The sequence below is a fragment of the Paraglaciecola sp. L1A13 genome (assembly GCF_009796745.1).
Taxonomy (GTDB): domain Bacteria; phylum Pseudomonadota; class Gammaproteobacteria; order Enterobacterales; family Alteromonadaceae; genus Paraglaciecola.
Genome location: NZ_CP047024.1, coordinates 2,536,640 through 2,594,310, shown reverse-complemented (window position 1 = coordinate 2,594,310; position 57,671 = coordinate 2,536,640). Strand labels below are relative to the sequence as shown.

Sequence of the window (57,671 nt, the reverse complement as noted above, 5' to 3'; positions counted from 1 at the left end):
CACAACACAGTGTTATCGATAGCAACCTTCAACTCAGCGCGGTTTATTTAGGGTTAACCAACAAAATTTCGACTTTACAGGTGCAGCGCGTAATAAATACTGATCAACAAGCGCCTATGTCAGCCATATTGCCGGGTGTGGCACTGGCTGAGTTGTGGAACCTAATGAAGGGTGTTGAGACAAGTTTGAGTTTGGTTTCAAGTTTAATTTTATTTGCTGCAATGCTTGGCATGCTCACCATGTTGTTAGCCTCTATTCATGAAAGGCAGCGTGAAATAGCGGTATTACGAGCATTAGGTGCAAACGCTTTTTTGATTGTGCTGATGATTGAATGTGAAGCGATATTTCTTGCGTTGTCAGGATGTATCATCGGTTACCTGATGACAAATATATGCATATGGTTATCAGCAGATTATGTGCAGACCCAATACGGTTTATTGCTCAGTCCGTTGGGCTATTCTGACGCGGTGTTACAATATGTATTATTAGGTCTTGGTTTAGCTATGATATTGGCATTAGTACCAGCAGTAAGCGCTTATAGAAGGGCGCTAAGCAATGGATTAAGCGCAAAATGAAACACAAGATTTTGTGATAGGTAGCCACAGGCGCTATGAAAACATCGCCTGTGGGGAATATATGTTATTTATAAGCAGCTGAACGTTTATGCACAATCCACCGGGGATTCGTAGCCATCAGGTTTAATCGCTAACACATCACAGTTTAATTTATCTATGACATGTTCAGCAGTGTTACCAATTAACACTCCTGAAATTCCCTGTCGTCCCACGGTACCAAGAACAACTAGTTCTGCATCTATTTTCTCCGCTAAAGCGGGGATCACGTCTTCTGGTAGGCCTTCTTCTATGTGACTACTACCGGCAGGAATATTGTGTTTTTGGGCGTGACGTAACATTGCACTTTGGTGATGCTCTTTAACTGAATCACTGTAAATCTGTGGGTCAAATTCAGGTATTTCAATCGCTATATTAATTGGTGTTCCAGGGTAGGCATTGACTAAATGCACTTCTGAGGACAATAACTCTGCAAATGCTTTCGCAGTGCGCGTCACACAATCGTTTAAGGCTGTATGCTCATCATCTTCAACCCCAAGACTAACGGCTGCAAGCACTTTACCTGCTACCGGCCAATCGTGATCCTTAACTAATAGTACAGGTACAGGACTTTTACGCATAATATGCCAATCAGTTGGCGTAAAAATGACGGCTTTTAAGGTATCGTTTAGTTGCGTGCCTTTGACTATTAGATCGTAACCATGCTTTATGACTCGGCAAATAACGCTCTCCCAAGCGCGATTATGCCATTCGACGTTTAAATCAATTTTAAGGCCGCTTTCTTTCTCTATAGGGGCAACTAGGTCTGCTAACCAAGCGGTTCTGTCTTCAATTACTGCAAAGCGCATATTCTCACGCTCGTCAGTAGACAACATCGTGGTCATTTCATAAGACAGGTCATAAATTGGTAAAAATGCCGTGATCTTGCCTTGCGTTATTTGCGCGATTTCAATGGCGCGCAACAGTGATTTTTGCTGGTCATCTTCAGGGTCGATAACTGCGAGTATTTTTTGATATTTCATCGTTATTCTCCGTCGCTGATGTGACGTTTTGAGTGTATGAAACTAATGTTAATTTTGCCATCCAAGTTACTATTTTGCTGATTTAACGCAAGTTATTTTCATCAGTTGAAAGAAAAAGTTGTCAAATTAAAGATGCTTAGCGAACTGCGGTAAATTAACAGTACCGTACTGTGTTAAGCGTAAGCACGCCAGAGCATCTGAACAGCAAAGGCGAGTAAGCATAAAGCAACTATTTGACGTGTTTTCGCATTGGCGAGTAGCTTTTTAAGGGATTCGACTCCCGCAGCCATAACGACTAAAGCTGGCAGGGTCCCCAAGCCAAAAAACAACATGATCAATGCGCCATTCGACGCACTTCCACTGGCGAGACTCCAAGTCAACGTAGAATAGACTAGGCCACAGGGTAACCAACCCCATATTACTCCATAAGGCAGCGCGTATAGAGGGTTTTTGAACGGTAATAATGATTTAGATAAGGGTCGCAGATGACGCCATAATTTGCTACCTGCTCGCTCTAAGTAGTGTAATCCGCGCCACCAATTACCCACATAACAAGCCATGGCGACAAGAAATAATGCGCTGATAGTTTGTAACACAGGAATTCCCCCCAGCGTATCACTTCGCTCGAGCATACTGCCAAAATAACCGGTAACAGCGCCGAGTAGGGCATAACTGGCAATGCGTCCTATATTATAAGTGAGTACGTAGGGCCACTGCTTACCGCCTTTAGGCACAGCAAAACTGAATGCGCTTACCACGCCACCACACATGCCAAAGCAATGCACGCTGCCAGCTAAACCAATCAAAAAGGCCGATAAAATACTAAGGCTGTTCATCGTCTTTTAGAACGTTTACTTTTGGGGCGTCTGGCGCTGATTTTTTTTCATTGGGTTTTATATCGTCATCAAACAGTATGCTATAACCATGACGCTCTAAATCGTCAAACTGATTACTCTTTACGGCCCAAAAGAAGATCCCAATAGCGAGCGAAACAATAATAATGGCCAATGGGATCAATATATAAATAATGCTCATGAATTTCCCTTGCGTATTTACTTAAGCAGTCGTACTGAATTGACGACCACTATGAGAGAACTAAACGACATGCCGATAACTGCCATCCAAGGAGTCAATATACCGCTGACAGCTAAGGGTAACACTAAAATATTGTATCCTAAGGCCCAAGCCATATTTTGCCTGATTTTCTGTTTACATCGATGAGCGACAGAAAATAAGTTTGGTAACTTACCCAAGGCATTTTTAAGTAAAATGATATCAGCTGAGGACTTGGCCAAGTCAGCCCCCGCTCCTAAGGTTACCGCAACGTCAGCTTGGGCTAAAACTGGCGCATCATTGATACCGTCACCAATCATCAACACCTTATGATATTGTTTTTGCAATGTTTGCACGAAAAGCAATTTTTGTTGCGGCGACTGCTGAGCTAACCATTTAGAAATGCCAAGGTTATTTGCGACTTGCTGTACGTTTTTCTCGTTATCGCCACTAAGCAAAGTGATGTCTTTGCGGCTTAAACGTCGCAGCATGTCGCTCACGTCGGGGCGAAGGGTGTCACTTAATTCAAATCCGCATACGAACTGTTTATCAATTTGCATAACAATGCTGCAATTGTTCAGGGTATTCGGTATTGCGTTATCTGCTGTAACACGATGAGTTGCAAATAATGCTACATGTTTTTTGTTTACTGTGGCACTTACACCTTCACCTAAGGTAAAGCAAAATTCAGTGACATTAGGGAATACTGGACTATCGTTAAATGCTCGCGCAATAGGATGCTCTGAGAATTGCTCTACACTGTGCGCATAGCGCAACAATGTTTCATCGCCGTAATCTGAGATATTATGGATAGCCGAGATAGATATTTTACCTTCGGTCAGCGTACCTGTTTTATCAAGTACGATATGATCGACTTGAGTTAGTTGTTCCAATACGTCTGAACGTTTGAGCAGCACACCTTGCTTGTTTAGATTTGCCATGGCAAAGGATAGGGCAGATGGTGTCGCTAAACCAAGAGCACACGGGCAGGTTGCGATAAGCACTGAAATAGCAATCCAAAACGCATCTGGATTCCCTTGCCACCACCAAAATACAAAACTACCAAGTGAAAAGACCAATACTGCCAACACGAAGTACTGGGCAAACTGATCGGCCATGGTCGCAATTTTCGGCTTATTGGCCATCGCTTGTTCTTGCAAGCGTGCAATCTGATTGACTAATGCGTATTTAAATTGCGAGGTGACTTTGATGGTCAAGGTACCACTTTTATTAATTGTTCCGCCGTATACTAAGTCATCTACGCCTTTGTCTATTGGGTAGAATTCCCCAGTCAGTAAAGACTCATCAATTTGGGCACTGCCGCGCAACACCATGCCATCGATTGGGATCGTTTCACCCGCTTTAACCAAGATAATATCGTCGATTTTTAGGGTTCTAGCCAAGGTAGGTTGTAGTTCATCGTTAACCAATAGGTTTGCTGTTAACGGTATATACTGCAGCATATTAGCAGATATTTGCGCAGCCTTATGCCGAGCCTGATGTTCAATGAAACGACTAACCAACAGTAAAAATATAAACATACAAACAGATTCAAAGTACACCTGACCTTGTTCGAATACGGTTGCCCAAACTCCAGAAAAATAGGTGGCTAACAAGGCAATAGATACGGGAACATCCATATTCACAGTGCGGCTCTTTAAGGCTTTATAAGCACTTTGGTAAAACCCTGCGCCAGAGTAAAACACCACAGGTGTACTCAAAACTAAGCTGACCCAGTTAAAAAATGAGCTTGTTTGTGGCTCTAAATCACCGAATAAATCGAAATACACGCCTATGGCAAGCATCATAACTTGCATGGTCATTAACCCAGCGAGACCGATACGCTTGAGTTGAGTTTTGTGATCTTTTTGAAATAATGCTTCGTGTTGTTCTTGTTGAAAAGGACTTGCATTATAGCCAATGCGCTCTATCGACGCCATAATCTGGCTTAAACTCAGCGCACTGGTATACCAAGTGATCAACGCCCGGTTGGCAGTAACATTGACTGATACTTGTTTGATACCAGCTAATTTACTTAACTGTTTTTCAATCAGCCAGCCACAAGCAGCGCAGCTGATACCACTTAAACTCAGTTGGATTTCGCTGATGTCGCCTTGATGAATAACAAAGTCTTGTTGAATACTTTGCTCGTCGAAAATAGATAACTGCGCAAGGGTATCTTGCAGATTATCGTCCGCTTTAACACTAGGTTCAGTTCGAAAGCGATAGTAATCATCTAACCCATTGTCAACAATTGCTTCAGCAACAGCTTGGCAGCCAGGGCAACACATAATACGTTGTTCGCCTAATACCAATGCGTGATAAGTATTACCATCAACTGCGGGTAAACCGCAGTGGTAGCAAGGAGAGGAATCTTTCATTAGGGATTAAAAGCTATGCTGTCTTCTTGAGGTAGAGAAAGTGTTTGCTGAATTTTCCATTCTTGGTCATGAGGTGTGAGAGCAATCTGCCACTTTCCGGTCAAATCGTTCTCTGCACTACCGCGATAAACGCCATTAGCATCACGGAATAAATCAACCGTCTGATCCTTGGGTTCCTGAGTCACATGATAAAAAGACAAACGTAACGCCGCGCCGCTTGGTGGGGCGCCATCAATGAAGCGTAAACTGATTTGTTGTTGATTTACGGTTAGCTCTGTTTGCATACCACGCATCTTAGCTTCTTGTACTTTTTCAAGGCTGAGGTTAATAGATTTTCCTTGCTTGTAATAATCATCGACCACCATAGTATCTTGCCCGACCAAAGCAAAGCGCAGCATATTAAAACTTAAAATCATGGAACACACAGGTATGGTAATAAGAAACCATGGCCAGAACTGCTTGTACCATTTTGGGGTATCCGTAATCGACGGTTCAGAAGAAGGGGACATAACAACCTTAAATAAAAAATGAATATAAAAAAGCCTCGCCGAAGCGAGGCTTATTCTAACCGAAAACGAGGTTACTTATCTTGCGATAAACTGTAAACATATGCTGCAACCAAGTGAATTTTTTCATCGCCCAAGGTTTTCTTGAAAGATGGCATTACACCGTTACGACCATAAGTTAACGTTTCAGTTACGGCTTTATGACTGCCACCGTATAACCAGATGTTATCCGTTAAATTAGGTGCACCAACTAATTGGTTACCTTTACCATCTGGACCATGACAAGCTGAACAGATGGCGAAACGGGCTTTACCTTTTTCCGCTAAATCGGGATCAACTTGACGACCACTTAGGCTTAATGCGTAAGCAGCGACTTCCTCTATGCCTTGCTCACCCATTGAAGCAAGCTGAGCTGGCATGGCAGCCTGACGGCCTAGGGTCAAGGTTTCGGTTATCTTGGCAGGCGTACCGCCATATAACCAGTCATTATCTGTTAAGTTAGGGAAGCCTCGCTGACCACGTGCATCTGAACCGTGACACTGAGAGCAGTTTTGACTAAACAAACGCTGACCAACTTTGAGTGCTTCGGGATCATGGGCCAATTTTTCAATTGGTTGCTTAGCATAGGCTGCAAAAATAGGTGCAAAACGTTCTTCCGCAAAATCTAATTCACGGTCATATTGCACAATTTCACCATTTTCTTTTGCTGCAATGCGCGCTGCGTCCGACTCCGCTAATGAACGGATATCTTGGTTTGAACTTTTCCAACCAAGCAAACCTTCAAAACTACCCAAACCAGGGTAAAGCAGAAAGTACAAGAAACCCCAAACAATAGTGGCGTAAAACATAATCGTCCACCAACGTGGCAGCTGATTATTGATCTCAATGATGCCATCAAATTCATGATGCATGTCATCGCCTTCGGCTACGCCTGTTTGGTTACTTAAACACCAACGCAATAACAAAAAACATCCAATAATTGTTCCCAGTGTAATAACTGTGATCCATATGCTCCAAAAGCTACTCATGTGTGCCTGACTCCCGCTTTTCTTTTTTGTCCTTGTCCTCATCAGCAAAAATCAAATTAGCGGCTTCGTCGAAGCCTTTTTTTGATTTTTTACTGTAGGCCCAAATAACAATACCTATAAATACAATAAACACGACTAAGGTAAATATGGTTCCAGTGATTGCGTAATCCATATTACTTCAACGCTGTTCCAAGAGACTGCAAGTATGCAACCAGTGCATCAATCTCATATTTACCTTCAACTGCTGTTTTAGCTCCCGCAATATCTTCATCGGTGTAAGGAACACCAAAATCACGAAATACAGCTAGTTTTTTAGCGGTCAGGTCGCCTGTCAGTTGGTTTTCAAACAACCAAGGGAAACCAGGCATGTTTGATTCAGGTACCACGTCACGCGGATTTCTTAAATGAACACGGTGCCATTCGTCACTATAGCGACCACCAACACGTGCTAAGTCAGGTCCGGTGCGTTTAGAACCCCAAAGGAATGGATGTTCCCAAACTGATTCGCCTGCCACAGAGTAATGGCCATAACGTTCAGTTTCGGCACGAAATGGACGGATCATCTGGCTATGGCAGCCAACACAACCTTCGCGAATATAGATATCACGACCTTCCATTTGCAGGGCAGTATAGGGCTCAAGTCCATCTACAGGTTTCATTGTTTGTTGTTGAAACATTAACGGAGTAATTTCAACCATAGCGCCAAAACTAATGGCTACCAGGATTAAAATGGTCAATAAACCAACGTTTTTTTCTACTAACTCATGTGCGTTTTTCATCTAAACTATTCCTACGCTGGTTGTACTTCGGCGTCTAAAGGAGATGTTTCTTCTTCAGACTTAGAGCGGATTGTCATGTAGCAGTTGTAAGCCATGATAAGCATGCCAACAACTACAAATATACCGCCTACAAAGCGTACGAAGTAGAAAGGTTTAGAAGCCTCTAACGCTTCCACAAAGCTATAGGTTAATGTGCCATCAGCGTTAACTGCGCGCCACATTAGACCCTGCAATACACCTGACATCCACATTGCGACGATGTACAACACCACGCCAATTGTCGCCAACCAGAAGTGAACATTGATTAGATAGATGCTGTGCATTTTAGGTTTATTGAACAATACGGGGATCAAGTGGTAAATAGAACCAATCGATACCATCGCAACCCAACCTAGCGCACCAGAGTGAACGTGACCGATAGTCCAATCAGTATAATGAGAAAGCGCATTAACCGTTTTGATTGCCATCATAGGGCCTTCAAAAGTCGACATACCGTAAAACGACAGTGAAACCACTAAGAAACGTAATATAGGGTCAGTGCGAAGCTTATGCCATGCACCTGATAGCGTCATGATGCCGTTTATCATACCGCCCCAAGAAGGAACGAATAAGATAATTGACATAACCATGCCGACAGATTGAGTCCAATCTGGTAAAGCAGTGTAATGTAAATGGTGAGGACCAGCCCAAATATACAGTGAAATCAGTGCCCAGAAATGCACGACTGATAAACGATAAGAATAAACTGGGCGACCCGCTTGTTTAGGCACAAAGTAATACATCATCCCTAAGAAACCAGCTGTTAAGAAGAAGCCTACCGCGTTATGTCCGTACCACCACTGCATAATGGCATCTACTGCCCCAGCATAAATCGAATACGATTTAAACAGCGATACTGGCACTACCATGCTGTTACCAACATGCAGGACTAATACGGTTAATATAAATGCACCAAAGAACCAGTTGGCAACATAAATATGCGACACCTTTCGGATAATCATAGTGCCGAAGAAGTTGATCATATAAGCAGACCAGACTAAGGCAATCATAATATCGATTGGCCATTCTAATTCTGCATATTCTTTAGTTGATGTTAATCCCATTGGAAGGGTAACAACAGCCGAAAGAATGACAGCTTGCCAACCCCAAAAGGTAAACGAAGCCAACTTATCACTGAATAAACGTACCTGAGAGGTACGCTGAACCACATAAAATGAGGTTGCCATCAATGCACAGCCACCGAACGCGAAAATGACCGCGTTAGTGTGTAATGGTCTCAAACGTGAGAACGTTAACCAAGGTGTATCGAAATTTAAGGCTGGCCAATATAATTGGGCTGCAATAAACACGCCTAACGACATGCCAATGATGCCCCAGACGACCGTCATAACTGCAAACTGACGCACAACTTTGTAGTTGTACTCAGGGTGTACTTGAATAGCTTCGCTCATTTTAATGAATCTTCCACTTCAATAAGGATGTATGAGTATCTCGTGTGTGTCCTAAAACATGTTGGTTTTGTGTATGTGCACATTAACCGAAGTTATCTATACCCATACGCAAAATTAGCATGTTATTAACCCACGTATAATAATCAAAATATGCTCAAAAAGATAGGCACAAACTCACTTGTAAGCTCAGTTTCTATATTGCAAAATTGATTCAAATCAAGTTACTAAATTAGCTGCTCTTGAATCGTTTAATTATTGCTCGTTTTTGGCCATTCGCCTTAATTTTATTATTAATATGTTTTACTTACCTATATTCCGTCAAAAATGTTCAGCAACAAAAAGGAACACAGTGTCAGTTGTTCGAAACGCAAACTTGCGTTGTTTCAATACAAGGACTGGATTTTAGTGGGCGTCTTTTACGAACAGCTGAAGTGGAAGAGGAAATAAATATCGAACTGGCTTATCCCAGTCAGTACACCTTGCAGCAGAGTTATATTCAAGGCATCAATATGTATATGGGCCAAACAGCTTTGATTAATACAGCCTCCTCAACCGAAGATGGTATGACAACTGCTAAATATCTTTTTTTCTTAGGGGCATGCAGTGAGCGAGATATGCGTTGGCAGTTAGTTTTACTTTTTGTTAATCCGGCTACGTTAGACGAGAAGCGGTTGTTTTTTAACTTTGACACACATTATTAATTAGATTTGCTTAACTTGATAAAAAATAAGTATAAAAAAACGCCTAATCAGCAAGCTGGTTAGGCGTTTTTATACATCATTAAACAAAATTTACATTTGTGACTGCAAATAGTTAGACAATCCAATACGCTTGATTAGGCCGAGTTGTTGCTCTAACCAGTGGGCATGATCCACTTCGGTATCATCCAATAACACCATCAATATGTCGCGTGTAACGTAGTCTTGCTCTGATTCAGCTACAGCAATCACTTCTTTGAGTTTATCACCCACCACATACTCAACCCGCAAATCGCTTTCAAGCATAGAAGGTACGTCGGTACCGATAATTAGCCCATCACGGTCAACCATGTTTGGTGTACCTTCAAGAAACAATATCCGTTCTATCAGTTTAGTTGCATGGCCTTTTTCATCGTCAAATTCATGATTAATGCGTTCATAAAGTTTATGCAAGCCCCAATCTAGATACATTTGAGAATGTACAAAGTATTGATCCATGGCTGCCAGTTCATAAGCGAGCAGGGCATTTAAACCCGATATAACATTACTTTTACCTTGCATTAGGCTTCTCCTTCAATAACTTGAGCTTGAAGATAGTTCTGTAAGCCCATATTCGAAATTTGATATTGCTGAGTTTCTAACCAATCTAAATGGTCTTCTTCGTATTCTAAAATATCTTCTAACAATTCGCGGGAGACATAATCCTGTTCTTGTTCGCACAAGCTAATGGCGTTTTTTAAAACGGGGATCTGAGCCAACTGAAATGTCATATCACATTGCAGCATTTCTTCGGTTTCTTCGCCAATAAGCAATTTACCGAGCATTTGTAAGTTCGGCAGCCCCTGTAAAAAAAGTATTCGTTCAATGACCGCGTCGGCTTGTTTCATATCTTTGATGGACTTTTTATAACACTTTTTGTCCAAGGCGTTTAAGCCCCAATTTTTATACATTCTAGCATGCAGAAAATACTGGTTAATCGACGTGAGTTCGCCGGTTAACACCTCATTTAAAGCAGATATGACTTTTTTACTGCGCAGCATAATTTCACCTATAAACAAACTCTAATAAGCACGCATTTGGCTTATCTATCAACTAATTCGACGAGTATAGATTACAAACTTAGTTAAATCAAAAAAAGCTTTTATTTCATATAGATAGCGAATGGAAATGAGAATAGTTGATGATCGCGCCTTAGTTCTTAATGCCTTTAAAACTTTACCTTTGCAACAAGCGTTTATCGACGAGGTAGTGAGCACTGATGACCCTTGTGCTGGCAAGGAATATCAGTGCGATAATGCAATCAGATATTAGAATAACAGTGTAGCCCGAAGGCAACGGTGCCTTAATCAGCCGATGCCTCTTTCACTTTTTGTTCCAGCGCATCAATAGGTGAAGAGGGGCGTCCAATTCCTTTGAGTAATCGGCCTAATATATCGGCGCCTGTGATTAAGCGAGGTGAATGGGAAGACCAAACGACTATAACGTCTGCGTGCAGTACTTCATCAGAACTGGCGTCAATGTCCTGCGTAATCTTCAAACGTTGCATGGCATCGCCTAAGGTACAATTTTCATCTTCAATGATAAGGGGGCGATGGCAGAAGCTGTAAGGGTCGCAAGGAGCATTGTCGACTAACGTTGCGCGGATAAATCCATCAGCATCTAACATAAGCAACGGATTTTTCTGCTCATCGAGTAGCAGAACCCATTTATGACCTGACGCATTTACCGCATCAACGAAGTCAGTAAAACCTTCACTACCTTGTTCCGGTAATAGGGGCAAATCGAGTTTGCAGGGCATGGTTAACATGCTTTTAGGATCAATCACTTCGCCTTCTTCATTTACGGTGATGTTATCTATCTGCAAAAAGTTAAGGGCGCCTACACCTTGCACATGCTCAACATCTGTCTCATCAGCTTCGATATGGGCATTAATAATAGCGGTTAATTCTTTCTCTCGAAAATAAGTAATACCTTCACGACCTAGCCAACCGTCTAAAATTAACGCCGTTGGTTTCGCCACAATAAATAGCAATACCTGATAGAAACGAATAATAGGAGTCAGTTTAGACGCCACTTGCAATGCATTACGTGAAAAGTAGGCTTGTGGGAAAATCTCACCTAGAAATGTAATGACTATCGTAGAAAACATAAACGAATACATGCCAGCCAATACGGAGTCAGACAATAACGTCAGCAGCACGTTAATTGATACATTGCCCCATAAAATGGTTGAAAGTAAAAAGTTAGAGTCTTCGCGCATGGATAGGATCACCGCCGCGTTTGCATTACCTTGTTTGGCCTCCACATCTAATTGCAAGCGACTTAGGCTAAAGAAGGCTAAGTTTAAACCAGAAAAAATAGCTGACTGAGTCACACAAAACGCTATTCCCAACCAAATTAATATATCTACAGTCATGTTATTTCTCGTAAGTAAGAAGCTAAGCTTTTAATTTTATTATATATTCGAACACAGAATTTACCTTGCATGCATGCATACATTGCTAAGATAAGACGTGATTAAACAATAGAAAGTCACACATTTGTCATTCTTATTCACGTAATTTTGTAAATGAGTAACGATATTAAAAAATTTACCGTTAATAATGTGACTTTCTAGACCCGTTGGCCGTCCAGTATTTAAGTAAACATCAAATGATAGTATCCATTTTGATGGGAACGCTTATCAACATGCTCTTTCCAATAGGAGAAAATACATGAGTAAAGAGAATTATCAGGAGTTTGAGCGAAAACTCGCTGAGGAAGTGCTGTCCAATCAGATCCTCCCAGAACCAGAGGCACTAGCCGCAAAAGTATTTAAACAAGAAAAATCGAAAGAGTTCGTTCGTCTTGGCGTACACGGTGTTTTTTCTATGCTATTGACTCTATTTGCCCCTTTAATGATGAGCCACAGTAAAAAACTCTTAAAGAAAAAGGTTAAACCCCAATGAACGAAAACATCAGTATCTGGTTTGAAGCGGTTTCGGGTTCGCTTGCTACCTTATTAGCGGAAGTTGCCGCGTTTATACCCTCACTATTTGCCGCAGCCATTATATTGCTGGTTGGTTATTTTATATCTAGAGTCCTGCGTTTTGCGGTATTTTCTATATTGAAAAAAGTGGGGCTAGATAAGCTTGCAAAAGCCACAGGTATAGACCAGCAACTTTCGAAGTTCGGTAGCCAAGTTTCGGTTTCAAGTACCTTAGCGATGCTTATTTTCTGGATAACCTTTTTAATTTTTATTGTGACCGCTGCCGACTCTCTGGGCCTATCACAGTTAGGCGAAACAATGGATCAGTTCCTACGTTTCATTCCTAAAATCATTGCTGCGACACTTATTTTGCTGTTTGGTCTCGCCGCGGCTAATCTGATTAAAAATGCTATTTTCAATGCAGCTAAAGCGGCTGATTTTGATTTCGCTCGTCCGCTATCGAAAGCAGCGTATGGCTTGGTTGCGATTTTAACGCTGTCTTTGACCATCAACCAGCTAGATATTGATACGGTGCTGCTGGATACTATTATTGCTATTGCACTGGCAACGCTCGGGGTTGGCACTGCGATATCTTTAGGTTTGGGTAGTCGCGAAGCTTCGCAAAATATTATTTACTCTTTATACGTATCAGATACTGTGAAAGTAGGGGATACCGTTACGACTAAAGCCGGTATCAAAGGTGAAATCGTCGAAATTACTGCGGTGGTGACGATTATCCGTGCCAATGATGAAACCTTAAAGGTCATCGACAATAAATCATTTTTAGACGGCCTGACCATACATTAGCAATAATGTAAGGTTTGACTGATTTGCAGCATCTAACAGATATTCAATTAGTTAAACGTACTTTGCAGCGCCGCGGCGATGCATCGTTGGCGTTTGCTAAATTGTATGGCCGCTATCAAGCTAAAATAGCAGCCTATATTGCGGCGAAAGTATCGTACAACCCCTCTTTAGTCGATGATGTTTTGCAAGATACGTTTATGACTGCGTGGCATAAATTAGAGCAACTGAAAGAGCACGATAAATTTTTCCCTTGGGTTGTGACCATTGCACGTAATACGGCCATGGACGTCTTACGTGAAAAGAAGCGAGTCGACGATATTAGTCATCTATTAAATCAGGAAGAGCCAGAAACAGAAGAAGAGCTAGATCTTGGTGCTACAGAGAAAATGCTGGTGAATCTCGACCCTGTTGACAGAGAAATAGTGGTAATGAAAGCCGTGTTGGAATGTTCTTTCGAAGAAATTAGCGCGCAATTAGGTTTAGCGCTAAGTGCCAGTAAAATGCGTTACTACCGTGCCCTTGATAAAGTAAAATCAGAAGTTTCTCTTTAGCCGCCCTAATCACCTCAGCACAAATATTTATCTAAATAACCTTCAGAATGTGACTTTATCAAAATACCTAACGTCTATTAGCTAATAACGTTATGTGAGCGCATATGTGCGCATTTTCGAAGGAATAACCAATGAGTAAAAGACAATATGCTTATCTAGCACTAGCCGTTTTGTTTGTGATTTTCGTCCTACAAAATATGCAATTAGATTATGTAAGCTTCCTATTTTGGGATTTCTCTATGCCGCGTTTACTCCTTATTTTAAGCACATTATTAATAGGGATAGTGATCGGCGCTTTGGTTCCATTTAGAAAATTGCTGCCGGGGAAAAATAAATAAAAATAATGTGACTAATTTTGCTAGGGCCTCGTCTATTGATCAAATTATTCGCTTAAATGCCCTCGCTGTGAGCGAAACTAATAATATAAAAAATCATAAATATTTAATGGAGAATAAAATGAAGAAACACACACTTGCACTCGCTGTATCTCTTGCCTTCATAGGTTCGTTTGCCAATGCTCAAGAGTCATCAGAAAAAGAAATCTGGGGCGCACTCTTTGGTGAGTATTACTCAGTTTACCCAGAGAAATTCGAACCAAATACCGCTTACGACAGTGGAATGGGGTGGGGCGCGGAAATTGGTATGAAGCTAAATCCTGATTGGGGTTTTCGTTTCGAGTTCGCCAAACTTGACCTAGATGCAGAACGTGGCAGCGGTAACATTACCGGCGAACGTATCGGTGTCGATGCCCTTTATTTTATTGACCAGAGTAACTATTACATCTTTGGTGGTTTGAAGAACCAACATTTAGATGAAAGCTATCGCATGGCTGATTTAGGTTTAGGTGCGCACTGGACGTTAAATGATAAATGGAAAGTAGTCACTGAGCTTGCTGGTTATTATGACTTCGGTCAAGGCAACCCTGAATACAGTGCAAAATTAGGTGTGGCTTATAGCTTTGGTAATTCAGGTTCACAAAACGTTAGCAAAGATTCAGATAAAGATGGTGTTATCGACCAACGCGATCTTTGCCCGAACACGCCATATGGGGTGGCAGTAAACTCTGATGGCTGTGCACTTAGTATCGATAGTGATAATGATGGTGTAGCTGACACAATGGACCAGTGTGCCAATACGCCTATAAACGATAAAGTTGATGCTAAGGGCTGTAGTGTCTTTACCGAAGAGTCATTGACGATGTCATTGAAAATATTGTTCGATAATAACTCGAGCAAGGTGAAAAACATTGATGTGGCCAGCGTTGAAGATTTTGTTGATTTTATGCGTCGTTATGGCAGTACAGATGCAGTTATCGAAGGTTATGCATCTGCACCTGGCACCGACGAATACAACATGAAGTTGTCTGTTGAACGTGCAAATGCAGTACGTGAATATTTGATGGAAAAATACACCATTGAAGGCTCACGTCTAGAAGCGGTTGGTTATGGCGAAACGAAGTTATTAGATAACGCTAATACGCCTCAAGCCAATCAGAAAAACCGTCGTATCGAAGCGTATGTAACGGCAACAGTAAAAATAGCCATCACAAAATAGTCTTTTTATTCGTCTTTACTGTTTTTATCAGTGAATGCGAAGACCATCTTCTTATCTAAGGCACTCATATGAGTGCCTTTTTTATGGCATAATATTTATGCTCAAGTATGCTGAACACTGGTACAAGCAGGTGATACCTGCAAGATAATGTTTTTAGGTAGATAACTTTACTCAGGTATTTCATGTGCAACCAATCATAAATTATACGCTTTCATGTGCGCTCGCGTTCACATCGGCAGGCGCCATCGCCCAACAGTTGGGGACAGGCCAAAAAACCATCGAGCAATGCATGCTCAAACAAATTGAGCTTTCTGACGATAGCATCACATTAGGTGAGTTACGTGCTATTTGTTCAAGCAACAATGATAACAGAGTGCGCAAACGGGACCGCCTTGAACACCGCGCGTCATTGAATCCATTTGCATTATTGCCTCACAAACCAAACTACCTTCTACCGATTACGTTTGCGAATATCAGTAAACGTCCCTATGTTGGGGATTCAAAAGCCGAAAAGTATCAAGATAGCGAAGCAAAATTTCAAATATCGCTAAAGTATTTGGCTGTCGAAAACCTTATGTGGGATGGGCTAGATGTGCAAGTTGCCTTTACTGCGATAAGTTATTGGCAAGCGTATAACGGTGAAATATCGGCGCCTTTTAGAGAAACTAACTACGAACCAGAAATTATTTTTAACTATAGTCGGACATGGTCACTTCTTGGCCTGCCAATCGAGCAAACGTATGTTTCATTAAACCACCAGTCTAATGGTCAAACAGGAGATTTATCCCGCAGTTGGAATCGAATCATTGGCGGTGTAACCTTTGCGCAAAATGCCAATGTTACTTGGGGTCTGCGGACTTGGTGGCGCATCCCAGAAGATCAGAAAATAACGCCAGATGATTCAAGTGGTGATGACAACCCATTTATTGAGCGCTATATGGGGTATGGTGAAATAGGGGGCTTGTGGAATATTTCAGACCACCAAACACTAGAGCTAATCTTTAGAAATAACTTCAGAAGTGAAAATCGCGGAGCTATTCAGTTAGGCTGGACCTTTCCGATTACCAAACACTTGCGTGGCTACATTGAGTACTTTAATGGCTACGGAGAAAGCTTAATATATTATAACCATCACACAGAACGTTTAGGCATAGGTGTTAAATTAACTAATTGGTTATAATTTAGGTCAACCTATTCTGGCGCGCGTAGCGCCAGTTTTATCACGTTATTTAACTCATGATACATAACGGGCTTCACTAAGTGATAGGCCATGCCTGCCTCTTTCGTTCTTAGTTTATCTTCTTCGTAGGCGTTGCCAGTTAGCGCGACGATTTCCGCCTGCACACCCTTAGCCCTAATAACCCTGGTGGTTTCGATGCCACTTATATCCGGTAAGTTAATATCCATTAAGATTAAATCGAATTTTTTAGTTATTGCCAGTTCAATTGCTAGCGAACCAGTATTAGCGACTTCGACTTCATGCCCACTGCTTTCTAACATGGTCTTAACGACCTCAGCATTGATTGGTTCATCTTCTACCAATAGTACTTTGGCAGGCTTAAACGCTTCCGTTTTTAAAATATTTTTGTTGGCTAAAATGCGGATCGAATCGATAAAAAGATTTTTATCCAATGGTTTAGCAAAAGCTTGCCAAACATCAACAAACTTAATTTTTTCCTGATTTATTGATTCAGGAGACGCTGAAACAAAGATAAAGGGTGGGGTGCTTTTATCAAACATGGCCTGAATAGTTTCGGCCAATTCGTAACCGTTAAACCCAGGCATATGTATGTCGATTATCAGGCCTGCATAGTCGAGAATCGCGTCTTTCTTCAATAAAAATTTGCTTGCTGATTCAAATACATCCACTTCGAAATTTTCGTTGCGAAGAATACTGGAAATATATAATCGGCTCGTTTCTAAATCATCAATGACGGCAAATTTGATGGTCTTACTATGGGCATTCTTTTTACTCATATCTTCTGTTTTTTTATCACTTTTACCAAGCGGAACAGATAACTTAAAGGTACTGCCTTTTCCAATGACGCTGCTAAGCGTCAGGCTTCCTCCCATACCTTCAGCGAACTCCTTGGCGATAGTTAGGCCTAAACCAGCTCCGCTAACAGAGCCATTCTCACCGATAGTGATTTGGGTAAACTTGTCAAAGACCCAATGATGATGGTCTTCCTCGATGCCGATACCGGTATCACTGACAAAAATATGCAATAGGTATTTTTTATCTACGATAGCTAATTCAATACTAACTGAAATGCGTCCATCGACGGTGAATTTGACCGCATTGTTAAGAATATTACGCAATGCCTGAGACAACCGCATAGGGTCACCCACTACAAAGTCAGGTAACGTACTAGGGGAATCGAAATAGAACTCCAAGCCTTTTTTCCCTGCGCTTGAAGTCACGGGCGATATAACATTATCTAGCACTTTAATTAATTCAAATTCAATATATTCAAAGGTCAAAACTTTTGCTTCGATACGGGAGATATCGAGAATTTCATCCACCAGTGATAACAACTGATGTCCAGATTTTTGCGCTTTTTGCAAGTAAGCGTGTTGTTTTGCCGGATCGCGTTCTTGTTGGGCCAGTTCTACCATGCCAAACATACCGCTGATAGGCGAACGCAGTTCATGACTCATATTGGATAAAAACTGAGATTTAGACTTACTCGCCATGCCCGCGAGGCGGTCTACATGCAGGGTATGTTTGGTGTTATTGATAAATCTATCAATAAATCTAAATAATAATTTTTCAATAGGGTTGATGATGACAATGACGGTGATAATAAGCAGCAATAAGCTGACGATACTGGCAATTATGCTGACCTCGAACATATTATGGTTACCTTGCAATAAATTGTGCTGAAATTGGATCTCAGCCATAGATAACCGCTTAGTGAGTGCATAATATGCGTCGGGTAAAATACTGTTAGTAATATTAGCCGTGGTAGAATTTATCTCGAGCACATCTTGAGCGTAGCGAAAGAATTTAGTGGTAAGCGTATTAACGTTAACCTCATCTCCATTAAAAAGGTCATATAAAGAAGATTTTTGCTCAGCAAAGACCGTTTTAGGCAATGCTGTGTGGGCAAGGTAAGTATGGTTTTCTTCGAGTAATTTTATTAAAACCGTGGTTTTTCGTCTAAGTGTAACTTTTTCTTGAGAACTCTCGAGATGGTTATAACGCAATAAATTCACCGCAATATTGTGCACCAATGAGGTTTGCTGACTGGATATATTATAAAGGCGCTGTGCATTAGACTGCTCTTGTGCACTTGAAAACAGGTACAACCAAAGAAGCGATATTAAAGTTAGCGTAATAGTGAAATAGACGAGGTAACAACGCCTGATTTTACGTTTAACGATCCGTTGAATGTTCACTGTATGCTCCTATCGTTTGGTCTTCATTTGTAGCATTGTTCCTTGAGTTAACCGCGCGATATGAATCTGGCCATAAAAGCAGCGATAATTTCCCCAACTTCTTGGGTTTGAAGAAAACAGGCACTAAGTTGCTCAAAGCACGTTGGATTAAAAATCCAAGTCAAAAAGTGATTGGATAGATCTGTTAAAAGCCTTTCGCTTATTAGTCAATTACAATTGTAATCTTTTTTTACATTTTATCTCTTCAACTTTAGGCGTAATTTATTGCGCAAAAGCAACAACATAGCGTCAAATTTTATTTTATGTTAAACGCAGTTTTAGAATCAACTGTTGGGTAAATAAATTTATCCATATATAGTGTTTTTTCTATATGTATTTTTCAGGTTATTTGACTAAAAAGCTAATTTGATGATGAAGGTCAATTTTTCGATTAGCCTGATTGATATCCTAGTGTTTTAAGCGCTAAGTAGGTGGTTTAATAATTAAAGCCTTACCTTATAAATGGTGCGTTTTAGCAAAATTAATGGAGGTCTCTAAATGGTTACTGCAACATCTAGGTACGTTAGTCAACTAACTAAGGACACATTGGCATTAGTGCTCGCAGGGGGAAAAGGTACAAGACTGTGTGAATTAACAGAGAGTCAATCTAAACCAGCACTGCATTTCGGAGGAAAATTTCGAGTCGTCGATTTCTCGTTATCAAATTGTGTCAATTCAGGGATTAAACAAATCGGTATTGTCACTCAATACAAAGCGCATTCTTTACTGCGCCATTTATCTCAAGGTTGGAGCCACTTGAATCGAGATATGGGAGAATTTGTTGAATTACTGCCCGCCACACAGCAATGCTCAACCAGTTGGTATCAAGGCACTGCAGATGCGCTATTCCAAAATATTGCATTTATTGAAGAACAAGCGTCTAAATATGTGCTTGTTCTTGCGGGGGATCATATTTATAAAATGGATTATGCCGACATGCTGGCTCAGCATGTGCAAAGCGGAGCTGATTTAACCATAGGCGGAATAGAAGTTCCCATCAGTGAAGCGGCAAATGCATTCGGGGTTATGGAAGTAGATGATACGGGGCGAGTGATGAACTTTCGAGAAAAGCCCGCCGATCCTAGTTCACTGCCAGATGATCCTTCTATGGCGTTAGCGTCAATGGGTATATATGTATTCAGTACTGACTTTCTGATCAATGAGTTGCAAAAAGATGCACAGATATTGGATTCGAAGCATGATTTTGGTCATGACATTGTGCCCCAATGCATTGCGAACAGTGAAGTGCATACGTTCCGTTTTAGAGATACGGTTACGCAAACGCGTCCTTATTGGAAAGATGTGGGTACTTTGGATGCTTTTTGGCAAGCCAATATTGATCTCATCGATGTCACGCCTAAGCTTGATATTTACGATGAATCTTGGCCTATATGGACATACCAAAAACAATCGCCACCAGCAAAATTCGTCTTTAATAATGAGAATCGTAGAGGAATCGCCACGGACTCTATGGTGTCTGGCGGATGCATTATTTCAGGCGCAACCATCGATCGTTCACTGTTGTTTTTTGATGTTCGTGTGCATTCATACAGTAATATCAATGAATCCGTTATTCTGCCTAACGTGGAAATAGGCCGCGATGTGGATATCAATAGGGCCATTATTGCTGAGGGGTGTTCTATTCCAAGTGGAATGAAAATAGGCGTCGATCACGATCAAGACCGTGCTAGGGGGTTTCGTATCAGTCTTAATGGTATCGTATTAGTGACTAAAACGATGTTGCAAAATCTGCGAGAGCATGCCCCTTGGGAGCAAAACAGTAATATGTATCAACTGCCTAAGCAGCTCCATTCTTAATCAAAAATAGAGACCAAACGTTAAGCAACAAGGGCAGGGTAACGAGTAATATTTTGCTGTTTCCGCCTGTTGCTTAATGGACTGTTGAGTCAATCCGTACAATCACAAATATCATTTTGTTTGATCCCTGCTAAACCTAGCAATACATATCTTTAGGTATAAACCGAAATATTTTACGCACAACACCGCATATCTCATGATAGGTGGTGTTGGCTATTATAATGAAAAGTAACGCACGCTTTTTCTTTCAGCCCAAAAGGATACCAGCATGACTCAAGCACATTTTAAACAAAGCCCAACATGTGAACATTGCGCTCTATCAAGAAACTGCACGGAAAATGCCGAGCAAATTGGTTATAAAAACAATATACCTGTCTTGACTCATAAAATTTATCATCGAGGCGATAAATTGTTTTGTGCTGGCGATGCATTTAATGCGTTGTACATAATGCGTTCTGGCTCTGCTAAAGCGTGCATATCATCTGTAAACGCTGAAGAGCAAATTGTTGAATTTTGTTTTCCTGGTGACTTGATTGGTGCAGATGGTTTCGCTCAGCGCAAGCATGCGCAAACGATTACTTTTCTTGAAACGAGCAGCGTATGTTATATCAGTTTGAACTCTGTTAATGCCTTATTAGCCAGTTCTGAGTTAGGACGTCAGCAGTTGCTATCTAATATGAGCAAAAGCCTATTGGTACAACAACAACAAACAATGAGTTTTCATTGCATGACATCTTCTCAGCGCCTTGCGGCCTTCTTGCTTGATTTATCAGCCCGCCTGGCAGAGCGCGGATTGTCTAGTCATCAATTAACCTTAAGTATGACGCGCATCGATATTGCTAACTATCTAGGAATGGCAATTGAAACGATCAGTCGTTTGCTGACCAATATGCAACAACAAGGGTTAATTGAAGTGCAACGTCGTCAAGTCACTTTGTTAGATATCCCTCAATTACAGTTGATGAGCAATGTTGAATCGGCTAATGATTCAGGTTTGTTGATTAGCCAAAATAGTGCGTTACTTCATGCAACGGCACATAGTACGCATGCCATGCTTCAGTAGTACTTGCTATAGGGATCTAGCTATTGGGTGTTGTGTTGTGGGAAATATATCCTTTAATATAGCTGTATTGTAATGACTATTAATGAGTAATATATGCCTAAAACCCTTTCGCAAATTGTTGAACAAATAAAACTTAACGTTCAGCACTTTGATAGTGAGACTGCAGCAGTGTTGCGTAATAAAGACAATGGACTGCTTATCGATGTTCGAGAGCCAACAGAACATGAAGAATCGTCTGTACCAGGCGCGATTAATATTCCCCGTGGCGTACTTGAAATGAAAGTGTTGGCTCTGGAGCCTGATTTTTCACGGCCTATTTATCTTCATTGTGCCAGTGCTGTGCGGGCTGCTCTTAGTGCAGAGCAGCTACATAGAATTGGCTATACCCATGTTTATGTCATAACAGGGGAGTTAAAGAATATTATTCAGGCTCATTCGTCGTAGAAATATTTGGATGCTTAAGCGCATTCGTGCCAAAACATATTCCCATGGCAACTGCGGTTTGTAGGGTAAGATCATCATCTGGAATAAAGCGTGTCTTATTTGCTACACGCTCTAACGGCACATGTGAAAGCCGATTACCTTTGAGAATGACAGCGCAGTTAAACTGTTTACTGGCAACTAAACGAGCGGCATAACTACCTAGGTTAGTGGCAAATATCCTATCAAAAGAGGTCGGTGAGCCTCCACGTTGGGTATGCCCGAGTGTAGTGGCACGAATTTCCGCGTCCACGTAAGTCGATAGCTCGTGCTTTAGTTGTTCACCAATACCACCAAGTCGTTTGGGTTCTGGGCTATCGCTTATTGTTTCACGTACACATATATCTCCGTCGGCAGGCCTTGCGCCTTCAGCGACAACCACGATTGAAAAGTGCAGCGCGCCCATGCGTTCTTGGCATACCTTAGCGACTTGCTTGATATCATAAGGGTGCTCGGGGATTAATATGCTATCAGCTCCACCAGCAATACCGCCGTGCAGCGCTATCCAGCCGGCGTTTCGTCCCATTGTTTCAACTATCATTATACGTTTATGAGACTGCCCTGTAGTGCGTAATCTATCAATTGCTTCAGTAACTATACTAACCGCAGTATCGAAACCAAACGTGCGTTCCGTACACATCAAATCATTATCGATGGTTTTGGGTACGCCAACAATATTCATACCCAGCTTGGTTAATTCATAACCAATACTCAAACTACCATCTCCGCCAATAACGACTAGCGCATCTAAACCAAGCTCATCATAATATTGTTTCACCTGTGCTGAGCAATCTTTACCTTTATAGTCAAAGGGGTTAGCGCGATTATTTGTGCCAATAATAGTGCCCCCTAAAGACTGAATACCGCTGCATTCTTGATAGCTCAATGTGCGCACCCGGCGCTCAATAAAACCTAGAAACCCATCTTCAATACCAATAATTTCTGCGTTTGCGGTCAGCATTAGCGTTTTGGCCACACTGCGAATGGCCGCGTTTAATCCTGGGCAATCACCGCCACCCGTTAACACCGCCACACGCAAACCGTTAATTTGGGATCTTGACGCCATTTTGTATCACTCCGCTTGTTTCAAACTGACTAATGTTATCTAAGGTTACCCCAGCGATTTTTTTCATTGCCTCTTGGGTAAAGAATGCTTGATGGCAGGTCACCAACACATTAGGAAAAGTAAGAAGACGTGAAAATACATCGTCTTGTATCACGCTAGAAGAAAAGTCTTCATAAAAAATAGCTTCTTCTTCCTCGTAAACATCTAATCCAAGTAATCCTATTCGCTGCGCCTTTAGAGCTTGAATAACGGCTTTAGTGTCTATTAACTTACCCCGGCTGGTATTAATGAGGGTGACGGTAGGCTTCATTTTACTGAGTGCTTGCTCATCAATAATGTGCATAGTGCTTTCATTAATGGGGCAGTGTAGCGAGATAATATCACTGATGCTAAGTAACTCATCCAAGGGCAGGTACTCCACGCCAGCTTGAACACATTCAGGATTGGGTTGAACATCGTAAGCGACCACGCGGCAACCGAAGCCCTGCATAATTTTACAAAATACTTGGCCGATTTTGCCGGTACCAATTACGCCAACGGTTTTGCCATGTACATCGTAACCCATAAGATTATGCAACGAAAAGTCACCTTCACGTACACGATTATGTGCACGGTGTACTCGTCTATTGAGCGTCATTAATAGTGCCACAGCGTGTTCTGCCACAGCATAAGGCGAGTACGCAGGCACACGGACTACTGGAAGCCCAAGATTATCTGCAACGACTAAATCTACATGGTTGAAACCGGCAGAACGTAATGCAATTAACTGCACACCTTTTGCTTTTAATGCCGTCAAAACTTCAGCGTCTAAACAATCGTTGATGAATACGCACACCGCAGTTTCATCTGTTATCAAATTAACGGTTTGTAAGCTTAGATGTGGTTCAAAGAAACTGATGTCATGATGGTAATGCTCGTTTTCACGGGTGAAAGACTCCCGGTCATAGGCCTTGGTGTTAAAAAAAGCGATTTTCATTCCCATTGTCCTTTCAAGTGATAAGTTTTAGTACTGTGCAAGTTTACAAAAACAGACACCATAACGTATTGACGATGGACAATTTTTGTAAAGCAATAGTCCAAATACTATTGTCATCGTTAGTAGACTCTAATCAATGTGTATTATTGATAACAGCAATAAATGCTAAATAATTAATCGTTACTATAGAGCGAAGTCCTGCTATAAATAGTTTGCATTGGAGGTGAAAAAATTATACGACTGATAAATAATATGTCTAATCAAACATCTAGCATTTTATTTACATGATTTTTATATAAAATTGAATTTTATTATGATTACAGGAACGAAATTTGCTTGTTTTAACTATAGCTATAGTCACAGAATTAAGTATATGCATGATTTCGCATATCAAGGAGTAACGTTTGAATCTTCCTGAGGCCGGTCCGACCAATGTTTCGTTAGAATCAGCCAGTATTTTAATCGTGGATGATCAGCCAATCAATATTCAGGTTATCAATCAGATTTTGGGCGGCTTGTATCAATTAACGTTTGCTAGATCAGGGCAAGAAGCCCTAGACCTCTGCTTGTCTGACCCGCCTGATCTTATCTTAATGGATGTGGTTATGCCGGAATTAGACGGGCTAGCGACGTGTAAAATAATTAAAAATACGCCCGACATAAGTGATATTCCAGTTGTATTTATTACCTCGTTACAGGCCGCAGAAGAAGAAAATGCATGTTGGGAGGCGGGCGGTATTGATTATATGATTAAACCCGTCAATCCATTGCCGTTAAAAAATCGAATAAAGGCCCACTTAACCCTTAAATTTCAAGCTGATTTGCTTAAAAAACTAGCGTATGTAGATGGCTTAACGAGCGTCTACAATCGCCGCTACTTAGACGATTATGTGCTACAGCAGAAGGCGCAAGCTAAGCGTGCTAAACAGTCTTTATCATTGTTAATGGTCGACATTGACTACTTCAAGCAATTCAATGATCAGTACGGGCATTTATATGCGGATGACCAACTAAAAAGTGTGGCGCTTAATCTTCGAGGTACACTTCGTCGGCCATTGGACATTGTCGCTCGCTATGGGGGCGAAGAGTTTGTTTGTGTTCTACCCGACACCGGAGAACTAGGTGCAAATCATGTGGCTAGGTTAATGATCAAAAGTATTGCTGATCTAAAAATTAACCACGCACTATCCCCCCACAAATTCTTAACGGTCAGTGTTGGCATTGCTACTATTGAATCGGAGCAGGACTTTAGCATGGACTTAATTTCCCTCGCGGACAAAAAATTGTATAAAGCCAAGCAGACTGGACGCAATAAAGCGGTCTGACCCTAATTTTATTACAATAGGTACCTTCCTCACCGCTGGACGCTATCAAAGTCCAGCGGTACCCGTTACAAATTCCTATTTAATTCATCTGATTACTTATGTCGGCTATTGGCACTTGTTTAAATGCCAAGCTACCTCGATATCATACCTTAGTGACGAGTCTCGCTTTTTTTGTTTAGCAATTAACTTCTGACAATTCTATTTGATAACAGTCATTTGAAATAAACTGATGGAAAGCTTGACCTGTGAGCGACACATAGGTTTAACATCATGCTCATAGTTTGATAATTTGCTTTAAGAAACAGAACGTTTGAGGAGTGCTGCACTATGTATGTAAAACAACTCGCCGAATTAATGGACGTCACAACGGATACTGTGAGGTACTACACACGCGTTAAATTGTTAACGCCAAATAGCAGTGGCAGCAATGGCTATCATCAATATAGTCCTGCGGATCAGAAGCGATTGCGCTTTATATTAAGTGCGCGTCAATTAGGTTTCTCCGTCAAAGATATACAAAACATCATTAACGAGTCTGAGCAAGGACATTGCCCCTGTCCACTAACCCGAGAATTAATTGCTCAGCGTTTAGCGGAAACAGAAGTCCTTTTTCAAGAGACATTAAAGTTGCGAAACCGTATGCAATTAGCATTAAAACAGTGGGATGCAAAACCCAACGGTGCAAGCGCAGAACAGGTCTGCAGTTTAATCGAAACGTTCGTAGACCCTAACTCCGAGGAGGTCAATTATGAGTCGTAATAATAGCACCACAAATCAAAATTTTATTATCGAAGGTGCTAGCTGTGCTAGTTGCGTCAGTAAAATCGAAAAAGCCTTAAATGATGTGCCAGGTGTAGAACTGGTAGAAATGAATTTCGCCCAACGCATCGTCAGTGTCGATGGCAAAGTTGACAGCAGTACACTTATCAAGACCGTACAAAATATTGGTTATGACGCCAAACTCATGAGCAATGAATCTGAACAAGATGCATTAGATGAAAAAGCGCAAGCTGACGAAGCCCATTACAAAAAGTTAATGCGTAATGTGTATATGGCGTTGGGTCTGGGCGTACCGCTTATGTTATATGGCCTGTTTATCGGTGATATGAGTGTTAACTCATCCACACAACGTATTGTGTGGCTTATTGTTGGTCTGGTTACGCTTGGCGTAATGGTAGCTTCAGGGAAGCATTTTTATGTAGGGGCATGGCAGTCATTTAAAAATCACTCAGCCAATATGGACACGTTAATTGCCTTGGGGACCGGCACCGCATGGGCCTATTCAATGATAGTACTTATTGCCCCCAATATGTTGCCAGAAGTAGCCAGGCACGTATATTTTGAAGCTTCAGCTATGATTATTGGCTTAATCAATTTAGGTCTTGCCTTTGAAGTTAAAGCCCGAGGACGCACCTCTGAGGCCATAAAACGCTTAATAGGGCTGCAAGCTAAAACAGCTCGAGTTATTAGAGATGGTCAAGAATTAGATATTGATATCGAGCAGGTGCAACTTGACGATATGATCCGCGTCCGCCCCGGTGAAAAGCTCCCCGTTGATGGCGAAATAACCGAGGGAAAAAGTACCGTCGATGAATCAATGTTAACGGGCGAGCCGATGCCAGTGAGCAAAAAAGTGGGTGACAAGGTGGTGGCTGGCAGTCTTAACAAAACTGGCAGTATGTTATTTAGGGCGACTCATGTAGGCAAAGATACGACATTGTCGCACATCATTAATATGGTGAAACGAGCGCAAAACTCTAAACCTTCCATTGGTCGTTTAGCCGATGTGATATCCGGTTACTTTGTACCCATCGTTATGATTTTAGCAGTGCTTGCTGGATTGGCTTGGCTTAACTTTGGGCCACAGCCATCGATAGCCTATGCAATTGCCGCTGTGACGACAGTACTCATCATTGCTTGCCCATGTGCACTGGGTTTAGCGACGCCCATGTCTGTTATGGTCGGTATCGGTAAAGCAGCCGAAGCTGGTATTTTGATCCGTAATGGCGAAGCGTTACAAACAGCATCTAAAATCACCACTATGATCCTCGATAAAACAGGCACTATCACCCAAGGACAGCCTAAAGTAACTGATGTGCTGATGTACAACCAGCAAACTGAAGACAAAATTATACCGTTGATTGCGAGTCTTGAAAACGGTTCTGAACATCCGCTAGCAGAGTCTATTGTAAATTATGCCAAAGAACAGGCTTATAGTATTAGTCAAGTAAGTGAGTTCGATGCTATTACAGGGAAGGGCGTAAAGGGAATGTTTAATAACCAGCGTCTGCTATTTGGCAATGCAGCTCTTATGCAACAGTTCGATATTGACGTGAGTGAAGCAAGCGATAAAGCACAAGCATTGGCGGGTGATGCAAAAACACCTATGTATTTTGCTCTTGGAGATACGTTCAGTGCAATGGTTGCGGTAGCTGATCCAATCAAATCAGATTCAATTGCAGCAATTAAACGCTTGCAGAAAAAAGGTGTTCATTTAGTCATGCTAACAGGTGACAACGAAGCCACTGCGAAAGCCGTGGCTAAACGTGTGGGCATTGACGATTATATCGCGCAAGTATTACCCCAAGATAAGCTTGATGAGGTGCTTAAGCGCCAAGACCGCGGCGAAGTGGTGGGTATGACGGGCGATGGAATTAACGATGCGCCAGCACTTGCACAGGCCGATGTCGGCTTCGCCATTGGGACAGGCACGGATGTAGCGATTGAAAGCGCTGATGTTACGTTAATGCGAGGTTCGTTGCATGGTTTAGCGGACGCTCTGGCGATCAGTCAAGCGACTATACGCAATATTAAACAAAACTTAGTGGGGGCATTTGTATACAACGTGGCAGGTATACCGATCGCGGCGGGGGTGCTTTATCCATTTTTCGGCATTTTGCTCAACCCTATTGTGGCTGGCGCTGCAATGGCAATGTCTTCCTTAACGGTGGTCAGTAATGCTAATCGCTTACGTTTATTTAAACCACAAAACCACTAATCACTTATAAGGAGTCAGAATATGCTTTTAATCAACATATTAGGTGCCGTGCTTATTGTTGCTATTGTATGGTGGTTTTGGTTATACAAGCCAAAGCAAGTCGAATTTAGCGACAATCAAGTGGATATCATCGTCAATGACGGTGTGTATCAACCGAGTAATATTCAAGTCAAAGCAGGTAAAGAAGTACAATTGCGGTTCGAACGCATTGACGCTGCGCCATGTGCTGAAATGGTCATATTTCCTGAGCTAGATATCAGCAAAGAACTGAAAATGGGCAAAGACAATAGGGTGATTTTACCCACCCTTAAAAAAGGCGAGTATAACTTTCACTGTCAAATGCAAATGTACAAAGGCAAATTAATCGCTATTTGATGTCATATTTAGTGTGTAATTATTTCACCGTTATGACGAAAGTTCCCACTGCCTATTAAACCTACTTAGTTGAGCAATATTACATAACCTCTATCTCTTTAATAACAAGGGATAGAGGTTTTCTTTGCTAACAAGAAAGTGGCACATGCCTTGCTCTACCTAGGTTAGCCTCAGTAAACAGAGGCCATCCGTTTATAGATGTTAATCGTAAGGAGAGTCAACATGAAAACATTTCAAGATAGATATAATCTTCGCGGGGATATCGAAGCAATCGAAAACTACGTGGATGGTTCATTTCGAAAAATTAATCGCACCTGCAAGTCTTTGCATAAGCCTCGCCATGGCGTCAAAAAAGCAAAATGGGACAATGATGAACACGTGAGATCATATTCTCATTAAAAAACCTATATTGAGCTATTCAAATAGTTGACTGAGTGAATAAGGCGGGCGTTTCTGGCTAGTCACTGGCTATAAGTGAATTAGTCAAAACCCCATCACACCCATTGCTTAACCACATCTGTTAGACGCCTCTGCGCCAAGAGCCGTCATTCATAGGCAGTGCGAAATTAAGATATTTCAGCTACAAAGCAAACAATCAGCGCCGCCGTGTTTTTCAAAAATATTATCAAAAAACTCTCTTGTGCTGGCAGCTCATCTATTTTAGTCGTAATAGGCTGTTCAGACTGCGGGGAGGTTTTTGCGCATGCTCCTAAAAATGAGTTCAAGTAAAATAATGGTAAGCTTAGAGGCACAAGATAAGGTTGCAGATTTACATAAAATACATACGGAAAAAGACTATTTGAACCAAGTAATGGCTGTGTTAATACTGCTGATGCGATTTTTTAGTTTAGGCATAAACTAAGCTGTTGTTAAATAAGGCGCTCGGGTAAAAGTGGGTATTTAGACCCGTGCGAGTGAATATATAAACTAAAACATAACGCCAGCAGGAGAGTCAGTTGATTCAGGTTTCTAATTTAACGATGGAGTACGGGCAAGAAGATGCACCGCTTCGTGTGCTTGATAATTTGAACTTTAGTATGGAGTCTGGCGACACAGTTGCCATTGTGGGGCCGTCTGGCTCTGGCAAAACTACCTTACTGCAACTCTTAGCAGCATTAGAGCACCCATCACAAGGCCAAATTAGTCTCGACAAGCAAACATTGTCACAGCTCACGCCCGACGAACTTGCCGACTTTAGGCGGGACAATATGGGCATCGTGTTTCAGTCTTTTCATTTGATTGATAGTTTAACCGCATTGGCGAATGCCGCGCTTCCTCTCGATATCGCTGGCAAATCAGACGCCACCAAACAGGCACAAAGTATGCTCGAGCGCGTTGGCCTTGGGCATAGAACTCATCATTATCCTCAACAATTGTCGGGGGGCGAGCAGCAGCGTGTGGCAATTGCCCGTGCTCTAGTGCATGGACCTAGATTAATTTTAGCCGACGAACCCACAGGCAACCTAGACGAAAAAACCGGAAAAACAGTGGCCGACCTATTATTTGGCCTGCACGCACAATCAAACTCAACCCTAGTGTTAGTCACCCACGACATGCGCTTAGCGCAGCGCTGTAAAAGACTATTTTGGCTAGAATCTGGCAAACTTCGGGTAGAGGAAAATCGTGAACTTTCAGCTTAAATTTGCCTGGCGAGACTTGGTACAAAGTTTAAAACGCCTTTGGCTCTTTTGCGCTTGCTTGATGTTCGGAGTGTGTTTGGTCATGGCGGCAGCAAGCCTTTACCAAATGCTCGATCGTGTGCTGCTGTCTGACACCCGGGTACTGATGGGTGGTGACGTTGAAGTTGAATCAAGTGAGGCCCTTGATACTGAAGTGCTTAAGTGGATTGCAGACACCGGAGACATTTCACTTACCCGCGAACTCGACACTATGATGAGCACCGAAAGCGACGATTTTGCTCTAGTCCAATTACTCAGTACCGACAGCGCTTACCCCCTTTATGGCGAACTCAAATTATCCCCTGGGCAAACCCTCGCAACCGCTTTAGAAAGCACTAATGGCCAATGGGGTGTGGCAATCGATCCTATTTTAGCTGAGCGCTCACAGCTGAGCGTTGGCGATACGGTGTACATTGGTGAATTAGCACTTACCATTCGTGCCATTGTAATAGAGCAACCCGACCGGAGACTCAGCGCCAATTGGCGAGGTGCGCCAGTTTTGATGTCAGAAGACGCCATGGATGCGACGGGCTTAATTAGCCCCGGCAGTCGCGTGGAGTACGAATACCGAATACGCACCACACAAGACATACAAACATGGGAAAGTAATTTTATCGCCCAATTCCCTAATACCGACTGGGAGATACAAACCTTTGAAGACCGCAACCAACGAATAGCTGAGCGTTTATCGCAAGTCGCATCAGGCTTACTTATTGTTGCCTTTAGTACTTTGTTTATTGGTGGCTTAGGGGTATTTAATAGCATTTCAGTCTATCTACAGAGTAAGCGTGAAACCATCGCCACACTGAAAGCCTGCGGCTTACGAGACAGCCGCATCGGCCAAGTATTTGTGGTGCAAATAGCCATTTTAGCCGCCGCATCTGGTCTAGTTGGCCTCATATTGGGCGCAGCACTCGCGTCTATCGGTAGTCAAATTTTGGCCCAAGACCTGCCCCTTGCTTTGCAAACAAGTGACATATTGCTCGCTGCTCTAGCCGCGTGGTGTTTTGGTATTGTGACAGCTTTCACTTTCGCGCTTCCCGCCTTAGGCAGAGCCTTGCAGGTAGATGTAGCACATTTATTCAGAGCAAGTGACTTACGTGGTGATGTGATTTCGCCAAGCTGGCGCATTGCCAGTTACCTATTTGTAGGCTTGCTTGGTGCACTTGTACTGCTTGCTATTCCAAACGTTTTATTTGGTTTGGCCTTTCTTGCCACGGTAATAGTATGCTTGGTGTTTTTTGAAGGCGTTGTGCACACGTTGCGTTGGCTGTCTCGCAATATGGAGCAGCGCGTGTGGTTAGCTAAACATGCTGCCACTCGTTTAGCTTTAGCCAATATGCATCGTCCAGGCACGCCGCTGCGCATTACTCTACTTTCTTTAGGCACCGCGCTTACCTTGCTAGTAGCATGCACGGTAATTGTGGTGTCACTGCTTCGATTAGTAGAAAACACCATTCCAGAAGAATCACCAGCACTGGTACTTTACGACGTGTTGTCAAATCAAAAAGAAGCCATCACAAAAGCAACACAAAACTTTGGCTCAGTCAGTAAACTCTCACTGTCGCCGATAGTACGCGGCAGGGTTTCAGCGATTAATGACACGCCTATCCGTGACCTCGTCAACCTTGATATAGACTGGCAAGACATGGCGCGCGACGAACAAAAATTAAGTTATCTGTCAGGCAACATCGACGGTATAAAAATAGTGGAAGGCGCCATTTGGGGCGAAAACTTTGTGCCTGACGATGAGGGTGTCGATTTTGCCTTCATCATGGAAGACCGTGAAGCTGAGCAGATGCAGCTTAAACCTGGCGATCACGTAAAATTCACCCTAGTGGGCGTGGAGCGAAGCGGCCTGCTCACAGGCATTTATAGCCAGCAAGGTATACAAACACGTTTTTGGTTTGAGGCGATTTTATCAGATGGGGCTTTAGACGACTTTATTAGCGCACACGTTGGCACGGTGTACATGGATGATCAAGAGGCGCTAGCCTTACAAACCGTGCTTGCTCGCAATTATCCGAATATTATCACTGTGCGCACCAAAGACTTGATAGCATCGGCCAACGACTTGCTCAGCAAGGGCACAAGCGGTCTAAGCATGATATCGTCAATTAGCTTACTGGTCAGCTTAATGGTGCTTGCCAGCGTCATGGCGGCAGGCAGAACCAAGCAGAGCTACCATGCGATTATTTTATACTGCATTGGCGCTCGAATATCCTATATCCGCAAAGCTATTGCTATTGAATACACCCTTTTAGCGCTTGTGGTGAGTGCATTTTCGATTGCCTTAGGACTCACAATCGCGGCGCTTGTGCTGCAGTTTAGGTTAAAAGTGTTTATGTTTGATGTGTATTGGCTAGGCGCTGCGGTGGCACTTATTTCGTCAGCCATTGTTTTTGGTTTGGGGGCATTGTATTTGTTTCAGAAGTTGAAGATACAGCCTGCTCAGTTATTAAAAGAGGGGGCGCCTTAATCACGGAGTAAAAGAAGGATAAATGTATACCTGATTATACAACAGGGCCTGACTTTGTTGGGTTTAGGGTCATTATTCTGACTGTTAGAGCAGGTCCATGGATGATAAAGTTTGGATTTGATAGCGTTAGGTATAGATTTTATCAGGTAAATCAAAAAAAACGCTATACAGGTACACATTGCCCCCAGTCGAAATCTTGTTGTGGGGTTGTTAGAAGATCACTCAATCCCGCCGTTGGTAATGATTGGTTCAAGAGTGAAAGTGCCAACAGTAGACATTGGATTTTCTTGAGGTATTACGATAGAAAAAGCGCTAGCGGACACTTTAAGAGAGTGGCTGAAAAAGTCTGCTACTTCCTTTGATATTTCAACTCGCATCCATCGGACTTATTGCACCAGATTTATGCTTACCCAAAACGTGGGTATAAATTTGTGTAGTTTTCACATCATCATGCCCCAGTAATTCTTGTACTACTCTAATGTCATGCCCTGTTTCGAGCAATCGTGTTGCGAAACTATGTCGAAACGTATGTGATGTAACCCGTTTTAAAATTCCTGTTTCTTGAACTGCTTTTTTTAATGCCTTGCGAAACCCAGTTTGATGAAGGTGATGACGGCATACATAACCATCGTAAGGGTGAACACATCGTGTAGTTGAAGGAAATATATATTGCCAAGATAAGTTCGTAGCAGCTTTCCCGTATTTACGAATTAGAGCAGGTGGTAGTGATGACAGCCCATACCCTTCATCAATGTCCTTTTGATGAATACACTCCACTTTTTGAATTTGTCTAGTAATCTGGGGCTTAGCCAATTCTGGAAACATTGTTACACGGTCTTTTTGGCCTTTTGAGCGAAAAATAAAAATAGTGTTTCGTTCAAAATCAAAATCTTTTACGCGCAACTTCAACACCTCAGATATACGGAATCCCGCGCCATACATTAGTGTGCCAATAGTATGATGAACCCCTCGTAATTTATCGATTACGGCAATCGCATCATTATGACTTAATACTTCAGGAACACGGACAGGTGTCTTAGCGAATTTAAAGCACATGTTGGTCAAGTCCATATTAAGGACATGACGATACATAAAAATCACGGCACACAAGGCTTGATTTTGAGTGGTTGGGGAAACTTTTAACGCTATAGCAAGATGTGACAAAAACTGTTCAACTTCTAGTTCTCCCATATCTTTAGGATGACGTTTGCCGTTGAAATAAATAAATCGTCGAATCCAATGGAGGTAGGCCTTTTCCGTTTTTATGCTATACCTTTTGGTTCGTAAAATAACTCGAATAGATTCTATAAAAGGTGACTTGGACATAATATTATCTCCTGCAAAATACACTGTATTTATATACAGGTATAATGCATGTTCTTAAAAGATGTCAAGATTGCTTCCTATTATGTAAATTTCTCAGGTCTCGTTTTGTTTTTCAAAAATATGCTAAGTTATTAATTTAACTATGGAAAATATTTTTCACATCGTTTTTAATAGGAAGTAGAAAAGTCTCGTTAAAGCGAGGTCTCCTTTTGCTTTTGCAACTCCGAGTGGTTTTACTCGCACGATAGTAAAAAATACTGAATAAAATCAGAAGGTAAGAACTTAAAATGACGAAAACAACAACCAAATCGAGAAGTTACATATACGACATGCTCGATAATAAGCGTTAGGCATCTAGGTTAACCATTGGCAAATTTCAAAACTCTAACAAAATGGCATATATTTCTCGGTTTTCTGAGCTTTTTCCTCTTTGGTATACCCAATTTTTTTGCGGGTGATAGTATTACGGAAGCAGGAAAGTTTTACTTACCATTGGTAAATATATTCTTTCCATTACTTCACTTTTCAATCGCATATGGATGCAAGCTTCAATCTGAATATGGACGGGTAGCTTCAAGAATTTGCGGTTTTTTGCTAATGCCATTTTTCCCCGCAGGTACAATTATTGGTTTCATCCTTTTTGAAAATACAAAGAAAAAATTTGAGATGCAAGATGCCTAACAAACAAATCATGGCCGACGCGCAAACAGCGCGCGCCGCATATTCGAAGCGTTAGGCCACCACGAGGGTATATGGAATATTATAGCGATCAAATAAATGGTGCTCAGCCTAGAGATGTTGAAATAATTCCTCCTAATGTTTGGGGAGGGATTGTCTCCATAGTAAATGGATTGATAGCATCGGGGGCTTTTGGGAAATATTTTCCAGAAGAGTGTCCAGATGGCCAGGGCGTTTATGCTACAAATGAAGAAGCTTTTAAATTATCGCTACGTGCTGAAGTTCCTGATATCGAGTATCCTTTTGTTACTGAAGAAACAATTGGTGAAAGTTATTTTTCTGAGAAAAAACCATACTCACCTAATTACCTTTCAGTATTAGATCTTATTCAATTTTGTCATGAGCATGTAGCAAAGCCTATACAAGGATCTCATCATAGTTTTTTCAATCATTACCATTTGAGTTTTGATTGCGACGAAGGCAAAGAAGAATTTAGAAATAGAGTTAATCGAATATTTTCACGGAATCGCATTTCTTATGAGTTAAAAGACACTGGTAATATTATTAGGTTAGCTCCTGAAGTCTTGTCTGATGCTTTAAATACCGCTCGATTTACAACTCCAGATTCTACTTTAAATCGAATGCTCGAAGAATCACGCGATAAATTTCTTAGTCCTGATGAAGTTATTCGTCGTGAGAGTTTGGAACGGTTGTGGGATGCATGGGAACGAATAAAAACAGTGTTAAAACCTGAAAGTAAGAAAGTTTCTGCAACGCTTCTTTTGGACAAATGTGCATCTGAAGAAAACTTCAGAGAATTATTAGATGAAGAGGCAAAGAAATTAACCACAATAGGTAATAAATTCCATATTCGACACAGTGAAGTTGGGCAAGTAGAAATACAAACAAGTGGGCAAATTGACTATATATTTCATAGGCTATTTAGCTTTATTTTATTAGTATCGAAAGGGTTGGCCTAACAAGTCATTTCAGCAGGAGACATAACAGTTGGCTTTTGCTCCTGCGTCGCTATTTTAACCAACAATTATTTGCCTCTGAATGAGGCGTTATAAGGCATGATTAAATGAAGTATATTTTTTTAGCAGTACTAATTTTTTTCTCCTTTAGTGCGCATTCGAATACGAAAATTTGGATATTTGAAAACGAAATTGATCTTCCGGAAAACTGCACATTTTATTACAGAGATGATAAAAGCTTCAATTTTAGCTGTAGAAATGAAAATGAAGAATACTCTGATGGCATCAGCATAGGTTTCCAAGCTAAATCAAATCTATCGATTGCTGAACTGAAACAGAGGTTGAAGGAAATGCCTGATGAGTCGGACATGAAATTTGTATCACAGAATTCTAAAAAAATTGGTGATTTAACTCACACAGTAGTTCTTTCAAAATTGGTTGGATTTGATTTCTATGGTTATTTTATTTGTACTAATAACTTGAATAATAAATGTCTTGAATTGACTAGCGGAAGTTATGAAAAAATACACTCTATTGTTCAACAGCTAGGAAATGAAGTATTAGAGCCATGAGACTGAAAATGCCTTATAATCGGGTAGCCGGAGGTCTCTAACCTCCAGCCCCCACAACACCCTGCATGCGGCTCCGCACAGGGCGTTTCACTTAGGATAGTGAAGCGCAATCCAACCATCACGTAACGAATAAAGCCCTTCGGATTTTAAGTAATCAAGTGACAAAGCCTGATTGATCCCAGGGGATTTCGCACTGCGCCATGGTCCTTTGCTGGTGATGCCACAGGCAACTGCTGCTTGTACTCGCACACCTAATCTCATTAAATTCCTTACTTTGGTACGTGGCTTACGCCACTGCCGCCAATAAGCCATTCTGACTCTGCGCCTGATCCAATGATCTAAATCCACGCATTGTTGATAGCTGTTGGCAATACCAAAGTAGTTAATCCAGCCACGTAAATATTGGCTGATTTTAAAGAGTTGGTAGTGCATCGACACGCCCCAGTTATATTACAAAGACACCCATTGTAATTATTTAGATAATAATTTCACCCATATTCAAGATGGAACTACCCTGAAATAATTAGAATGATTTTGGCTCGGTAGATTGAACATTTTTACTGAAATATTGAGCGTTGAAGGAGAAAATTAGCGTAAGGTGAAATCGCAGGCGAGGGAGTAGGCTACAAGATATGCATGATATGTAATGTTCGGAATTGATTTAGGCGTGCTTTAACAATTCTTTCGCTTTGGTCATTCCTCGCAGCCGTTGATGATGGGTGTGGCGTTTAAATGCATTCATCATTTGCTCTGCGCCCGCAGCGTAGCAGAAGTGTTTCTCGAACTCAGTGGTTAAGGTTAACCACTGAGCAGAGTCTAATCCTAATCTTTGTAGGATAGGGTTTTGGGTATTATCGTTATGACCGGCTTTATCGTCCCTTATACATCGGCCAGTGGTATCGACAAGCTCACAATAGTCTTTGAGCGAATACGCGATACCTTTGGGCATTTCTTCACGAGAATTCCCTACAAAGGGCATTAAAACACTTGGTTGTGACTGTTGATTTTTAGCAGCATGAATTCGCTTGTTTATACTTGTGTATTTTGACGTTTCGGGTGTTTTTTCTATTTTGGCACGGATAGGGTTTAAATCCACATACGCCATGCACGCTAGCACAGCACTTTCATCTAGTAGTGCTTGCGACTTAAATCGTCCTTCCCAGAAACGACCGGTACAGCCGTCCTCTTTATTGGCTTCGCGAGCAATATGCTCATTCAAGTCACGCATAAACCAGCTTATGTCGTACAAACGTTGCCGATAGGTTTCAACGGTCTCATCAAAGGTGATTAGCTCTCCTTGGCTCAGCGTATCGCCGTTCATAAACTTCTGGGTCAGCAATGTGCCTCTGTGTAGCTTGTGGTAGCGCCTCAACACTTCATCGCTATCCCAATTATCAGCCAACGCTTTATCCACACATAGCACCACATGCGTGTGATTATTCATGACGGCATAGGCACAAATGTCGATGGAAAATACCGTAGATAAAAACAGTAAACGTTCTTCTACCCAACCACGGCGATGCTCGTAGCTCTGGCCAGAATACTTATCAACAGCGCGGCTGCCGTACCACACAAGAAAGAACGTCGCACACACCGGGAAACACAATGACAAATTTATCGGGAATAAAATTTGAACAGCTTTAGCTGGCTTCGAAGAAGTGAACGACATGGATGTTGTGAATAAAATAAGGGGTATCGATTAAACTAATTTGGCTTTTTCGAGGTTGAGGCATAATCCATCTACCTGATAAAAATGAGATACACATCAAGTCTAGTTCAGCCCTCAAAATTCACCATTTTTAATATGGGTGTCTATCTTTTTATACCGCGGCGATATTATCTAATCCCTTAATTTGCATAGTGATTCATCGATAAATCATGCGTTTATGATATCATTTCGTGGAAATAACCCTCGAAGTAATATTACCTAAACAGCATATAACAGAAGTGAGAAGAGATGGACTCTGCAACACCCAAATCCCCCGCACCAAACATCAAAAGGCAACAACCAGTCATAAAATTGGATAATTCTGACTTAGTTAAAACTGGATTTTGGGTCGGACAAATATTTATGGTTATTGCGACCGTGGTGGGCGTTTATTTAGCCGCACAAGAAGGTTTGTCGCAAGCATTATTGTTTGAAAATTTAAATAGCAAAGAAAAAAACTATTATCTACAACACGCTTTGGCAGATGAGCTCGATGATAATATCATCGCCCTGAATGCCTATGCAGACCTGCTTCAAAACAAACCTATTTATGACATAAAGGCTAATCGTCCCGTTGTCAGCGATTTTGTTTGGGAAAGTATGAAGTATTCTCCAAACGCATTAGAAACCCCAAGCGACATTCTCTCTGCAATCCGTCGATATAATTCTGAAGTTGCGCTGATTATTAAAAAAATGGAAGGTAATCAATTTGGGCCTAAGCATGGTTCGAGTTTGTTGTTAGCGCTCAATAAAAAAGTAACTGATGGCGCTCTGAGTGATCTTATTCGTCATTATACTCAGCTACACCATGAATTAGTTGAAGCTGGTATTGATGTTAGCCCTTTGACGGATAGTGAAGGAGCATAGCCATGGAAAAATGTCCTAATTGTGTAAGCTCTTCAATGGATAAGCATGTATTCCATCAACAGGAAGTTGAGCAATGCCAAGACTGTAATGGTATCTGGCTAGAGGCCGGTGAACTAAACGATGCTTTATCTGTGGCTGATAATGGTCATTCGAAAGTTGTTTTAGAAGAGGCTTTGGGGGAAATGCTTGGCGCATCAGAACGGCATTGTCATGTTTGTGATACCAAGCTATTTCGATATTATCTGATGTCGGGGTTTGAAGTTGAAGTTGATGCCTGTCCTAGCTGCAGTGGTGTGTGGTTAGACAAAGATGAATTGGAAAAAGTGACCCATTCTCCTGCAATAGCAAAAGCCTTATTAGAATTAGACAAGCCTACTCAAAAGCGTACATGGTTATTTCAAATTTTGTCCCAAATGCCAGTGGAATACAACTTAAAGCCCAAACAAACGCCTTGGGCTATGTATTCTTTAGTTTTTTTAAATCTACTCTTCTTTGTTAGTTATACTTTTGGGGTTATTGACGACTCTTATGCTTTTGATAACTTTGCTTTACATCCTGACCAAGTCAGTCATGGACAGCAGCTATGGACATTAATTTCGCACATGTTTATGCATGCAGGGGTAATGCATCTATTAGGAAACATGTATTTCTTGTATATCATAGGTGACAATTTAGAAGACGCTCTCGGACACGGTAAATTTATCTTTTATTATACTTTGTGCGGTTTGGCTGCTGTTGCTGCTCAAACTCTAGCTAATACAAGCTCATTTATTCCTGTGGTAGGGGCTAGTGGAGCTATTGCCGGTTTGTTTGGTATGTACCTATTATGGTTTAGGCATGCAAGTTTAACGGTGATGATTATTGTTTATCAGAAAAAAGTTAGCCCAACGATATTTTTTGGACTTTGGCTGCTTATCAATATTCTAGGCCTTTATTTGTCTGATGATAGCGAAGGTGGCGTAGCTTATTGGGCTCATATCGGTGGGTTTATTGCAGGCATCGCTATCGGGGTGGCTTTTAAAAAGCAAGTGCTTGGTGCTAACCCGCTGTTGGCTGTGCTTAATAGTCAAGAAGTAAAAGTGAAGCGCTAACCTTATTGAATGCCAACAGCCTTTAATTAGGTTGTTGGCTAACGTCCGCTCGGAATCTAAAACTGACCTACGTCCACACTACCAGACTATTTTCTTTGTGCCCGGTTTTCGCTCATAGCACTCTGTCGTAGCAAGTCTAAATCTATAAACTCAAAGTGTCGGACCAAATGTGGACACCTCTTATTTTGTTTATACCTCATCTATCCTTATCAGTAATTTTATGACGTTGGCGTTAATCCTTTTAATAACATTTTGTATACGTTAGACCCTAAATAAACTTAGTTCGTTGATGCAGATCAAGCGCTTTTTTCAATAATGCGCTTTAATATAGTTATTCAGTCGCTTGTCAATTTTGACAACGATTAAAACCAGTATCTAGGGAGAAAAGTTATGCATGGTTATAAAAAAATACTTGTCGCGTTGGATATTAATAGCTCAGGAAACCTTGTATTAAACAAGGCTTTAGCAATGGCAAGCGATCCATCTGATTTGAATTTACTATATGTCTCGTTTACTCAATTGTACTTCGAACCCTATGGTATTAACTTTGAGAATGACGAATTACTTAATATCCAAGGACAATCAGAAGCTCGCCTAAAGGAAATTGCTGTTACATCTGGGGTACCTGAAGAAAATACCCATGTTTCAGTCGGTGCGCCCGCTGATGAAATTCATCGTTATGCAGAAAAAATTAACGCTGATCTAATTGTTATCGGTACTCATGGTCAAAGTGGGCTTAAGTTATTGTTAGGCTCAACCGCAAATGGCGTGCTACACGGCGTTAAATGTGATGTGTTAGCAGTTAAAGTCTAACCAGCTGAATTTATCAACCGTTTAAAATATCATGAGTGACAAATAATTAAGCTCTGCTCGGCACATGTTTAATTCAAATTAAGCATGTGCGCCACTTTCTATATAATGTTTATACCCATTACTGCAACTCCTGCCAAATACCGAAAGCAAATATAAATGTTGTCTGGATATCTCACTATTTGTGTTTTTCTTTAACGCCTGTGGATTAATTAATTTAATCGTTTGTGCCTTATAAACGCAAGAATGGATGACTAATTCATTTTGGTTAAGGTAGATTGGTGTACGATTTCTGTAACCTTTTGCACTAATAAATGTTCAATGTAAGGTTTCTCGATAAAATCTATAGCGCTGGCGCGCATAGCACGTACTGCGGTAGGAATGTCACTGGAACTGGCCAGTACAATGGTTGGAATATGCTGGCCTTGTTGAACGAGGCCTTCCAATAATTCTATACCGCTTTCTCTTTTCTCGTTCAAGTGCGCTTCGAGTATCAAACAAACCGCTTCACTGCTGATTTCATGGTTTAAGAAGAGTTCTGCACTGGTGAAACATTTTATCGACACATTAAGAGGGGCGAGCAACGCTGACAATGCCAAAAGCGCACTCTTGTGGTGGTCAACAATATATATGACCGGTTGGCTAGAAAAATTGGCATTTTTACTGGGCATTGATGCGTTCGACAAGAATAATTAATGTTCTCTTGAAAGATATACCCTTATACATAAACACAGTTGCGCTAGATCAAATTACACCAATAAAAACTCAATGCTGTGCATCTTGCATGCACAGTTGATTACTCTTTAATCAATGCCAAGGTGACCAATTCCGCAAGAGAGTTAACTTGCATTTTGTCCATCACATTTGAGCGATGAATTTCTATCGTTCGTTGACTTAAATTTAATTCGCAGGCAATCACCTTATTGGCTTGTCCTGCGATGACCCTTTGCATCACTTCATTTTCACGTTTAGTTAGCGTCTCTCGGCGCTTATCAATATCTAATAAGCGAGAAGCGCGTTCATGTTCAGCTTTGTTCATTTCCAGTGCATGTTGAATACAATCGAGTAACTCCTGTTCTCGAAACGGTTTTTGAATGAATTCAATTGCACCTTTCTTCATGGCTTCTACTGCCATGGGAACGTCGCCATGGCCGGTGACAAAAATAACGGGTAGGGAACACTTTAGTTTTTCTAATTGTTGCTGACACTCCATTCCGCTCATACCTGGCATGCGCACATCTAGCACAATACATCCAGCTAACGTTCTTATCGTTTCCTCTTGATGAGTATTTAAGAATGTTTGTGCATTTGAGTAGATTGCATTTTCAATACCCACAGAATCAAGCAACATGCTTAATGAGTCCAATACGGCTTCGTCATCATCAATGATATGCACAACTTGCTTCAACATTGCGGGCGTGGCGTGGCATTTCATATTCGCTATCTCAATCCTGTTTATTATTAACAATAGGTTTCGCTGGCAGGGTGAATGAAAATACACTGCCTTTTACTTTACCAGCTCGATGTTTAAGTTCACCACCATGAGATTGTATAATTGATTGGCAAATGGGTAAACCCATCCCCATTCCAGTTTCTTTGGTGGTAAAAAATGGGTGAAATAGACGTTCAAGATTTTCTGTTGATATGCCATAACCGGTGTCTGTTATCGACACTTCAATGTATTGTGTATCAACCCATTGAGAATGGATATTCACCTGCTCAGTGGGCTGGTCTTCCATTGCGTCTATTGCATTGCGTATAAGGTTAAACAGCACTTGCTGGATTTGTATTTCATCAATAAGTAACAGTGGGGACGGAGATGTTGTTAGGCTCAACGATATACCGTGATCCAGTAAGCGTGTATCAACTTTGGCAAGTTCGATGGTATCTTTAACTAACACATTAAGGTCAATATATTCACGCTGCGCATTCCGTTTTTTAACGAACCCCCGTAACCTACGAATGACTTCACCAGCGCGACGAGCTTGGCTGCTGATTTTCTCTAAGGTTTCGCTTAACTTTTGTTGTTGGGCGCTTGTATTAGGAATATTCGCTGAACGGTCGAGCATATTTTTGCAGGCTTGGGCATAACTGCTTATGGCAGACAAAGGTTGGTTTATCTCATGTGCGATACCCGCGGCCATTTCCCCCATGGTGCTAAGACGTGTAACGTGGGCTAATCGCTCACGATTGACAATAGCGTCTGAGCGCGCTTTGACCTGTTCTGAAATATCGCGAATAATACCAACAAATTGCTTGTGACTAGACTCTATCACTTCGCCAACAGATAATTCGATAGGGAAAATTTCGCCGTTTTTCTTACACGCTCTGACTTCGCGCCCAGTGCCTATTATTTTTGCATCGTTCGTTTCCATGTAATTACGTAAATATTGGTCATGTTCCCTTCGATAAGGTTCCGGCATAAGCATTCTTATATTATTGCCAACCACTTCCGATGATTGGTAACCAAACATTCTTTGTGCAGCAGCATTGAATAATTCGATAGAGCCAAGGTGATCAATGATAATAATGGCATCGACCGCTGCATTAAGTAATGCTTTTAGCTGGGCATTGGCATCCACTACCTCTTGAGTATGGTTAGCTTGAATGCTTTTTTTGATGGGAAAAGTCAACGCAGCTCCAAAAGTTGTTATTGCTATCATTACCGCGATATTCTATAAAATTCGGGCACCTAATAGGTAAATTATTGAAAGAATAAAAAGTTTTGTTACTTAAAGTATCGAATTTAACTCCCTTATAAAAGGTATATATAAGGTTATAAGACAACAATACGGGTCACGACAACTCACTTAGGATTATTGTATATCATAAAAGGTGGATATAAATGAATGTTAAACGCGTGTTGCTTATTGAGGGCAGTGTCAATTTACTGATGAGTGTTGTTAAATTAGGGGTTGGTATTTCTGCTAATTCAGCCGCTGTTATTGCTGATGCGGTACATTCATTCACAGATGTTATAAACAATGTTTTGGCATGGATGGCAACCAATATTGCGAATTCACCTGCTGATAAAGATCATCAGTATGGGCATCAAAAATTTGAGCAAATAGCCGTGTTTGGGCTAGCATCATTATTGAGCATTGTGGCATTTGAAATGTTAATTGGTGCATATAATCGCTTTGGCGAACCCGTTGAGCAAAATTTTTTAGGACTTGTTATATTAATTTGCACCCTCGTGGCCAATATTCTGCTGACTATCTGGGAACGATATTGGGCAAATCGTCTTGAGTCGGATATTCTGCAGGCTGATGCAAGTCACACCTTGAGTGATGTTTTGACCACAGTGGTGGTTATTGTTGGTTGGCAGCTTGCGGCACAAGGTTATTACTGGCTGGACACGGTGTTTGCGAGCATTGTTTCGCTGTTGATTTTCTATTTAGCGTTTAAGCTTTTTCAACGCGCTATTCCGATACTGGTCGATTACAGCGATATTGATCCTAGTACTATTTCAGCTGAAGTAAATAATTTGAAAGAGGTCAGTTCTGTCATCAGAGTACGTTCACGAACCGGCGCCAATGGCCGAGTAGCCGATGTTATTGTAACCGTCGATCCAGACTTACCGACCATAGAATCCCATCATATAGCCGATGAAATCGAAGCCATCTTAGCAAGTAAGTTTAATATACAAGATGTATTGGTACATATTGAACCTAAACCAAGCAAGTAGTGTTTATCAATAAAGTGGGCTAGACAAACATCAGCTTGATTGGTTTGCTAATTAGGTCTCGGATTCCCAGAAACGCGCTAATTGTCGTTGTAAATTTTGATTTTTATATTCAAGGGCTTCACGCTGCTTTAATAAATCGATAACCATAGCAACGGCTATCCAGTCTATTTCTAGCTGTTTGTTGAGACGGATTGCTTTTTTTAACCAGTGCACACTTGTGGGGTCAAATTTCCATTCTGCTAGGGACTGGCCCTCGATGGGCTCAGCAATCCCGTACTCAACGACTTCAATGACAAGATCGTGATCGATTTCAATGTTTTCGCACAATTCGTCAACTGAGATTTTTAATATAGTTTCGCTCATTGCTATTAGCTCCACTCTTCTCTGGGGTTAAACGTGTTCGCTTTTGCGAGTTCTTTCCATAGGTTATCGGCTTTTTCGTTACTGCTGGGCGGATTAACTATTTTCAGTACTGCGTATAAATCACCACTACCGGATTTGCGCTTGAGACCTTTTCCTTTGATCCTCAGCTTTTGGCCGCTTTGACTGTTCGGTTGAATGGTCATTTTAACTTTTCCATCTAGTGTTGGAACGGTCACGTCGGCCCCTAAGGTCGCTTCCCATGGTGCAATAGGCAGAGTAATGATCAAATCATGGCCTTGAACGTCAAACAATGGGTGAGGAACAAGTCGAATGTGTAGATAAAGATCACCGCTTTCGCCACCATGGGCACCTTTTCCACCTTGACCTTTGAGGCGGATACGCTGACCATCAACAACGCCGTGAGGGATCTTCACCTTCAACGTTCTTTTCTGTTTTACCATCTGACCGTTTTGCACTTCAGATTGCATAAACTCAACAGTTTTCGAGGCGTCTTTTAGGGTATCTTCTAAAAAAATCGGCACTTCAATTTCTGCATCTTGCCCTTTCATCGCGTAGTCGGCTTGATGCCGCCCTTGATTAAATGCTCCATTTTGCGCGCCGCCTCTAGACCTGCGAGCAGAAAATACTGAATTAAAAAAATCTGAAAAATCTTCACCGCTACTATCCCAATTGGCATTTTGAGCGTTACCTTGCCAACCTGGTGGCGGAGTAAACCCAGCGTTAGTCTGGCCACCATATTTACGCAACTCGTCGTATTCGGCACGTCGCTTAGTATCTTTTAATACTTCATACGCTTCCGCGACTTCTTTAAATTTTTCTTCGGCACCTTCATCTGGGTTCATGTCAGGATGAAACTCAAGTGCCAACTTGCGGTAAGCCTTTTTGATCTCTTTTATCTCAGCGTCTTCGGGGACGCCTAGAATTTCATAATACTCTTTAAATTCCATCGTTTTACTCGTCGTTAAATCTCGACTTAAAAGGTTTTTGTAACTGAAAAGGCCTTTGTAAACAAGCGGAGTCTTAATAAACTCCGCTTAACATACAGGGTGTTAAACTGGCGTATCACACTATTTAAGGTACTTGGTACTGCATATAATTAGTATATTGAATAGGTTTTACTTTGTATTTAGGTTGTAGAAATGACACCAGATTCACTAACTCAGTGACCGTCATAACATCATTAAACACCATCATTTTTGATTGACCATTTTCATCTACCACAGACTCTAATACTTTAGACCTTGGCGCAAATTCATGTGATGGATTAATAATTGATGTAACAAGTTGAGCGTAGGTTTTCACCTTAGCGGATGTGCCGCCTAATTCAATGGGATCGTTAAATACTTTTGTTAACATAGGCTCGTCATACCCTTCGAGGTTGTGACAGGCGAGGCACTGATATTCTTTAAAGACGAGCTCGCCTTTTTCTGCATCTCCTTTGGGTAAACTAAACCCTTTAGGAGAGTCAGGCCCCTTGTTACAACCTGATAAAAAAAATGCAAATACAAGTAAACTTGGTAACAGTATTGTCTTCATGATAACACCCTTAATTGTAAGCTTTTTACTAACATTGGTGATTAGATAAACTAACGCACTGATGACAAAAAGAAAGGGTCTAGTTTTTGTCTTCTTGATGCTGATCAAGATTGAAACGAGTTTGTTATTCTTTACTGGTTTGTGCAGCAACTATTTTCAATTCTTGAGTGTTTCATTGATCGTTATCAACTTGTTAATCTTTCGATCATTTAAGGTCTGTTCAAATAAAAACAGTAAGAGACGCAACCCCATACATTTGGTCTCTTATATACAAAATAATTTGGACGGGCTATCAACAATGAAAGACATGATGCAAGCGGCTAAAGTTGTACAATTTGGACAACCATTATCAATTCAAGAGTGCGAAATCCCCACACCTCTTGAGGGGCAAATTTTAGTAAAAACTGAAGCATGTGGTGTTTGTCATACTGATTTACATGCCGCTGCGGGTGACTGGCCCTTAAAGCCAACACTACCGTTCACACCTGGGCACGAAGGAATAGGTAAAGTAGTCGCATTAGGCGCCGGCGTTGACCAAGTTAAGGTCGGTGATAGGGTGGGTGTGCCCTGGCTTTATTCAGCCTGTGGTCATTGTGAGTATTGCTTATCCGCTTGGGAAACCGTATGTGCAGATGCTGAGTTTGGCGGCTACAGTAAAGATGGCGGGTTTGCCGAATATATTATCGCGGATCCTCGCTATGTGGCGCATATTCCTGCTGGTTTATCGGCTATTCAAGCTGCCCCTATTATTTGTGCCGGTGTCACTAGCTACAAAGGTATAAAAGAAACGGGCGCTAAACCCGGGCAATGGTTAGTTGTGTTAGGTTGCGGTGGGTTAGGGCACTTAGCGATTCAGTATGCAAAAGCCATGGGCTTGAAAGTGTGTGCAGTTGATATAGACGATTCTAAACTGGAGCACGCTAAAGGCCTGGGTGCTGACGCCGTGGTCAACGCTTTTAGCCAAGATGCGGCGGTAAAAGTTAAACACGCGACCAACGGCGGGGCTCATGGCGTACTGATTACGGCACCTTCAATGACAGCGTTCAAAGAAGGGGTAGAGATGACCAGAAAAACGGGCACCTGCGTGTTAGTGGGCCTACCGCCTGGAGAATTTCCCACAGATTTGTTTGACGTAGTAGCCAATTGTAAAACGATTAAAGGTTCATTTGTAGGAACAAGGCAAGACATGGCAGAAGCCTTGGCATTCGCAGCTGATGGTAAAGTTAAAGCTGACATTGAGTTATGCCCACTGTCTGATGTGAATCACGTGCTTAATCGTTTGAAAGCCGGGGAGGTAGCTGCACGTATCGTGCTTGATTTTACCGATAATTCTGTTGGCAATAACGAGCCCTTGGTTAGCGAAACAACCAAGCATATACCTGGTGAAGTATGCGAGCATGTTTTAGATGGCAAAAAAATCACCATCAGACCTATCAGTGAGCAAGACAAACAACTTGAGTCTGAATTCGTCAACGGACTCTCTGCGCAAACGAAGCATTATCGATTCTTAGGCGGGATAAACACCTTGTCTGACGCCATGTTAAAAACCCTTTGTACGATTGACGGTCAAAATTCAATGGCGTTTGTAGCAACAGAACATGACTCACAAACAGGAGCCGAATTAGAAATAGGCGAAAGTCGTTACGCCTTCACCGGTGAACACTCTGCTTATGAAATTGCGGTAACGATAAGTGATAAATGGCAACATAAAGGGTTAGGTAAATTACTGACTGAACATCTTATTGCGTATGCCAAGGCGCATAATGTTGGCTCTTTGTATGCTATCGAATTAGCCGACAATCATGATATGAGGAAGCTCGCTGGTGAATTAGGTATGACTGAAAAAATGGATCGTGATGATGCCCATCAGGTTATATATTCGTTGACGCTTTGAGCCGGTACGCGTAACCAATGTTAAATCAGTAAATAAGCGGTCAATAGTGATATTGGCCGCTTATTTTTTGAATGGGCCTAGCGGTACTTTCTAGCAACGCATTCTTGTTGTGCGTGAAGCTGTATATCATTTTGCGATAAGTATTTTTAGCTGATCGATAAACCACCTTTCTATATGACCAATGGAACGGTCGCAGCGTTTTACCACGCCAATCTCCAACATAGTGCCTAAGAACATTTGATCGCAAGCCCGTACATGTATGTGTTTGGCAAACCAGTTTGAATCTGTACTTTTTTACGCTTTACCTAGATGGATTGTTTTTTCTGTTGGCTATCTAATTTGTGACAATAGGCAAGGGCGGGTCTGCTTTATTTGTGTCATTAGGCAATGTGTTGGTGCAGTTACCATTTTTGTGGATCCTGCCTAAGTACATAGGAATAACGGGCGTATGGTTAGCCGTTCCGCTATCGAATATAATCGTTGCATGTGCGGTAATGCCGATGTTTTGGTTTAGTGTGAATCAATTCAAACGCGTGGAAACTATGCAGACGGCGTGACGTAAAGTTTGTAAGCGGCGCCATCATCATCATTGAAATAGACGACGTGACGCCGATACAACTGAAACTAGGGCTGAATTATCATTACGTCTGTTTTTAGTAAGGCTAATACGCTTTCAGCAGTATTGCCCAATACTTTTGCTTTCAAACCTTTCCGGCCAACACTGCCCATTATAACTAGCGCTGCACCAATGTCAGATGCCACACTGGGTACAACCTTGTCTGCGTAGCCAGATTTGATATGAATATTTTCCAGCGGGATGCCATCATCACCGAACATAGCTTGGATTTTAGGAATATATTTACTTTTCGCTGCCTTGACTGATTTGTTTTTATCGACAATTCCTAAGTCTTTTAGTACTGGTGAAATCGCCAAGCTAAAGCAAACATGCAATGGCATATCATTAGCAGCAGCAAGCATCTTACCCGCATCAATAACTTGTTGGTTAAGGGCTTGCTTTGTTTTCTTTTTAGATGCCATATCAAGGGTGACCATAATGGCTTGTTTTTTCCGCCATTTTTTCTCGGCGACTAACAAAACCGGCGCACTGCCATTGCGCAGTAAATGCCAATCCGTGGGCACGTAAAACGCGTGCTCACTGCGATGGCCTGTTTTTAATATTAAATCGTATTTATGATCAACACAGTGCTTGGTTACCCAAGTGGCAATGTCTTTACTCCAGATCATCTCATCTGTGGTGGATTTTGGTAACGAATTCATGACGACCGCTTCATCTAGCCATGTTTGGTTAGCGTGAATAATCTTTTGCTTGGCAAGCTCGATATCTTCTTTTGTCATGCTTTCATCTAAAACTGACAAACGCTCGTAACTAAAGCCGACAACGTGCAGTGTGGCTTTGAATTGCTCCGCCATCAACGCTGCGTGTGCCAAAGCCTTTTGTGAAGAATCTTTGCGATCCGCTATTACTAAAATGCGCTTTACGTTCACTAGTGTGCCCCTTGATCATTTATTGGCAACAGTGGTTGCCTTTTTTTCATAATATTCTATTTTTTATAACGAAAAATTGTTTTAAAACAAGTTTTTAAACTAAATACTACCCCGTTAACACCAAAATAAGAACTGTAAACATAAACTAAAATATTGCGTTGGTTGTATGACTTGTTGGTGCTATTTATTCATAAATCCGACGTCCATAAAAAACATTATAAAACCCTGCAGGTTTTCCGGCATAAAGGTTTATCAATCTGAGCCAAAAACGAAGTCATTCACTGCGTATTAATGGACTGTCAAATGCCGATAATGAATGGCTACGAAACCAGCCAACGTATTCGAAAAGGCGAAGCCGGGGCAGAATATAAAGATATTCCTATTATCGCTATGACAGCAAATGCCATGCTTGGTGAACGCAATAAATGCATAAGTGCCGGTATGAACGACTATCTGACTAAGCCGGTCAATGAGCACGTGGTGAAAGAAAAAGTGACGAAATGGACTTTATCTGTGTACCGCGCGGCACAAAAATAAAAGGGTACTTAAAACGGATCTTTTATGACAGTACAGCTGTAGACGATTTTTGTTGGTCACTATTTGCTGATATAACAATATGCAGCGCCTAATTTTCAGGCGCGCAATATAGCTGATAAAGTGTATTGATAATCGCTTTTACTTCTTCGCTTGCTAGTGAATAGTAAATAGTTTGCGCATCACGCCTAGTCACTACCAAGTTTTCTCGTCGTAAAGCTGCAAGATGCTGAGATAAGCTTGATTGTGGAATTGACACCTGCTGGTTAAGCTCAGATACCGACATTTCTCCATTATTTAATAAACACAACAATAGTAATCGATGTTGATTCGCCATTGCCTTTAATAGCGCTGCTGCTTTATCAGCGTTATTGCGCATGTCTTCAAGGGTCATTGATATTGTTATCCTAATGTACTCTTATATTTTGTTGCGATAAGCATACCAATTACCATCGCCACTATGAAAGCAAAAATGCTGATATCACCACTTGTTAGATTAGTAATGGCCGGCCCTGGACATATACCTGTAATGCCCCAACCAATACCAAAAATACTTGCGCCCAAGACTAGTGGTTTATCGATTTCTTGCTTGGTTGGCAAATGCAGCGGCCCGCCTAGCAGCGCTTTATTCTTATTGCGAACGAACAACCAATACAGGGGCATGTAAACCGCAATTCCGCCAAGCATAACAAACGCTAGAGCGGGGTCCCAAGCACCTAATATATCGAGAAAGCCGATAACGCGGGCAGGGTCCACCATGGTGGAAATAGTTAAGCCAGCACCAAATAAAAGACCAGCGAGTAAAGCCACTACATTATACTTGCTATTAGATACCTCGGAAGTAGGGGGCTCAGTTGTTGGTTTGACATCACTAAATATAGGTTTATTCATTACAGACTCCCCAATACATGCTTAATTATGGTCACGGTGATAATAGCGCTGAGTAAAAATATTGCGGTAGCCAAAATAGAGCGTGAAGATAAACGACTAATGCCGCATATACCGTGGCCGCTTGTGCACCCAGAGCCTAAGTTTGTGCCAAAGCCTACCAGTAACCCTCCGAGTACTATCACAAGGTAGCGAGTAAAAAATGAATCTGCTGGCACATTGAACGACCCGGCAAAGGTATCAGGTAGTGAAAAACCAAAAGGGGTTGTTAATAGTGGCGCGATAACCAGCCCTGCTAGAAAATACCAGCGCCATAGATTACTTTTACCACTGTTAGAAATCGCCCCATATACGATCCCTGAAATACCCGCAATTCGTCCGTTAAACAGCATCAGAATAAAGGCACCAAGGCCGATTAAGCCGCCACCAAGGAAGGCTTGAAGAAGAAAATCAGTGTTCATAGATCAAAAATACCCTGTAAATATCGTTATTCGTAAATATACGATATTAGTGGGTGGATTCAAAGTGAAATATTATTATTACTTATATAAATAATAGAACAAGACGTATTTTCTTCCTAAAAAATTCGCCTGTATAACAACGTTTAGTTAAGCACTATTTCTCAGCCAGAAGTTAAGCAGCAAGGTTCTCGATGGCGTTTCATCGGATGCAGAAAAGCCCAGCTTATCCTCAAGTATGCTTCTATCGTTATATTGATGAACTGATACGTTTCGCTCTTTTGTGCAATAAGCCATGGCCCAATCACAGAATTCTCTTTGCTCAATATCGCAATGCATCAGTTCGATTAATCCAGTGTGGCCCGGATCGCTCTTAATGATATCGTAGATTAATACCAGTTCAGACGAAGGGCCTTCAATGTACTGCATGAAGTTACCTCCTATATATAGCAAAACCCCAGTAACACCATATTGTTTGTTTCTTTCTCTGGCACGCGTTAAAAGGTATTCGACTTGTTCAGGGGTTAACATTTTTATGGCGGACGAAACATAAACCAAAGCTTGTAACTTAGACACGATGCAAAGCTCCATTAATTAGTAATAGGGTAAATCCTTTGAGCTAATCCTAAATAATATTGTGGTAAAAGGGCTAACTTAATTTGCAATACTCTTACTATTATTTATAAACGTTAAGGGAGAAATATAGAAGAGATAGCAAAATACGCTAACCAAGTATGCAGCAAATCTCTGAAACGCTGTGAGATCCCTAAAAATCATATTTATCTACAGTGTAAATTGAAATTCATTTTGGGAATTTTGTTTTTGTAAGCATTTGATTTTAAAGAGATATTATTTTTTGTCATCTAAAAAAATTACAAAGTTTTTAGGAATATTACTCGGATGTTACAAAATTTTTGGGAATATTTTGCTTGCTACAAACACACCGGAAAGCAGCTTCACCATTAGATGCATAGACTTTTTAAAATTAACTAATCTCGTCTAGCCAGTCAATATAATTCTATTAATATGCTGTTGATAATGAGTAAGCTCAAAGTGGGGTAAACGAAAGGATATTACTTATTTAACTGATTGGCTAGGGTTTGGAGAGACGAGCTTAGGCTTAAACTCTATTGATTTCGAAAAATTAATTTACTGAGGCAAAGTGGCCTTTTGGGAAGGGTAAGTAATTATTAAGATTGACTTATACGCCTAAGCAGCGCGAAACAGAAATATTAAATACTTATTCGCTCATGATATTGAAGTTTGTATTAGCCTCTAATTTAACATTTTTTACTCGATTTGGATGAATCTAAACAGAATATTGCAGTTTTCTTCGTTGATATGACACCAGATTATGATTCTAGCCAAACATTAGTGTCTGTTTAGGTCTTTTACCATTGGGAGAAAGCTTCAAATTTGTCACGTCGACCAAGCGCATTTTGGGTTCGCCGTCGATATATCTCGCCTGCAATACATTTGATTTAATTAAGCTCATTAGGTTGCCTTCTCCAACATTCAATAGAAGCTTTGCTGTCTCAAAATCTATGACTTTATTTGATACTAACTTGTTGTTATTAAGGATAATCCTCTTAAATTCTTCAGACTCTATATATATCGAACTTAAGATATCAAATGAAGTTACCCAGTCAAATTTGAAGTATCCTTGGAGCCATAAATAAACGAGTTCAACAGGATCAATATTTAGGCTTTTTAACTGACATATAGCTTCTCTTAAACTCTCTTTCGGGGATACAATTTTATTTGAAAGTAGTAGTTTTTCAATGACTTTACTAAGACTAATGTGTGTTGTTTTTGTAATACGGGAACCGGATCTAGGCTTTATCATATTGAATTTATCAAATGCAGTAACATAGCCATTACTAATGTTCAGGGCGTCGCAGATAGAACTTACAGACATATATAATTTGTGAGTAGGTACATTTATATACTTTCGTTTTGTATTACTTACTGATGCTTCATAACCAAAAATTGGCCATTCAAGGAATTTCAGTTTGCTAATAAGTATTCTGAACGGAAACTGGTATAGGCGCTGCGGTAATATTTCACCGTAGTAGTGTTCAAAGCATTCTTGCATGAACGAATCCACTGTACTTTTTTCGCATAGTAAATCAAAGCCTATGTTCACAGCTTGATTGATCGAACTAATTGCATTTACATCAAAAACCAAGTCTCCTTTCTTATAGGTTGAATAGACCATATATGCTAACAAACAGTCATAGATTTGTTCGGAACTTAGGTCCCCTAATAGTGGGCTGATAGCTCTTCTTTTTATTGGAATTGAGCACCCAGGCTCTGTGCATATACCCCTCACAGCGTCGGGCATCCAACTTAACAATTTACTACAGTGACTACATGAATCTTCTAACAAAGAGCCACACATTTCACATGAAAGGGTTGTTGGAATTTGCCACTCGCTCAAGTGAATGTGATGTTTAGTGGTACATTGAGGGCAAATTCTAATCTGCGAGTATTCGAAAGTGTTAAATTTCGTTTGAGGTATATCTCGTAGCCACTGCACAGCATCCATAGACAGGGATGAGTAATCATTTTGAGACAATACTTTAATATCTTTTCTTTGAAACAAACTTGCTAGAGAGCATTGTTTTAGCTCGGCTACTCTCTTGACAGCATAGCTGAATAAACTTTGACTTTTTTTGAGCATCATTGTCAGTTTAATTACCGCTTAATGAAATAAAAGGATTGTTTTCTTTGTTACGGGTCACATTCACTTTGACTACATCACTTAATAGTTGCTCAGTAATAGAGTCCGCTTTATTGGACTCAAATCGTAGATGACATATTGTAAAAATACGGTCGAGGGCTCTAAAATTACCGTTTGTAACTTCAAATAGCTTATTGAGAACTTGGCGCGCTGTAAGGTCTATGTCCACTGGCATTTGGCAGTGTTTTAGGTAGTAATTGATCGTTTTTTCCCATGGATTTACTGAGCCATTAATTTTGTTTAAGTTTGGGATGATAGGCATCTCACATCTCGCCATACCTCGAGACTCAACTTGTCCTTTCACCATTAACGAGTAGTTTTCGGTGGTGAAGAGTTTTTCAGCGTCTTCTACGCCGAATAAAAGTACACAAATCCCTTCATCGGCTAATACCTTAATAAAGTCTGAGTACCTCTGGCTGGATTTACCTTTTAATTGTGTGAGCATGTGTTGAGCTTCATCAATGATTAAAACTTTGTAGTTTTGATTTTTAAATGAGCTGCAAAATGCATCTAATTTTTCAGCGGGTGTCGATTTTACAGGTATTCCAAATAAACCTCTGGCCGATTGAACAATGATATCAGTTTCGCTGTTAACGCTTTTGAGCTGAACTCGATGTGCCTTATATTCCGAAGGCTGACTATTTATGTATGATTCGCAGTGTTTGCTGAGCGTTGTCTTCCCAACTCCCGCTCTTCCAGTGACTAGAGCAATGCTAGGTAAATAGTAACTTAACGCGTATGCTTCCTTTAACACCCGAAAAGGCTCGTTAAAAGCAGGATGAATGAAAATATTTCTATCTTGAAATCTTTCTGTCGCTCCTTCTCTTATCATTATTCGTAATCCTCCTCGTTACCCCAATCAGGTTCATAGTCCAACTCATCTTCTACTGATTGCCTAGGCAGGGCATCACTATCCAGTTTTTTACTGACTTTTCTATCCGTAATTACACCGCCTCTATCGAAAATATCATCTTCACTAGCTGCTAAAAAATCATCACTATTCATCGTTGTCTTAGTTGTACTAGGAGTTTTTCCTTTATGAGATATGACCCCTTTTGATTCCTGTTGATGCGGGATTATTGGATCATAATTTTTACTTATTTTGAGTAATACCTTCTTCGCTTCTTTGAAACTTATTGGCTCTTCATAATCTCGAAAAACCTTACTGTGTGTTTGATAAGTAATTTCTTCATGAGTTACAGGATCTAAAGCCTTAATAGTCACTTGTCGAGCATCATTCGGGTTCACATATACGCTAACTTTCACGGAGTCCTGCGCCCCTTTAGTAACTAAATAATCGAACATTTCTATATGAGTCGCGTATTTAATAAAGTTCTTCACAAAACCATGTGTTTTATGCATTTTTGCTGTTCCTACATCTATGACGTGAAATACTCTATCGTCAAACTGCACCTCTAAGGGGAACTGATCTTGAATTAAGGCCGTAAAGGCTTCACTAGGACTACTATATTGGCTAATATTATTTTCTGAAGGGTACATTATTCACCTCTGTGTGTTTTTTTATTAGTGCTGCGGGTGTTGTAGTTTTGTATAAAAGATTCAAGTTCGGACTCGAATTCATTTAGTGTTAATAGAGGCTGACGGGAAATTGTTTTTAAATCGATCTCTTTGCCATTACGTTTAGGAATGAAACCGTTTAGCTCTAATAGAAATTTATCCGTTAGCGTTTTGAAAAACCGCTCAATATGAGGTTTATCACGACCTTTCTGTTTTCTGGCGTAGCGAATACTAGACCCCAGTTGAACGTTAAAATCCTTAACAATGTCGCTTTTGAATCCTGGACCATTGTCAAATACCCATTCTGTTGGCAGTCCTCCTAACGGATTATTCTTGGTATCGATCACATCACTCATTAAATTCAACACGCCGTTCGCGCTTTCATTACCCGACTTATCAACATAACATCCTAGGATCGCAGACGTGCATGCGTCTATTGCCATATATAAAGTTAATTTCGTATTGACCGCGCTATACTCACCACTTGTTTTTGGCTTTTGAGATGAAAGGTAAATATAAATATGCTTAACGTCACATTCGACAGATCGAAGAGGGAGCGTCGGAGCAATGACACCGACTAGGGCATCGTATTCCTTTTCGATAAAGTCCTTCCCGCGACTAGCCACTTTATTAGAGCGGGGATAAATTTTATTATAAAAATTTAAAAAGGTATTGTAGGTTGGAGGGGTACCGCAACTAAAATCCTTGTTAAACAATGCCTTAAAATGCTGGTACACGTTTGTTAGAGGTATGTCAGGCTTATTAAGTAATACCTCATTTAATGCCTTAGTCATCAATTCATAGGTCTCTATTTGAACGATAGTACGACTATGTATAGGTCGTTTGGAGACCACTAAATTTGTATAATTAAATCGAAATGATTGTGCTTCTTTAAAAAGGTTTTGTAGTGTTCCTGGTTTATAAGGTTTTACATCGGGACGAGTTACTCGAAGTTTATTGCTAATTTCTTCTACCGTGCTGTTTGCTACTGGATTTTGGCTTGGATGCGCCCGCATAGCCTCTATATACAGCCTAATTCTTTCTACTTTAATTTCCTCTGCTTTAGTTAACTCAGTCTTATAAGTTCCATCAAAATACGGTTTTATCTCATGTTCTCGAAGAAGAGATATAAACTTGTTTGGTGTGTATTCTTTTATTCCAGTCATCTTGTTATAAAGAATTACATCAGTGTTATTGCTGACTACTACTTCATAAACGTCCCCTAAGATTACGTAACGAAAGCCTGCTGTGGGCGGGGGTATCTGATCGATAAAGTTATTCATTGTCTTCTCCAAACAATGGGTGTTTTGCAAGTAATTAATTTTTTCAGGTCTATTTTGGCCAGACCATATGCGATACATGATTTCACCAGAGTGCGGTCTAGAAGTGACTCAAAACGAGCATTGATGTCGCCAAAGGTTCTAAT

General features: G+C 41.1%; 61 protein-coding genes and 2 pseudogenes (2 of these 63 running past the window's edge). 29 read left to right on the top strand and 34 right to left on the bottom strand.

The genetic code is table 11. The features are described from left to right. Positions 1-575: the 3' end of an FtsX-like permease family protein gene (locus GQR89_RS10790; protein WP_158770052.1), read on the top strand. It extends 703 nt beyond the left edge of the window; 575 of the gene's 1,278 nt are visible here — the last part of the coding sequence; the start codon falls outside the window, past its left edge; its stop codon occupies positions 573-575. Positions 576-661: 86 nt separating this feature from the next. Here GQR89_RS10790 and uspE read toward each other — a convergent pair whose 3' ends face one another. The 9 genes from uspE to ccoN all read right to left on the bottom strand — a co-directional run bounded on the left by uspE (position 662) and on the right by ccoN (position 8,792). Further along, positions 662-1,594: a universal stress protein UspE gene (gene uspE, locus GQR89_RS10785; RefSeq protein ID WP_158770051.1), complete on the bottom strand. Its 933-nt coding sequence runs from the start codon at positions 1,592-1,594 to the stop codon at positions 662-664. 173 nt (positions 1,595-1,767) lie between these two features. Continuing rightward, on the bottom strand, positions 1,768-2,430 hold the full coding sequence (locus GQR89_RS10780; RefSeq protein ID WP_158770050.1) for a sulfite exporter TauE/SafE family protein: 663 nt from the start codon (positions 2,428-2,430) through the stop codon (positions 1,768-1,770). Next, positions 2,417-2,629, bottom strand: coding sequence for a cbb3-type cytochrome oxidase assembly protein CcoS (gene ccoS / locus GQR89_RS10775; protein ID WP_158770049.1), 213 nt, complete (start codon positions 2,627-2,629; stop codon positions 2,417-2,419). The genes GQR89_RS10780 and ccoS overlap by 14 nt, the downstream gene beginning before the upstream one ends. A 17-nt stretch (positions 2,630-2,646) precedes the next feature. Continuing rightward, positions 2,647-5,028 (bottom strand): heavy metal translocating P-type ATPase, encoded by a 2,382-nt coding sequence (locus GQR89_RS10770; protein ID WP_158770048.1) that lies wholly within the window; start codon positions 5,026-5,028, stop codon positions 2,647-2,649. Further along, complete coding sequence (locus GQR89_RS10765) at positions 5,028-5,537, bottom strand: FixH family protein (RefSeq protein WP_158770047.1); 510 nt, start codon at positions 5,535-5,537, stop codon at positions 5,028-5,030. Before GQR89_RS10765 ends, GQR89_RS10770 begins: the two co-directional genes overlap by 1 nt. Positions 5,538-5,608: 71 nt before the next feature. Then, on the bottom strand, positions 5,609-6,562 hold the full coding sequence (gene ccoP, locus GQR89_RS10760) for a cytochrome-c oxidase, cbb3-type subunit III (RefSeq protein ID WP_158770046.1): 954 nt from the start codon (positions 6,560-6,562) through the stop codon (positions 5,609-5,611). Beyond that, positions 6,555-6,734 (bottom strand): cbb3-type cytochrome c oxidase subunit 3, encoded by a 180-nt coding sequence (locus GQR89_RS10755; RefSeq protein WP_158770045.1) that lies wholly within the window; start codon positions 6,732-6,734, stop codon positions 6,555-6,557. Before GQR89_RS10755 ends, ccoP begins: the two co-directional genes overlap by 8 nt. 1 nt (position 6,735) lies before the next feature. Beyond that, entirely contained in the window at positions 6,736-7,341 is a 606-nt protein-coding gene (ccoO, locus tag GQR89_RS10750) for a cytochrome-c oxidase, cbb3-type subunit II (protein WP_158770044.1), read from the bottom strand. 11 nt (positions 7,342-7,352) lie between these two features. Next, positions 7,353-8,792: a cytochrome-c oxidase, cbb3-type subunit I gene (ccoN, locus tag GQR89_RS10745; protein ID WP_158770043.1), complete on the bottom strand. Its 1,440-nt coding sequence runs from the start codon at positions 8,790-8,792 to the stop codon at positions 7,353-7,355. A 239-nt stretch (positions 8,793-9,031) separates the two neighbouring features. Here ccoN and GQR89_RS10740 point away from each other — a divergent pair, with 239 nt between their 5' ends. Then, entirely contained in the window at positions 9,032-9,493 is a 462-nt protein-coding gene (locus GQR89_RS10740; RefSeq protein ID WP_233268943.1) for a hypothetical protein, read from the top strand. Positions 9,494-9,583: 90 nt separating this feature from the next. Here GQR89_RS10740 and bfr (GQR89_RS10735) read toward each other — a convergent pair whose 3' ends face one another. Beyond that, complete coding sequence (gene bfr, locus GQR89_RS10735) at positions 9,584-10,051, bottom strand: bacterioferritin (protein WP_158770042.1); 468 nt, start codon at positions 10,049-10,051, stop codon at positions 9,584-9,586. Continuing rightward, entirely contained in the window at positions 10,051-10,530 is a 480-nt protein-coding gene (gene bfr / locus GQR89_RS10730; protein ID WP_158770041.1) for a bacterioferritin, read from the bottom strand. Before bfr (GQR89_RS10730) ends, bfr (GQR89_RS10735) begins: the two co-directional genes overlap by 1 nt. Positions 10,531-10,651: 121 nt before the next feature. Here bfr (GQR89_RS10730) and GQR89_RS10725 point away from each other — a divergent pair, with 121 nt between their 5' ends. Next, positions 10,652-10,801: a hypothetical protein gene (locus GQR89_RS10725; protein WP_158770040.1), complete on the top strand. Its 150-nt coding sequence runs from the start codon at positions 10,652-10,654 to the stop codon at positions 10,799-10,801. 31 nt (positions 10,802-10,832) lie between these two features. Here the strand turns inward: GQR89_RS10725 and GQR89_RS10720 are convergent, their stop codons facing one another. Next, positions 10,833-11,906 (bottom strand): DUF21 domain-containing protein, encoded by a 1,074-nt coding sequence (locus GQR89_RS10720; RefSeq protein ID WP_158770039.1) that lies wholly within the window; start codon positions 11,904-11,906, stop codon positions 10,833-10,835. Positions 11,907-12,204: 298 nt separating this feature from the next. Between GQR89_RS10720 and GQR89_RS10715 the strand changes: the two genes are divergently transcribed. From GQR89_RS10715 to GQR89_RS10690, 6 genes are all read left to right on the top strand, one after another. Next, complete coding sequence (locus tag GQR89_RS10715; protein ID WP_158770038.1) at positions 12,205-12,438, top strand: hypothetical protein; 234 nt, start codon at positions 12,205-12,207, stop codon at positions 12,436-12,438. Beyond that, a complete protein-coding gene (locus GQR89_RS10710; protein ID WP_158770037.1) occupies positions 12,435-13,265 on the top strand; it encodes a mechanosensitive ion channel domain-containing protein in 831 nt (276 codons plus the stop codon). The genes GQR89_RS10715 and GQR89_RS10710 overlap by 4 nt, the downstream gene beginning before the upstream one ends. Positions 13,266-13,288: 23 nt before the next feature. Continuing rightward, a complete protein-coding gene (locus tag GQR89_RS10705; RefSeq protein ID WP_158770036.1) occupies positions 13,289-13,816 on the top strand; it encodes an RNA polymerase sigma factor in 528 nt (175 codons plus the stop codon). 131 nt (positions 13,817-13,947) lie between these two features. Further along, positions 13,948-14,154 carry a lipopolysaccharide assembly protein LapA domain-containing protein gene (locus GQR89_RS10700; RefSeq protein ID WP_158770035.1) on the top strand — a complete coding sequence of 69 codons (207 nt, stop codon included), beginning with the start codon at positions 13,948-13,950 and terminating at the stop codon, positions 14,152-14,154. 118 nt (positions 14,155-14,272) lie between these two features. Further along, positions 14,273-15,370, top strand: a complete 1,098-nt coding sequence (locus tag GQR89_RS10695; RefSeq protein ID WP_158770034.1) for an OmpA family protein — start codon at positions 14,273-14,275, stop codon at positions 15,368-15,370. A 289-nt stretch (positions 15,371-15,659) separates the two neighbouring features. Then, complete coding sequence (locus GQR89_RS10690; protein ID WP_158772232.1) at positions 15,660-16,550, top strand: phospholipase A; 891 nt, start codon at positions 15,660-15,662, stop codon at positions 16,548-16,550. A gap of 11 nt (positions 16,551-16,561) precedes the next feature. Here GQR89_RS10690 and GQR89_RS10685 read toward each other — a convergent pair whose 3' ends face one another. Next, the gene (locus tag GQR89_RS10685) at positions 16,562-18,769 is read right to left on the bottom strand and encodes a response regulator (RefSeq protein ID WP_158770033.1); all 2,208 of its coding nucleotides are present in this window, start codon (positions 18,767-18,769) and stop codon (positions 16,562-16,564) included. 537 nt (positions 18,770-19,306) lie between these two features. Here GQR89_RS10685 and glgC point away from each other — a divergent pair. From glgC to GQR89_RS10670, 3 genes are all read left to right on the top strand, one after another. Then, positions 19,307-20,626: a glucose-1-phosphate adenylyltransferase gene (gene glgC / locus GQR89_RS10680; RefSeq protein ID WP_158770032.1), complete on the top strand. Its 1,320-nt coding sequence runs from the start codon at positions 19,307-19,309 to the stop codon at positions 20,624-20,626. A 268-nt stretch (positions 20,627-20,894) separates the two neighbouring features. After that, complete coding sequence (locus GQR89_RS10675) at positions 20,895-21,689, top strand: helix-turn-helix domain-containing protein (RefSeq protein ID WP_158770031.1); 795 nt, start codon at positions 20,895-20,897, stop codon at positions 21,687-21,689. A gap of 93 nt (positions 21,690-21,782) precedes the next feature. Beyond that, positions 21,783-22,133 carry a rhodanese-like domain-containing protein gene (locus GQR89_RS10670; protein WP_158770030.1) on the top strand — a complete coding sequence of 117 codons (351 nt, stop codon included), beginning with the start codon at positions 21,783-21,785 and terminating at the stop codon, positions 22,131-22,133. Here the strand turns inward: GQR89_RS10670 and GQR89_RS10665 are convergent. After that, on the bottom strand, positions 22,111-23,235 hold the full coding sequence (locus tag GQR89_RS10665) for a 6-phosphofructokinase (protein ID WP_158770029.1): 1,125 nt from the start codon (positions 23,233-23,235) through the stop codon (positions 22,111-22,113). The two genes, GQR89_RS10670 and GQR89_RS10665, sit on opposite strands and share 23 nt — an antisense overlap. After that, entirely contained in the window at positions 23,213-24,211 is a 999-nt protein-coding gene (locus GQR89_RS10660) for a 2-hydroxyacid dehydrogenase (RefSeq protein ID WP_158770028.1), read from the bottom strand. The genes GQR89_RS10665 and GQR89_RS10660 overlap by 23 nt, the downstream gene beginning before the upstream one ends. A gap of 404 nt (positions 24,212-24,615) precedes the next feature. Here GQR89_RS10660 and GQR89_RS10655 point away from each other — a divergent pair, with 404 nt between their 5' ends. The 7 genes from GQR89_RS10655 (at position 24,616) to GQR89_RS10630 (ending at position 33,067) form a co-directional block, all read left to right on the top strand. After that, positions 24,616-25,536 carry a diguanylate cyclase gene (locus GQR89_RS10655; protein WP_158770027.1) on the top strand — a complete coding sequence of 307 codons (921 nt, stop codon included), beginning with the start codon at positions 24,616-24,618 and terminating at the stop codon, positions 25,534-25,536. 327 nt (positions 25,537-25,863) lie between these two features. Next, on the top strand, positions 25,864-26,295 hold the full coding sequence (locus GQR89_RS10650; protein WP_158770026.1) for a MerR family transcriptional regulator: 432 nt from the start codon (positions 25,864-25,866) through the stop codon (positions 26,293-26,295). Continuing rightward, positions 26,285-28,534: a heavy metal translocating P-type ATPase gene (locus GQR89_RS10645; protein ID WP_158770025.1), complete on the top strand. Its 2,250-nt coding sequence runs from the start codon at positions 26,285-26,287 to the stop codon at positions 28,532-28,534. The genes GQR89_RS10650 and GQR89_RS10645 overlap by 11 nt, the downstream gene beginning before the upstream one ends. A 21-nt stretch (positions 28,535-28,555) precedes the next feature. Beyond that, the gene (locus tag GQR89_RS10640; protein WP_158770024.1) at positions 28,556-28,909 is read left to right on the top strand and encodes a cupredoxin domain-containing protein; all 354 of its coding nucleotides are present in this window, start codon (positions 28,556-28,558) and stop codon (positions 28,907-28,909) included. Between the two features lie 222 nt (positions 28,910-29,131). Then, complete coding sequence (locus GQR89_RS21330) at positions 29,132-29,308, top strand: hypothetical protein (protein WP_199271312.1); 177 nt, start codon at positions 29,132-29,134, stop codon at positions 29,306-29,308. Between the two features lie 557 nt (positions 29,309-29,865). Continuing rightward, positions 29,866-30,549 carry an ABC transporter ATP-binding protein gene (locus tag GQR89_RS10635; protein WP_233268941.1) on the top strand — a complete coding sequence of 228 codons (684 nt, stop codon included), beginning with the start codon at positions 29,866-29,868 and terminating at the stop codon, positions 30,547-30,549. A gap of 82 nt (positions 30,550-30,631) precedes the next feature. Further along, positions 30,632-33,067, top strand: a complete 2,436-nt coding sequence (locus GQR89_RS10630; protein ID WP_233268940.1) for an ABC transporter permease — start codon at positions 30,632-30,634, stop codon at positions 33,065-33,067. A gap of 366 nt (positions 33,068-33,433) precedes the next feature. On the opposite strand, the gene GQR89_RS10625 is transcribed toward GQR89_RS10630, so the two are convergent. After that, a complete protein-coding gene (locus GQR89_RS10625) occupies positions 33,434-34,393 on the bottom strand; it encodes an integron integrase (protein ID WP_158770022.1) in 960 nt (319 codons plus the stop codon). A gap of 366 nt (positions 34,394-34,759) precedes the next feature. Here GQR89_RS10625 and GQR89_RS10620 point away from each other — a divergent pair, with 366 nt between their 5' ends. The 3 genes from GQR89_RS10620 (at position 34,760) to GQR89_RS10610 (ending at position 36,620) form a co-directional block, all read left to right on the top strand. After that, positions 34,760-35,074 carry a hypothetical protein gene (locus GQR89_RS10620; RefSeq protein ID WP_158770021.1) on the top strand — a complete coding sequence of 105 codons (315 nt, stop codon included), beginning with the start codon at positions 34,760-34,762 and terminating at the stop codon, positions 35,072-35,074. A 71-nt stretch (positions 35,075-35,145) separates the two neighbouring features. Further along, positions 35,146-36,051 (top strand): AbiJ-NTD4 domain-containing protein, encoded by a 906-nt coding sequence (locus tag GQR89_RS10615; RefSeq protein ID WP_158770020.1) that lies wholly within the window; start codon positions 35,146-35,148, stop codon positions 36,049-36,051. A 104-nt stretch (positions 36,052-36,155) separates the two neighbouring features. Beyond that, positions 36,156-36,620: a hypothetical protein gene (locus GQR89_RS10610; RefSeq protein WP_158770019.1), complete on the top strand. Its 465-nt coding sequence runs from the start codon at positions 36,156-36,158 to the stop codon at positions 36,618-36,620. 87 nt (positions 36,621-36,707) lie between these two features. Here GQR89_RS10610 and GQR89_RS10605 read toward each other — a convergent pair. Further along, positions 36,708-37,067: pseudogene (locus tag GQR89_RS10605) on the bottom strand (group II intron maturase-specific domain-containing protein); the annotation flags it as partial. Between the two features lie 214 nt (positions 37,068-37,281). Beyond that, positions 37,282-38,353: pseudogene (locus GQR89_RS10600) on the bottom strand (transposase). A 224-nt stretch (positions 38,354-38,577) separates the two neighbouring features. Between GQR89_RS10600 and GQR89_RS10595 the strand changes: the two are divergent. The 3 genes from GQR89_RS10595 to GQR89_RS10585 all read left to right on the top strand — a co-directional run bounded on the left by GQR89_RS10595 (position 38,578) and on the right by GQR89_RS10585 (position 41,099). Continuing rightward, positions 38,578-39,195: a hypothetical protein gene (locus GQR89_RS10595; RefSeq protein ID WP_158770018.1), complete on the top strand. Its 618-nt coding sequence runs from the start codon at positions 38,578-38,580 to the stop codon at positions 39,193-39,195. Between the two features lie 2 nt (positions 39,196-39,197). Then, positions 39,198-40,286 (top strand): rhomboid family intramembrane serine protease, encoded by a 1,089-nt coding sequence (locus GQR89_RS10590; RefSeq protein ID WP_158770017.1) that lies wholly within the window; start codon positions 39,198-39,200, stop codon positions 40,284-40,286. A gap of 390 nt (positions 40,287-40,676) precedes the next feature. Continuing rightward, on the top strand, positions 40,677-41,099 hold the full coding sequence (locus GQR89_RS10585; RefSeq protein ID WP_158770016.1) for a universal stress protein: 423 nt from the start codon (positions 40,677-40,679) through the stop codon (positions 41,097-41,099). A gap of 251 nt (positions 41,100-41,350) precedes the next feature. Here GQR89_RS10585 and GQR89_RS10580 read toward each other — a convergent pair whose 3' ends face one another. The 3 genes from GQR89_RS10580 to GQR89_RS10570 form a co-directional block, all read right to left on the bottom strand. Next, positions 41,351-41,767 carry a response regulator gene (locus GQR89_RS10580; RefSeq protein WP_158770015.1) on the bottom strand — a complete coding sequence of 139 codons (417 nt, stop codon included), beginning with the start codon at positions 41,765-41,767 and terminating at the stop codon, positions 41,351-41,353. 125 nt (positions 41,768-41,892) lie between these two features. Continuing rightward, positions 41,893-42,531 carry a response regulator transcription factor gene (locus GQR89_RS10575; protein ID WP_158770014.1) on the bottom strand — a complete coding sequence of 213 codons (639 nt, stop codon included), beginning with the start codon at positions 42,529-42,531 and terminating at the stop codon, positions 41,893-41,895. A gap of 10 nt (positions 42,532-42,541) precedes the next feature. Then, positions 42,542-43,729, bottom strand: a complete 1,188-nt coding sequence (locus GQR89_RS10570) for a nitrogen regulation protein NR(II) (RefSeq protein WP_233268939.1) — start codon at positions 43,727-43,729, stop codon at positions 42,542-42,544. 212 nt (positions 43,730-43,941) lie between these two features. Between GQR89_RS10570 and GQR89_RS10565 the strand changes: the two genes are divergently transcribed. Beyond that, the gene (locus GQR89_RS10565) at positions 43,942-44,784 is read left to right on the top strand and encodes a cation diffusion facilitator family transporter (protein WP_158770012.1); all 843 of its coding nucleotides are present in this window, start codon (positions 43,942-43,944) and stop codon (positions 44,782-44,784) included. Positions 44,785-44,835: 51 nt separating this feature from the next. On the opposite strand, the gene GQR89_RS10560 is transcribed toward GQR89_RS10565, so the two are convergent. From GQR89_RS10560 to GQR89_RS10550, 3 genes are all read right to left on the bottom strand, one after another. Next, positions 44,836-45,147 carry a chaperone modulator CbpM gene (locus GQR89_RS10560; protein ID WP_158770011.1) on the bottom strand — a complete coding sequence of 104 codons (312 nt, stop codon included), beginning with the start codon at positions 45,145-45,147 and terminating at the stop codon, positions 44,836-44,838. Between the two features lie 5 nt (positions 45,148-45,152). Then, positions 45,153-46,115 carry a DnaJ C-terminal domain-containing protein gene (locus tag GQR89_RS10555; RefSeq protein ID WP_158770010.1) on the bottom strand — a complete coding sequence of 321 codons (963 nt, stop codon included), beginning with the start codon at positions 46,113-46,115 and terminating at the stop codon, positions 45,153-45,155. 124 nt (positions 46,116-46,239) lie between these two features. Next, complete coding sequence (locus GQR89_RS10550) at positions 46,240-46,704, bottom strand: cytochrome c family protein (protein WP_158770009.1); 465 nt, start codon at positions 46,702-46,704, stop codon at positions 46,240-46,242. 298 nt (positions 46,705-47,002) lie between these two features. Between GQR89_RS10550 and adhP the strand changes: the two genes are divergently transcribed. Both adhP and GQR89_RS10540 read left to right on the top strand, forming a co-directional pair. After that, a complete protein-coding gene (gene adhP / locus GQR89_RS21525) occupies positions 47,003-48,598 on the top strand; it encodes an alcohol dehydrogenase AdhP (protein ID WP_158770008.1) in 1,596 nt (531 codons plus the stop codon). 341 nt (positions 48,599-48,939) lie between these two features. After that, the gene (locus tag GQR89_RS10540) at positions 48,940-49,155 is read left to right on the top strand and encodes a hypothetical protein (RefSeq protein ID WP_158770007.1); all 216 of its coding nucleotides are present in this window, start codon (positions 48,940-48,942) and stop codon (positions 49,153-49,155) included. Positions 49,156-49,222: 67 nt separating this feature from the next. Here the strand turns inward: GQR89_RS10540 and GQR89_RS10535 are convergent, their stop codons facing one another. Then, entirely contained in the window at positions 49,223-50,104 is an 882-nt protein-coding gene (locus GQR89_RS10535) for a universal stress protein (RefSeq protein ID WP_158770006.1), read from the bottom strand. A 276-nt stretch (positions 50,105-50,380) separates the two neighbouring features. Between GQR89_RS10535 and GQR89_RS10530 the strand changes: the two genes are divergently transcribed. Then, positions 50,381-50,641 (top strand): response regulator, encoded by a 261-nt coding sequence (locus tag GQR89_RS10530; RefSeq protein ID WP_370461075.1) that lies wholly within the window; start codon positions 50,381-50,383, stop codon positions 50,639-50,641. A gap of 88 nt (positions 50,642-50,729) precedes the next feature. Here the strand turns inward: GQR89_RS10530 and GQR89_RS10525 are convergent, their stop codons facing one another. The 9 genes from GQR89_RS10525 to GQR89_RS10485 all read right to left on the bottom strand — a co-directional run. Next, on the bottom strand, positions 50,730-51,032 hold the full coding sequence (locus GQR89_RS10525; RefSeq protein WP_158770005.1) for a helix-turn-helix transcriptional regulator: 303 nt from the start codon (positions 51,030-51,032) through the stop codon (positions 50,730-50,732). Between the two features lie 8 nt (positions 51,033-51,040). Then, entirely contained in the window at positions 51,041-51,529 is a 489-nt protein-coding gene (locus GQR89_RS10520; RefSeq protein WP_158770004.1) for a YeeE/YedE family protein, read from the bottom strand. Then, entirely contained in the window at positions 51,529-51,987 is a 459-nt protein-coding gene (locus tag GQR89_RS10515) for a YeeE/YedE family protein (protein WP_158770003.1), read from the bottom strand. Before GQR89_RS10515 ends, GQR89_RS10520 begins: the two co-directional genes overlap by 1 nt. 147 nt (positions 51,988-52,134) lie before the next feature. Further along, the gene (locus GQR89_RS10510; RefSeq protein ID WP_158770002.1) at positions 52,135-52,560 is read right to left on the bottom strand and encodes a BLUF domain-containing protein; all 426 of its coding nucleotides are present in this window, start codon (positions 52,558-52,560) and stop codon (positions 52,135-52,137) included. Between the two features lie 784 nt (positions 52,561-53,344). After that, the gene (locus tag GQR89_RS10505; RefSeq protein ID WP_158770001.1) at positions 53,345-54,670 is read right to left on the bottom strand and encodes a hypothetical protein; all 1,326 of its coding nucleotides are present in this window, start codon (positions 54,668-54,670) and stop codon (positions 53,345-53,347) included. A gap of 7 nt (positions 54,671-54,677) precedes the next feature. After that, the gene (locus GQR89_RS10500; protein ID WP_158770000.1) at positions 54,678-55,559 is read right to left on the bottom strand and encodes an ATP-binding protein; all 882 of its coding nucleotides are present in this window, start codon (positions 55,557-55,559) and stop codon (positions 54,678-54,680) included. Beyond that, a complete protein-coding gene (locus tag GQR89_RS10495; RefSeq protein WP_158769999.1) occupies positions 55,559-56,227 on the bottom strand; it encodes a hypothetical protein in 669 nt (222 codons plus the stop codon). The genes GQR89_RS10500 and GQR89_RS10495 overlap by 1 nt, the downstream gene beginning before the upstream one ends. After that, entirely contained in the window at positions 56,227-57,528 is a 1,302-nt protein-coding gene (locus GQR89_RS10490; RefSeq protein ID WP_158769998.1) for a DDE-type integrase/transposase/recombinase, read from the bottom strand. The genes GQR89_RS10495 and GQR89_RS10490 overlap by 1 nt, the downstream gene beginning before the upstream one ends. After that, positions 57,525-57,671: the 3' portion of a TnsA endonuclease N-terminal domain-containing protein gene (locus tag GQR89_RS10485; protein ID WP_158769997.1), read on the bottom strand. 486 nt of this gene lie beyond the right edge of the window; the window shows 147 of its 633 coding nt (coding positions 487-633); the start codon falls outside the window, past its right edge; its stop codon occupies positions 57,525-57,527. The genes GQR89_RS10490 and GQR89_RS10485 overlap by 4 nt, the downstream gene beginning before the upstream one ends.

Bases quoted from the DNA above. Each gene is read 5' to 3' on its own strand.
- GQR89_RS10650 (WP_158770026.1), top strand. From the start codon at position 25,864: ATGTATGTAAAACAACTCGCCGAATTAATGGACGTCACAACGGATACT.
- GQR89_RS10755 (WP_158770045.1), bottom strand. From the start codon at position 6,734: ATGGATTACGCAATCACTGGAACCATATTTACCTTAGTCGTGTTTATT.
- GQR89_RS10700 (WP_158770035.1), top strand. From the start codon at position 13,948: ATGAGTAAAAGACAATATGCTTATCTAGCACTAGCCGTTTTGTTTGTG.
- ccoP (WP_158770046.1), bottom strand. From the start codon at position 6,562: ATGAGTAGCTTTTGGAGCATATGGATCACAGTTATTACACTGGGAACA.
- uspE (WP_158770051.1), bottom strand. From the start codon at position 1,594: ATGAAATATCAAAAAATACTCGCAGTTATCGACCCTGAAGATGACCAG.
- GQR89_RS10645 (WP_158770025.1), top strand. From the start codon at position 26,285: ATGAGTCGTAATAATAGCACCACAAATCAAAATTTTATTATCGAAGGT.
- ccoS (WP_158770049.1), bottom strand. From the start codon at position 2,629: ATGAGCATTATTTATATATTGATCCCATTGGCCATTATTATTGTTTCG.
- GQR89_RS10575 (WP_158770014.1), bottom strand. From the start codon at position 42,531: ATGAAATGCCACGCCACGCCCGCAATGTTGAAGCAAGTTGTGCATATC.
- GQR89_RS10625 (WP_158770022.1), bottom strand. From the start codon at position 34,393: ATGTCCAAGTCACCTTTTATAGAATCTATTCGAGTTATTTTACGAACC.
- GQR89_RS10725 (WP_158770040.1), top strand. From the start codon at position 10,652: ATGGAAATGAGAATAGTTGATGATCGCGCCTTAGTTCTTAATGCCTTT.
- GQR89_RS10615 (WP_158770020.1), top strand. From the start codon at position 35,146: ATGGAATATTATAGCGATCAAATAAATGGTGCTCAGCCTAGAGATGTT.
- GQR89_RS10660 (WP_158770028.1), bottom strand. From the start codon at position 24,211: ATGAAAATCGCTTTTTTTAACACCAAGGCCTATGACCGGGAGTCTTTC.
- GQR89_RS10670 (WP_158770030.1), top strand. From the start codon at position 21,783: ATGCCTAAAACCCTTTCGCAAATTGTTGAACAAATAAAACTTAACGTT.
- GQR89_RS10555 (WP_158770010.1), bottom strand. From the start codon at position 46,115: ATGGAATTTAAAGAGTATTATGAAATTCTAGGCGTCCCCGAAGACGCT.
- GQR89_RS21330 (WP_199271312.1), top strand. From the start codon at position 29,132: ATGAAAACATTTCAAGATAGATATAATCTTCGCGGGGATATCGAAGCA.
- GQR89_RS10595 (WP_158770018.1), top strand. From the start codon at position 38,578: ATGGACTCTGCAACACCCAAATCCCCCGCACCAAACATCAAAAGGCAA.
- GQR89_RS10550 (WP_158770009.1), bottom strand. From the start codon at position 46,704: ATGAAGACAATACTGTTACCAAGTTTACTTGTATTTGCATTTTTTTTA.
- GQR89_RS10520 (WP_158770004.1), bottom strand. From the start codon at position 51,529: ATGAATAAACCTATATTTAGTGATGTCAAACCAACAACTGAGCCCCCT.
- GQR89_RS10690 (WP_158772232.1), top strand. From the start codon at position 15,660: ATGCTCAAACAAATTGAGCTTTCTGACGATAGCATCACATTAGGTGAG.
- GQR89_RS10720 (WP_158770039.1), bottom strand. From the start codon at position 11,906: ATGACTGTAGATATATTAATTTGGTTGGGAATAGCGTTTTGTGTGACT.
- ccoO (WP_158770044.1), bottom strand. From the start codon at position 7,341: ATGAAAAACGCACATGAGTTAGTAGAAAAAAACGTTGGTTTATTGACC.
- GQR89_RS10500 (WP_158770000.1), bottom strand. From the start codon at position 55,559: ATGATAAGAGAAGGAGCGACAGAAAGATTTCAAGATAGAAATATTTTC.
- GQR89_RS10565 (WP_158770012.1), top strand. From the start codon at position 43,942: ATGAATGTTAAACGCGTGTTGCTTATTGAGGGCAGTGTCAATTTACTG.
- GQR89_RS10610 (WP_158770019.1), top strand. From the start codon at position 36,156: ATGAAGTATATTTTTTTAGCAGTACTAATTTTTTTCTCCTTTAGTGCG.
- GQR89_RS10505 (WP_158770001.1), bottom strand. From the start codon at position 54,670: ATGATGCTCAAAAAAAGTCAAAGTTTATTCAGCTATGCTGTCAAGAGA.
- glgC (WP_158770032.1), top strand. From the start codon at position 19,307: ATGGTTACTGCAACATCTAGGTACGTTAGTCAACTAACTAAGGACACA.
- GQR89_RS10765 (WP_158770047.1), bottom strand. From the start codon at position 5,537: ATGTCCCCTTCTTCTGAACCGTCGATTACGGATACCCCAAAATGGTAC.
- GQR89_RS10710 (WP_158770037.1), top strand. From the start codon at position 12,435: ATGAACGAAAACATCAGTATCTGGTTTGAAGCGGTTTCGGGTTCGCTT.
- GQR89_RS10585 (WP_158770016.1), top strand. From the start codon at position 40,677: ATGCATGGTTATAAAAAAATACTTGTCGCGTTGGATATTAATAGCTCA.
- GQR89_RS10495 (WP_158769999.1), bottom strand. From the start codon at position 56,227: ATGTACCCTTCAGAAAATAATATTAGCCAATATAGTAGTCCTAGTGAA.
- GQR89_RS10665 (WP_158770029.1), bottom strand. From the start codon at position 23,235: ATGGCGTCAAGATCCCAAATTAACGGTTTGCGTGTGGCGGTGTTAACG.
- GQR89_RS10630 (WP_233268940.1), top strand. From the start codon at position 30,632: ATGGCGGCAGCAAGCCTTTACCAAATGCTCGATCGTGTGCTGCTGTCT.
- GQR89_RS10515 (WP_158770003.1), bottom strand. From the start codon at position 51,987: ATGAACACTGATTTTCTTCTTCAAGCCTTCCTTGGTGGCGGCTTAATC.
- GQR89_RS10675 (WP_158770031.1), top strand. From the start codon at position 20,895: ATGACTCAAGCACATTTTAAACAAAGCCCAACATGTGAACATTGCGCT.
- bfr (WP_158770041.1), bottom strand. From the start codon at position 10,530: ATGCTGCGCAGTAAAAAAGTCATATCTGCTTTAAATGAGGTGTTAACC.
- bfr (WP_158770042.1), bottom strand. From the start codon at position 10,051: ATGCAAGGTAAAAGTAATGTTATATCGGGTTTAAATGCCCTGCTCGCT.
- GQR89_RS10770 (WP_158770048.1), bottom strand. From the start codon at position 5,028: ATGAAAGATTCCTCTCCTTGCTACCACTGCGGTTTACCCGCAGTTGAT.
- GQR89_RS10590 (WP_158770017.1), top strand. From the start codon at position 39,198: ATGGAAAAATGTCCTAATTGTGTAAGCTCTTCAATGGATAAGCATGTA.
- GQR89_RS10580 (WP_158770015.1), bottom strand. From the start codon at position 41,767: ATGCCCAGTAAAAATGCCAATTTTTCTAGCCAACCGGTCATATATATT.
- GQR89_RS10525 (WP_158770005.1), bottom strand. From the start codon at position 51,032: ATGACCCTTGAAGACATGCGCAATAACGCTGATAAAGCAGCAGCGCTA.
- GQR89_RS10695 (WP_158770034.1), top strand. From the start codon at position 14,273: ATGAAGAAACACACACTTGCACTCGCTGTATCTCTTGCCTTCATAGGT.
- GQR89_RS10560 (WP_158770011.1), bottom strand. From the start codon at position 45,147: ATGAGCGAAACTATATTAAAAATCTCAGTTGACGAATTGTGCGAAAAC.
- GQR89_RS10780 (WP_158770050.1), bottom strand. From the start codon at position 2,430: ATGAACAGCCTTAGTATTTTATCGGCCTTTTTGATTGGTTTAGCTGGC.
- adhP (WP_158770008.1), top strand. From the start codon at position 47,003: ATGAAAGACATGATGCAAGCGGCTAAAGTTGTACAATTTGGACAACCA.
- GQR89_RS10715 (WP_158770038.1), top strand. From the start codon at position 12,205: ATGAGTAAAGAGAATTATCAGGAGTTTGAGCGAAAACTCGCTGAGGAA.
- ccoN (WP_158770043.1), bottom strand. From the start codon at position 8,792: ATGAGCGAAGCTATTCAAGTACACCCTGAGTACAACTACAAAGTTGTG.
- GQR89_RS10640 (WP_158770024.1), top strand. From the start codon at position 28,556: ATGCTTTTAATCAACATATTAGGTGCCGTGCTTATTGTTGCTATTGTA.
- GQR89_RS10490 (WP_158769998.1), bottom strand. From the start codon at position 57,528: ATGAATAACTTTATCGATCAGATACCCCCGCCCACAGCAGGCTTTCGT.